Below are 46,566 nucleotides of genomic sequence, written 5' to 3' on the forward strand. Positions count from 1 at the left end.
CTCTGATTTTAGTACCGAAATGACAAAAGGGTTGGAAATCGTTACGATTTCCAACCCTTTTGTCTACAGTCTGAGAACTTCCAAGTGGAAGTTCTTAATTGATTTATTTAACCGTGGCCATGTAGTTAGAAATAAATCTCTCTAACTCCAAAAGATATTCCTTTCCCTTTTCAAGTACATTTGTCCCGTCTTCGAAGTGGTATGTGTAACCGGTTGTTGCACCCTCTTCACTCACTAGAATTTCTTTAATCTCTGATTTTTCTTCACCAGCGACTGTTAGCGAAGCGGAGATTTCACTATAACCATGTGCAACTGTTTTTAACGGTTTTACATGGATATTTAAATTTCTAATGCCTTTAAAATATTTGATGGCTTTTTTATTTTTAATAAGATTCCTATATTTTTTTGACTTGCCTTTACTTTTAGCATCATCATGGGCATATTGTAAAATACTCCTTGCCGCAGTAGAGAATGCACTCACGCAATATTTAAAGTGTTCGATATTACCTTCGTGATACTTGCTTTGCATTTCTGAATAGAAATACTCGGCTTCATTAAATTTTTCTTTTTGATTTTCAACAGACACGTAATCACTTCCTCAACCATTTTTACATTTACAATACTACATAAGCGAATTGGAGACCTCCTTTTTACTCATTCAAGACGAAAAAGTAATGCTAGCTTATACTGCGTTTAGTTGCCCTCAACCTCGGCAGCCAAATATTCCATAAACAAGCATATAAAGAACGCCCGGGTGGATGCTCAAGTTTGTAATGATCGGTATTCTTTTAAATATATTTCAATTTTCTCTATGAGATTGTTAAAGGTTCTTGACAAAGAACCACTCATTTCCCTATCCATGTATCCAGTCAGTTCCGCTTCAGCAATAGTAATATCCATACTCCTGACATCATCCGCTAAGTCCTGATGCAGTAGATAAAATTCAGAAAAAAATTTAGGCCTAAAGTTCGCTCGATAAACCTTTAGGTTGAATTTTTCCCTTCCACCATCGTAAACAATCATCTCATGTTCACCGACAAGTTTAAGAATTTCACTATATATTTTTAGACGCGCGATGTTCTCTACTTGTTTTTCTTTTTCAAGCTCTCGTGAAAGTTGCCTTTTCAAAACATTGGTTTGCGTCATATACGTCGCTATTCCACCGACCGCAACCCCAAGCAGAGGCAATAACGAGTTAACGATTTGAGTCCAGGTAATATTCATTTTAAAAACCCCTCCCCCTATCTTCCAATATTCGACAGAGAGAATATTTAACCTTCTTATTACCTACAAATAGAGGGTTTTAGAAGATTTGGTCGAATATTAAACTTACTAAGAGAGGGGTAGTTCATTATGAATGAAAATATTACAGACATAGCAGCAAAAGACGTCATCGTTCAAGCAAGTTTATCGGCAATACCCTTTGTTGGAAATTCGTTGTCTACAGCATACTTCTCCACGAAACAAGAGAGACGATTTAGGCGAATCGAAACTTTTTACTGCGATTTATCTGAACGTCTCTCGACTATGGAAGATGGTATTCTTCCGTTTCATTCCCACGATGAAGAAAGTCTTGTTACTTTAATCGAGCGTTTAAATGAAGAAATTGAAATAGAATCTTCTGGAAAAAAGAGGGATTACTTCAAGAATTATTTCATTAATTTGCTCCAAAGCCCTACAATTGAAAGAAATTATGACGAGCGTCAGATGTTATTGGATTGCTTAGCATCTATTACTGTTTTAGAGTTTGAAGTTTTATTAAGTTATTCAGAATTACACAAGCATATCGTTTCAACTCAGGAGGTTGAAGAGGGATTACGTGATGGCGCTATATCTAGACTCGAAAACCTTGGTTTACTAAGGGCGAATTATGTCACTGAAACTTTTCTTGGTCAAAGTCCTACAATAAAAATAGTTTCACTTTCTAAGTTTGGAGAAAAGTTTATTGAATTTTGTATAGTATAGCCTGAGATTAATCAGGCTATTACGCATTAGGGTCCGAATGTGCAATTCATTTAAAATGATAATATTTAACGTATACACTATCCTCACTATCTTCCCCATCAAATGTATACATTAAAAAACATTCATCTTCGAATTCATCTTCATACAAAAACACAACTTTCTCTTTTCTGCCTTTGACTTTACTCAGCATAATCCCGCAATCTTCCAAAAAGTGTTCCGGCTTATGAATTTCATCCGAAAAATCTCCAACAGAACGAAAGTTTCCCTCTATGCGGATTGTATACTCAATAAAATATTTAGGTTTAGTCAAAGCAATCACCATCCTTGTAATAATCATACGTTAAGGATGGATTTTAAACCATAAAAAATACACCTTACTCTGTAGGTGCTTCGTTAATGTCATATCCAATTTCAGTTAGTTTCTTGCCGACTTCATCACGTAAATTTGATAAATCAGGAACCATACTATACGGATACGTGCCCGCCATAACCGCACCAAACCAAACTCTCGTCAACATGCTATTTCCGTTAAACATATTATTCAGCCTCCTCAATAATAGACGTAACAACTTCAATGAGATTAGACAAATTAGGAACCTCTGAAAGTTCTTTGTCGCCTTTTTTGACCGCATCAGCCCACACCCTTACAACCATGCTGTTTTTGTTAAACATATTACATACCTCCCATTGAAATGAGCATGGATAATTCCATGACTGCTTCATTCAAATCTTTGCGCAAAACATCAATCTCACTCGGTGGTATATCCTCAAAAACCACTTCATGTGGTGTCTTGCTGACATCCACACCGATTCTATCTGTCGTTTTGATACGTTTGTTGACGGGAATATCCACCCATAAAAATGGAACGCCTTGTGGCTCTCGCGGTGCGGGTTGTCCGCTTCTTGTAGATAGGATATAGCCTTGTTCGTCGTAGATAATTAGCGTCTTCATAATAACACTCCTCTTTTTTATTCGTATGCTATCCAATCAGCCGTTGTAGCCATGTTTATTTGCGAATTGATTACAAATCCATTATCTGTTATTTTGTTAAAAGAAGCGTGTTCAATAACAGCACCTGACGCATGTACACCGGATAACATTCCACCATATGCACCTATTACTTTGTCAGATCCTATCATCACTTTGTGGAAATCATTTATTGAGCTTATTACGGCACGGTGAAATGCTTCGTTAATTGCGTAGCATATAACAACTGAAGGTCTGAAAGGTAAATTTGTAACTGTTAAACGACCTGTACTATCTGTAGATTTTGTTCCGCTCGCCCACTTCTTCCCTGTAGAAATATGCCCAATTGCACCAGCCAAATCATTAAACGTAGGTTCAGGCGGGATAACCACCGCTGGGTCAACACCAGTAATCGCCGCACCTACTGCGTTTTTACCGTTACTGGCTGACGTAAAAGCCGCATCTGCCCTGTCCATTGCCGCTTTGACAGCAGCTGGCGTGGCTGCAAGTGTGTTGCTTGTGCTTGCCGTACTATTTGATAGTTGTACGTGCCCAGCTTTCGTAAGTGACGCCTTTTCCGCCAAATACGACACAAAAAAAAGAGCAGCCAATTGGATGCCCTCAAAAGTATGTTTCACTAAACAATAATAGATTCGATGATGAAAAATACCTATTAATCAGGTAGCCTCTAATGGAGGAATGTAACTTCTACTTTCCTATGAAATTTCATTTCACCTTCCTACAAAAACAACCTTTTTCAAAATCAACACATCACATACAGCGATGACAACAAGAACAATAGTCGTTGTCATGCTAAGAGGCATGGCAGTCGAATACAGGTAGAAATGAAATCCCGATACGACCAACAACAATGGCAGACCAAAAAGAAGACTGAAGATCACGTTTGGATTCGATTTTATCGCTTCAGACGGGTTTTTCCATTCCGTCAACGGATGTTTCCGATCATACAGCGATGCCAGCAAATTATAACTGAACATCAACAAAAGGACCACCACAGCCAGCAAGAACGAATGGATTGTAAAGTGTCCAAAGAACATCAGAATTACAAAGCTGCTGATGATTGCCATAGCGCCAATGGCAGACGATAACCACACTTTGAAAAGATAGACCTTCCTCTGGTCAAACGGCAAACTTTGCAATGAAGGATAGTACTTGCCCTCCCTGGAATACGGGGTACCGCTCGTATTATTCATGCAGCTCATAAATAGCACGAAATAGGCATACATAAATTCTAATCGACCGTCTTCCAACAGATTCATTGGCATCCATTGGTTCTCATAGGCCAGCAATAAACCGACTGATAGGATGGGTGTCATTATGCTACTTAAAAGAATTTGCAGCTTAAAATACGGGTCCGACTGGATGATCCATTTTTCTCTCTGCATATAGCGGCCCCAAACATTGTCCCCCGCATACCCTTTCGATTTCCTGAAAGTCGTAGAACCCATCTCCATCGCTCCATTTTGCAAATAGTTCACCGCCAAATTATGGACCGTTCCTTTGAACAACAGGAAATTCCCCGCCCAAAAAAGAAGGAATATGAGGAGGAAGTGTAACGATAGATCAGCAGACGTATAGACAGCGATAATCGGTTTCAATACGGGTACTTGCCCGACAGCCTCATAGATCCGTTCCATCAACGTTGCGACGGACTCGATGAGGGTCATGAGAGTAGACATGGAAAAGCCCGCCCAAAGTGTGGCGATTTGCAGTTTTGAGCTCATGACTATCCATAAAATGAAAACCATCGCAATTCCTAGCGCAGTGATACTATTTAGAAGTAATGAAGTCATGGTGGATAGATGCTTACGCAATAGATGAAGCAGCGACAAAAGAAATAGTAGCAATAATACTGTAAAAACAAGCAACGTCGGTAGGAGTAACACCCATTTCAGCAGGTGCACCCAACTCCTCCCCCATCCCAATAAAATAACGGTGGGAATTTGGAGAATACCTGTCAGGATGAGCGGAAAAAGTAAACTGCTGATTACCTTGGCACTGACAATCCGTTGCGGTTTGATCGGCAACGAAGCCATCAACCCATATTCTCGGTAGCTAAAAATAACGGAAATGGAGAAGTAAACCGTCAGCAAATAGACAAGAATAATGGAAAACGCCAAGTGATAAAATAAATAAATCGGCAACGTGCTAATACTGTAGATGGCGATATTTACAATGGCCATCTGCACGACCATGTAAGCCAAGGCGAATAGAAGTGTTACCCGGACGACTATCTGTTTCGGAACTGTATAGGCAGCGGAAGCGAAAAATAAAGGCAACGGAAATCTACGCTTCATGATTCTGCTTCTCCAGAAAAATAGATTCAAGAGAACCTTGTGCCATCAGTTTGTTGATGGCTTCATGCAAAATAATCCGGCCACCCTGCAAAATGGTGATCGAGTGGCAAATCTTCTCAGCAACATCCAGTAGATGGGTTGAAAAGAAGACTGTTCCTCCAGCTTGCACATATTCCTTCAAACAATCTTTAAACGTCACAACGGCATTGGGATCTAAGCCATTCATCGGTTCGTCCATGATGAGAATCGGTGGCTGAATCGTAAAAGCCGCAATGAGTGACATTTTATGGAGCATTCCATACGAATAGGACCCCATCGGTGCATGAATGGATGTCTCCATACCAAATCGTTTGATGTACATACTCAACTTTGCGTCATCTACTTCCCCGTATAAAGGAAGCAAGAATTGAATCCAATCATATCCGGATACATTTTGAAACACATGAATGGTGTCTGGAATATAATAAAATTGCTTTTTATACAGAAGCGAGTCCGATTGGGAAACCCCATTGATAGAGATGGTTCCATCGTCTTGTTCTAAAATACCCGTTATACAATGAATCGTCGTCGTTTTCCCCGCTCCATTGGCACCGACAAAGCCTAAAATCTCTCCTTTTTCAACTTGCAGATCAACTCCGCTCAATATCGTATGAGCTCCGAAGCTTTTTCTAAGATTCCTTATCGTTAACATACATGAATCCCCCTCTTACTTTTGAAACTTCTTTTTGGCAATCCAGAAATACGTGACACCTACTGTGATCCCAATCCATAAAAGCGTAAAGAAAAAACTCCATCCAACTTGCGGATTCATGGTTCCGGTCGCTAGTAAGGAAATTGCTTGAAGACTCATTCCCGCTGGACTCAACAATGCTAGAATCGGATGCAACCCTGCGGTCACTGCACAAAAGAACAAAAAGACGATGCCAATCAAAGCGATAATTCCTTGGCTATTGAATATCGTACTCACCATGACAACAAAGGAAACGATAAATAACAACCACACGAAGTAGAACAGCATAGAAAGGAGAAATTCATTCCAAGGCACGGTTGAGAATAGAAATGTCGCATAGCCATAGGATGTAAGAAATCCAAGAGATAAACAAAAAGCCAGAAATACAAATTGCGAGAGCACTTTACTCCAAACAAAGGACAAGGTCGACACCGGTCTCGTCAGAATGAAAGACAGCATCCCATTCGCCTTCTCCGACTGAATGACACCCATAAGAGAGACAACGAGAATGATCGTACCCAGTTGATTGAATTGCGCATCGATTGTGGAAGCCATCACCTCGGCACCACTTACTTGAGTGACAGAAGGATCGATAGTGATGCCGTCCATCCCGCCTACACTTTTCAGTATGCTTGGCAAATAATGCATCATGATCGGTTGTGTAGCCCCCAGCAATATAAACACCAATGGCAGCCAAACTATTTTAAATTCACGGACTGTCTGTGAAAATTCCTTTTTCGTCAATACAGAAAACGCGCTCATACATCCACCACCAAGTCTAAAAAGATTTCCTCAATTGTTTCGATCCCGCCCACTTCAAAATTTCGAATATCAATTGGATACTGTAACGCCTCCCCGAGCAATCTGTTTTTATCATTTTCAATCTGGTTCACATAGATTTGTGCTTTATTCCCAAAAACCTTCACTCCCTGTACATACGGCAACTGTTTCACATGTTCCCACCATGAGCTGTTTCCGGTACCGATCGTCATTTGGATCGCCACATCGCCATTTCGGTTCAACAATCCAATCTTCGACGTATCTTCAATCTTCTCGCCACTTTTAATCACGACAAACCGTTCGCATATTTCCTCTGCGTCATTTAATATGTGCGTAGAAAATAGGACGGTCGTATCCTCTTTGATCTCTTGAATTAAGTTCAGAACTTCTCTTCGTCCAATCGGGTCAAGTGCCGAGACTGGTTCATCCATCAAAACGAAAGACGGCTTATGCAGCAGTGCCTGGGCAATTCCTAGTCGTTGCTTCATTCCTCCGGAGAACGTCCCCACCTTCGAGTCTTCTTCACTCGCAAGCCCCACTCGCGACAAAATATCAGGAATCTCTCTTTTCAGCTCCTGTCTCGTGAGTCCTGATAACTCCCCCATAAACAACAGCGTCTCAGCAGCGGTCATCCAGTGATAGAAATTCGGATATTGAGGCAAATAACCGATTTCTCGTTTCATCGTAGAAAGAGGCTTTCCATCCAGCCGAACTTCGCCTTGATCCGCTTCCAAAATATCTGCAATGATCTGGATCAATGTCGTTTTTCCTGCGCCATTCGGACCGATCAGCCCGACACATTCCCCCTTTTCAATTGTCATTGAATACCGATTAACTGCTTTTTTCGTTTTAAATGTTTTGGTTACATCTGTAATCTCCAATTTCATGTCCTTCTTCTATCCTTTCTTCCTAAAATGAAGTACAAAATAGGCCCAATCGTATTGAACAAAATGATAATCAGTGTCCACATCAGTACGTTCTCTCTTCGATGGCGATTCCGATACAGATCAATCAGTGCAAACAAGATAAGTACTACAGCTATCAGGATAAAAGGCAGAAGTATCGGAATGATGGCCATCCAATCTATATCGTTAAAATCATTCCATCCATAATTTAGTTGCACAATTCACACCTCCATATGTTATCATTATCAATAATGATAACATATGGTTTTAAGAAATCCATACTTTTTGTCAACTTTACTTTCCATCCATTCTGCTTTATTATTTTTGATAACATTATCATTTTATAAATTAATGATCTGTACAACTGATTGGAACAGCATTCATATGATTTGGAGGAATGAGTATGAGCAGCAAAGCAGAACTATTATTACACCCGGTTAGAATGAAAATTGTTTTATCTTTGATGCAGCATCAGGAAGGATTGTCGACCAAGGAGATGGTGAAAATCATCCAAGACGTGCCGCAAGCAACGCTCTACCGTCATATACAAGTGTTGTTGGAGTCGGATGTCATCCAAGTGGTGGATGAACGGAAAGTGCGGGCGGTGACGGAGAAGTATTATGGATTGAATGAAGAGGCCGCACGTTTAGACATGGACGACTGGAGAAACTTGTCCAAGGAGAAAAAACTCAATTACTTTTCTTATTATCAAATGGTGTTGATGTCCCAATACCAAAATTACTTAACGTCGTTGGAGTCAAATAAAACGAAAGAAGATATGTCCACGATCTCCTTGTTGGAGTTACGCTTATCAGAAGACCAACTAAACGATTTTCAAAATGAGTTGAATGAGTTGATGCTCAAATATTATCAGGCAAGCGAGAAGAGTTCTACGACAGCGAGTACGGTTGCCGTGACGATTTTGCCTCGTATCTAAGGTATTGAAAAAAATTCACTTGAATCTCCACCCACGTCATCTTCTACGATGAAAAGGAGTTCCATAAAAGGAATACAGCATGTAGAGGAGATAAATTATTGGAAACAAGTGTCTTTAGGAAACGGTGGCTTGCTGCTGGTATGCGTATCCTTTCCCTCTTTCTAACTTTTTTCCTGCCTTTCGCTTGATGCTTCATATACTCATTTGATTAAGGTTACTAATATGATAAATCATCAACTGCTATTTTGCGCGAACCCCAAGTGCCCATGAAATCCCTGGGAGGTTCGCGCATTTTTTCTGCATTTCTACGAACAAAAAGTGCTGATTATCAGAATGTATTCACTACTACCACAATTTGTAGTAGAATGTTAAGGAGATCACACAATATCTCGTAGTCGCTCTCTGTATGGAGAGCGTGGATTGAAATTTTGCAAGAACGGCCTGTTGCTGTTGTATTAAATCGTCGCTCTCTGTATGGAGAGCGTGGATTGAAATTTTGACATCAATCAATGCGATGAAGCTAACACCGAGTCGCTCTCTGTATGGAGAGCGTGGATTGAAATGCATCCGGGTTGTTCACGATTCCTTTTACCTCGAGTCGCTCTCTGTATGGAGAGCGTGGATTGAAATTCTTTAAATGAAGAAAAAGAGTGCCTATAACGACACGTCGCTCTCTGTATGGAGAGCGTGGATTGAAATAATCATGTCGAATTGTCTGAAAACCTCTAAAGCCGTCGCTCTCTGTATGGAGAGCGTGGATTGAAATTCGGTACTCACCATTAAACCCTTGCCAATTACCGTCGCTCTCTGTATGGAGAGCGTGGATTGAAATATGTCTGCGGATAACAATGCAATCTTCTGTTGTCCCGTCGCTCTCTGTATGGAGAGCGTGGATTGAAATACTGCATACTCATAATTATCACGGTAAACAACAATGTCGCTCTCTGTATGGAGAGCGTGGATTGAAATCTGAAATAGTAGTCTAATAGCGGTCTGTGCGACTGGTCGCTCTCTGTATGGAGAGCGTGGATTGAAATATCGTGTGGAGCGTCACCCATTAAACCTGTAGTGAGTCGCTCTCTGTATGGAGAGCGTGGATTGAAATTTGTCCAGCTACCACACGCGATATAATCAACTGCCGTCGCTCTCTGTATGGAGAGCGTGGATTGAAATAATGAAAATGAATTTAAAGAAGAAGTTACTTTAGTCGCTCTCTGTATGGAGAGCGTGGATTGAAATAATCGGATAAGGCTCTTTTAAAGCAATCTGTGGACGTCGCTCTCTGTATGGAGAGCGTGGATTGAAATAATGACGCATTCCGAACATGAAGTGCATGAAAAAGTCGCTCTCTGTATGGAGAGCGTGGATTGAAATCCGCGAAGACGAGTCAACTGACGAATGACAGTGAAGTCGCTCTCTGTATGGAGAGCGTGGATTGAAATTGTCTCACACTTCCTTTTATAAGCGGCATCAAGCGTGTCGCTCTCTGTATGGAGAGCGTGGATTGAAATTCTGAACTGTAGATTTTACGGTTCATTTTCACCGTCACTTTCCTCTTAAAATTAAAAAAGCTAGTCCTAAAATAAAACAACAAAAAAGGCTCTATCTATAGCAGCCTTTTTTTGATGTTTCCATTTTCATTTCGTTACCTCAGAGGATTCACTTATCTATTCTCCCGACCCCTCACAATCCTTCCGCTTCACTATCGTCTTACTACCCGAATACAACCCACTCGCCGATAACCCCATAATGAGCCCGCTTAACACCCCAGATTTCCAGTCAGTCGGAAACAAATAAAACATTCCCCCACCAATCCCTAAAGCTAGCGATAAGATCGGCATTAATTTTTTCGGTAGTCCATATAATTTTAGTAATTCCACTAATCCAATAATGACCGGAATTAGTACAATGTCCGTTACTTCCATAGCGTGTCTCTCCTTTTTCTTTCTATCTTATTTCCACTCTATGCAAAATGAGTCGGCGCTTTGCATAGAGTGTAGAAGAATTAACATGATTTAGCTGAAGTCTCCCACTTCTAAAAGTGGATGGATACACGCGGAGTGTCCACGTAATTGAGTAAAAGAAAGGAGAATTCAATGGTAGTTGGATTGCTGGTCATTTTAGTTTTCGTTTTATTCTTGCCTTTTTCGGTTCCCCGAATTGAGCGCAATTTAGAACTTTTTTTATTCTTCATGGGCTGTGCTGCTGCATATATTAGTGGAGTCTTACAGCCACAGTTATGGATAGAGGCTTTATATGATCCACTTCACATCACAATAGCTGTAGTTGTGGCAGGTATCCTATTCCGATGGATGCGCAAGCCGTTTGAGAAGGCAGTTTTGACTGGCAGCCAAATGATTCCATTCAGACTCTTCTTGGCGCTCGTTATTATGGTGTTAGGTCTCATCTCCAGTATCATCACCGCCATCATCGCGGCATTGGTACTCGTTGCGATTGCTTCTGTATTGCAGATGGATCGGCGTTCAGAAATTCGCTTTGTCATCCTAGCGTGCTATGCGATTGGCATGGGAGCCGTTCTCACCCCGATCGGAGAACCACTTTCGACGATTGCTACGAATAAATTGGATGAAGATTTTTATTATCTGATGAACCTACTGGGAACAGATATCATCGCGGGTGTCTTCGTCTTTGGTATCCTGGCACTCTTCCTCATTCGCCCTCGTAGCCGTTCGACCCGCATTTCATCTGGACAAGCGGCAGAATCGTATGGGAGCATTCTCGTGCGTGGAATAAAAGTGTACATCTTTGTCCTTGCGTTAACTCTTCTCGGTGCAGGATTTGAACCGCTGATCAGCTTGTATTTGCTCGACCTTCATCCGCTCACGCTCTACTGGATCAACATGATCTCATCAGTCCTCGATAATGCAACACTTGCAGCAGCGGAAATTAGCCCCGCGATGGATGAAGAGACAATTCAAGCGATCTTGCTTGGGTTACTCATTAGCGGAGGGATGCTGATTCCAGGAAATATCCCGAATATTATTGCGGCAGGTAAGTTGAAGATAAGGAGTGGAGAATGGGCGCGGGTCGGTGTGCCTCTTGGTTTTCTTGCGATGGTTGTGTATTTTGTGATTTTGCTTATGAGGCAATGAAAAAAGACCGCTGGTTTGGCGGTCTCAGCTTGTAGACAAACCCAAAAAACTAAAAAGTATCCTTACAACCTTTCCTTTTATAATTGTCTTAGTACTTTACTGTTTATTCTATAATATAAACTTAACAATCATTTCTAATCATTCAGGTGAAGAGGCAATAACTAGTAAAAAATCAATGAATTACGCTAGTTGATCGTAATGGAAGGCGGTGACTCCTTGAGGCTCAAGCCACCATAGCTGTCAACTTAAGGACTAGGAATAAATGCTTCCCTTATTTAAGACAAAGTACGTTTTGCACCCTGAAATTTCGAGAAATGAATTGTAGAGAACACAATCTTGTTTTTTAGTAAGAGGGTTGATTGGTCATCTCTAAATGAAAAAAATTGGATATGTACGAGTGAGTTCTGTAATCCAAAATCCTGCCAGACAAATTCAACAATTAGAAGAAATTGGAATGGATATTACTTATGAAGAAGTAATATCTGGTGTAACAAAGGAACGAGAACAATCACAAAAAATGCCAGGATATTTAAGGGAAGGTAATATCATTTATGTTACTGATCTACCAAGGATAACCCGTAGCACACAGGATTAGTTTGACTTGATTGAAATCATACGAAGCCAAAAAGCTAAACTAAAATCTCTTGAAAGATACATGGCTCGATTTGTCAGAAGAAAATCCCTACAGTCGATTCTTAATTACTGTCATGGTTGGCGTTAATCAATTAGAAAGGGATCTTATTCGTATGCGTCAACGAGAAGGTATTGAACTTGCTAAGAAAGAAGGGAAATTTAAAGGGCGATTAAAAAAATATCATAAAAACCATGCAGGGATGAACTATGCAATAAAATTGTATAATGAGGGGTATATGACTGTAAATCAAATATGTGAAATCACAAATGTATCTAGAGCTGCACTATAGAGGAAATTATTAGAGGAGAAGAATTAAATTTATAACTACATATATTGTGAATTTCTTCACTTAAACTAACTAGCTGGTTGAAGAAGGAATCGTGTTCTTGTTAAATATTATTTTATGACAAAATAAAAAGGGGCTGGGACATATCTAACTTTTTCATTTGTAATTACGAATATTTATAAAGACACCACAGTGTGCCTTGTATATCAAAAGTAGGGATTGGAGCTTAAGGCGGCGACTTCTGCGGGAATAGCATGAGCCTTGAGACCCCGCAGGAGCGTAGCGACGAGGAGGCTCAAGCCATGCCCGCGAAACGCGTCCGCCTGTAGCGCAAATCCCCCGAGAGTCTCTAAGACGGTACTTTTTTACTCTATAAATTCTTTTGTCCCAGCCTCTCATTTTTATTCCGTGAAAGAAAAAACACAATGTGATTGGACTACAAAAAGCTTTAAAGTGATTTTTTGTTATCAGTAGATTTTAGTACTACCGTATACAAAATAGCTATAATAACGACAATAATAGTTAATACAACGTATATATTACTATATTCGGTTCCATCTGCTGGGATGTGTAAAGGATTTAAACTTACACTTGAACTGGTGCTAAGTGCTTTTCCTATAAATGTACCAGAAATTGAGCTTGCAACGAAATTAACTAGCATGAACAGTCCCATTCCAATACCAGTCTGTTCTTTCGATAAGGTATTAGACAAGGTATTTGCCATAGCAACTTGCCATTGGCTTTGGGCTACGTATCCTAAAACTAATATGACCATTACAAGATATGCAGAAGTCCCTGCAAGGAACGAAAGTAATGCGAAACAGATAAAGAATAAAACGATTGTAATATAGGCAAGAGTTGAATTCCCTTTGGTATCTGCAATTTTACCACCTGTTTTGGCAAGCAATGCAGCAATTAATGCTCCAGGAAACATAAAGAGACCACTTGCAAATGGTGAAAGATGGTTAATATTAACAAACATAAGTGGAGAAAGATATGGCATAGAAAATGCTACTCCTGCACCTAAAGCGAACGTTAAAAGTGTTAATGTGTAAGCTTTGTTTTTAAATAAATCTGGGTGTATAAATGGATTTGCTGCCGTCTTAATTCTCCAAATAAATAAAATCAGAAAAATAACAAAGGCTATAAGAAGTATTAAACTTGATTGTGAAACAACTAACATAAATGATACTATCGTTGCAACAAGTAAAAAAGCACCCATAAAGTCAATTTTACTCTGTACTCCTTTTTCATCACCAAGATATTTTCGAAATGCTGGTATACTTAAAACCATTAAAAGTGGGATGATGAATAAATAATCCCAGCTAAACGATGTCAAAATGAGACCTGCGATAATAGGACCTATCGCAATTCCAAACGTTAAACCAGCTGATGTCATTCCGATCGCACGACCACGTGTTTCAGGCGTAAAGTAACGTGTTGGAATAATCATTGCTAATGCAGGCAATACTGCTGCCCCTGCTGCCTGAATTACGCGCGCGATAACTAACGAAGGATAGTTTAAAGCAAATAAACCTATAAGCGAGCCAAGAGCCATTAAAATAATCCCAATAGTTATCAAGTTTTTTAATTTATATTGATCTGCTAATTTCCCGTAAATGGTTACCCCAACAGCAAAAATAATTAAATAACTGGTTACAATCCATCCTGTTTGTGAAGGTAATAAAGAAAACTGTTCGCCAATCGTTGGTAGTGCAACATTAAACATAGTGGTATTCATTGCTGAAATAACTAACACAAGCGTTAAAATAAGCATGAGCTTGCTGCGTTGGTTTTGGGATAATTGTGTTGATACTTCCATAATTTATTCCTCTATTCCACATTAGTTGCATATGCACATATATACTAAAATATTGGAACGTATAATAATAAAAATCATTGGATTTTCTTTATTACACGTTCCAAAACAGAAGTAAAGATTTCTACCTCATGCTCAGGAATGTCGTCCACTAAACTATCAAAAAACGTTTGTACCTGCTCAGTAGCAAGTTTTTCAAGAATTTCTCTGCCTTCTTTAGTAAGGAAAACATTGTTGGTTCTCTTGTCGTTCACGTCAGTTGTTCGTCGAAGCATATTTTTCTTTATTAAATTGTTAACTATTTTGGAGACTGTTGTGTGTTCTTTTTCTACAATTTCAGCTAATTGATTTTGCGAAATTCCCTCTTGATAATTCAGTGCAGTCATAATCTTCCATTGTTGGAATGTAAGTGGACAATTGAGTTCTTTAAATCTTTTATTCAAACCGATTCCAATCAATCGAGAAAGTGTTACTACTTTACGCCCTATTGATTTATTGTAATCATATATCATCATAATCTACCTTCCCTTTCTACATATAAAATATGTGCATATGCATGTATTTAAAATACCATAAAACATGTGCATATGCAACTATATCGAAAATGGGATAAGTACAGATGGGGACTTATTGAATTAACTGGTGCGTTAGCGACACAAGCTAAATAAAAACATCGGTTCCTATAAACAAAAGGAATCGATGTTTTTGCTGCAATTTTCTTAACGTTGTAAATCCGCATTTTCCTGACGATGCCCCTAACTGAGATAATATTTTGATTACTTTTTTGTATTTATATAATTTACCTTATGTAATTTTATATTTAAGGTTTTTAATAAAAAATAAAAAGAAACTGCTAACGATTTCAGATTTTCAAAAAAGTATACTTTTTCATACAAAAAAGCGAGAAGAGGTACTTTGATTAGCTTCTCCTCGCTCGTTCTATTGGTGCAACTACCGATAATCGGTCATGTGTAAACTCATAGGAGTAGGAATTACTAGCAAGCGTCACTTCATTTTTAAACCTGATTGTAAAACTGATACTGATTTCGCTGGGCTTTTGCTTCGTACAAGGCTTCATCTGCCCGTAATATCAGCGTCGTTGAATTTTCGCCGTCTTTTGGAAAGAGTGAAATTCCTATGCTGGAAGTCGCTGCTATTTCCCGGCCTTCCATAAAGTATGGCTTCTGAAATTCTTGATGCAGGCACTTGGCAATTTCTGTGACCATTTCCATGTCTTTCACTTTATCAATCAAGACGAGAAACTCATCCCCGCCAACGCGGCAAAGGACATTTTCACCTCTTATATTCGCGCGCAGTCTTGCTGCGAATTGTTTCAATAGCTCATCTCCAATTTGATGGCCTTCTGTGTCATTTATTCCTTTAAACTTATCGATATCAATATACATGAAAGCAAGCATTTCATCGTGAGCTGTGGCCCGATCAATTGCCTGATTGATTTGTTCGGTGAAGTAGCGCCGGTTCGCCAATCCAGTCAAGGGATCATGAAAAGCTAAATATTCAAGCTGTGCCTCATAATTCTTCTTGAAGGTCACATCACGTAACAGCAATTGGATAACCGCTTCCCCTTCAAACGTGGAAGCTATCCCCGTGATTTCCACCCAGATTGCTTCTCCTTCGACCTGGCGAAACTGTTCGATGATCGGCTCATTTTCAGACAAAGAGCATTTTATTCGTTCTGTAAATGCCGCATGGACCACCGGCTTCAGAAATTCCCAAACCGAATGGCCCAGCATCTCCTGTATCCGTTTAGCCCCAGCCAATTGTAAGGCGGAAGAATTGGCAAAGACGATTTTGCCATTATTCTCGACAAAGACCGCGTCTGGAATAAATTCGATTAAATTGCGGTAGCAAACTTCACTGGCCTCAAGCCGCCGCTGAATACTCCTTTGTTCAGTAAAATCCTTGTACATGCCAACCGCCAGCACTTCCTCCTCATTAACCGCACGGTAGGAAGCCAGAATATCCAGAACCTGCCCATCTTTGCTTTTTCTTTTTGTCAAATGGTAAGAAATATCCTGCCCTTGCCGGAATAGGTTTAATTGTTCTTCGTGTTCTGCCGGGGAAATATTCACGAAGAATGGAAAACAATTGTCATCGTTCAAGTCTTCTTGCTTCCATCCCAAAATGGTCTCAAATGACGGATTAGCTGAGAGGATGCAGCCATCGTAACCGATAGTGAAGATGGCATCGTTCGTATTATTCCAGACAAGTTCAAAGATGTTTTTCTCTACGTGCCATTGGTTGTTTGTCACCATTTTTCCACTCTCCTGAAAGCAAATTAAAAGGCTGACCGGATTGGTTACCGATCAGCCTCCAGTGAATAGCATAAAGTATTTCATTTAGGAATACCCACCCGCCTTAATCGAGCGGACGGACTTCAATAGGAATTAATGATTCCGTTAGTTGCTCCCGGTGTGATTCGTACTGCTCCGGCAACATCAAGTTTTGACTCATTGTTTCCGGTGTTTCATCGTGCGCAAAACCTGGTGGATCCGTCGCAATCTCAAACAGGATTTCGCCATGTTCCTTGAAGTAAAGCGCGTTGAAATAATTGCGGTCTTTGACTTCCGTGACACCATATCCCTGGTTTCGGACATGTTCCTGCCAGTCCAGGTGGTCCTGGTCATCTTCTGCGCGCCAGGCAATATGATGCACTGTGCCAACGCCCATTTGTCCGCGTCCCAGAGGAGTCACTTTCACATCGATGACATTCCCAATGTCCCCGTACGAACGGAAGCGGATCAAGTCGCCTTCTTCTCCAACTTTCTCAAGTCCCATGACTTCTTCCAGTGTTTTTGCGGTTTGTTCCGGGCTGGTGGATAGAAGGGTTGCACCGCCAAAACCTGTAATGGCGACTGCAGGCGTAATGCCGCCGAATTCCCACGTATTCAATTCTCCGCCTTCTCTTTCCACGAGTTCCAATTGAAGCCCATGCGGATCTTCAAATAATACATAGCTTTCGCCGAAACGTTCTTCTTTTGTGAAATTGATATTGAATTTCACAAAACGTTCTTCCCAGAAGGACAAGGCGCCTGACGGTACGATATACGATGTCACGCCGACTTGCCCGGCGCCGATTTTCCCCTGATACGCATTAGCCCACGGGAAGAACGTAATGATCGTTCCGGGTTTTCCTCCGCCGTCACCGAAATACAAATGGTATGTTCCCGGATCGTCAAAGTTGATCGTTTTCTTGACCATGCGGAGGCCCAATACCCCTGCATAAAAGTCGACGTTCTCCTGTGGATGACCGACAATTGCCGTTATGTGGTGAATTCCAGCTGTTTTTTTATGTTATTTCCACCTTTAATCTGTCTTTAGTAGTTCAATAAACTTTTTAATTCAACCATGCGAAACGCTCTTTTCTTGATACCCTATCTTTCGAACAGTAAGCTAATATTTCACGCAAATAAAAGAGCGTCAAGGGCATACTGGCCAGCCCCAGTCAAGGCAAGACCAATCACTACTGCCAGGATCACCAAATTGTATTCGTAGCCGTTCGCTGTTGACCATAATCCGTTCGGCAAATGCACTTTGGCAATGGCCATAACCATGGTTCCTGCAATCAATAAGGCAGCCAGAGGTGTCAAGAAGCCGACCATCAGTAACAGACCGCCAATAAGTTCGGATAATCCCGCAACAAGCGCCATCGTCTTGCCCGGTTTCAAGCCAAGTGACTCCATCCAGCCACCGGTCCCTGCTAATCCGTATCCACCAAACCAGCCGAACAGCTTCTGTGCTCCATGTGCTGCAAACAATAACCCAATTACCACTCTGATTATCAATAAACCTAAATCCATCAATTTATATTTCCTCCAATGTTTTATTTTATCTTTCACTCGGTTTCTTCATTCTTTTGCTATCTAGTAGTTAGTTTCTTCTATAAATTAGAATCTTCGTTGATACCATTGTCTCGCAGCTTCCACTTCGCTTCTGGTCAATTGGTGGCCATGATTTTCCCAATGGACATCAACGGATGCCTTTGTAGCTTCCAGCGCCGCTTTAAGCTCCTCTGCTTCCCGCTGTGGTGAGATGGGATCGTTGGTGCCGGCCGCGATGAACACTTCTTTTCCAGAAAGGTCCGGAAGTGCGATACCGCGCAGGGGCACCATCGGGTGGTGCAGGATAGCGCCAGTCAGCGCGTCGCTAAAGTGGTACAGCAGGCTAGCGGCGATATTCGCCCCATTCGAATAGCCGATGGCAACGATATTGTCGCGGTTGAATTCGTACTTAGTTGCTGCTTCATTTAAAAAGTTATTTAGCTCATTGGTCCGGAAAACCAAATCTTCTTCGTCAAATACGCCTTCGCTTAAGCGTCTAAAGAAACGGGGCATGCCATGTTCTGAAACATTGCCTCTAACGCTGAGTACCGAGGCTTCTGCGTCGATCATCGGTGCCAATGTCAATAACGACTGCTCGTTACCACCCGTTCCGTGCAACAACAGGAGAACCGGTTTTTCCGGGTTATGCCCTTTTTTGAAAATATGTTTCATCGTCATGATTTTTTCCCTCTTTCTTTTTTATTTTGGTCTCTCAATTGTAAAGATATCCCCGATGGCGGCGTAATTCGCGCCTGCCAACCGGCTGACTGCGCCTAATCCTCTCGGGTCGATGCGGCCGTTTTCGTAAATCGTTTCATCCACATGGAATCGGACCACTTCTCCGATGAACAAGTCGCTGCCTGGCCCGTCTCCGCCTAACGAAATCGCTTGGACCAACCGGCATTCCATGCGGACTTTCGATTCCCTTATCCCGGGAACCGAAATCGCTGTACTCGGAATCAAGGTAAGGTCTGCCGATTCCACTTCACTTTCAGATGGCGGCAAGGAAGCAGCGGTTTCGTTGATCTTTGCGACATTCTCGCCGTCCACAATATGCACCACAAATTCGCCGTTGCCATAAATATTCCGCGCTGTGTCTTTCAGTTCGCCCGTTGGCCGCTGAATCGCGAGCGACACCATCGGCGGGTTGGAGGAGACGATATTGAAATAACTGAACGGCGCCCCGTTAACAATTCCCGACTTCGATTGGGTGGTGACAAACGCAATGGGCCGCGGAATGATCGAGCCGATCAGCAATTTGTAATTGTCTCTCTCCGTGTTTTGTTTCGGATCAATTGAAATCATTTTTTTGAACTCCTTTATCTGCCATCTTGATGTGCTTTTTGTTCATTCACGAACAATTTTTTGTGCATTAATCAATCGGCTCTAAATTTGCCTCAATTTCCGTCCGTCTATCTTCTAAAAACGGCGGCAAGTCCAGTTCTTTCCCCAGCGATTCAATCGCCGAATCCACCGTAAATCCAGGGCCGTCCGTTGCCAGTTCAAACAAAATCCCGTTTCCTTCCCGGAAATACAAACTCTCAAAATAATAGCGGTCGGTTATTTTCATGACCTCGAAGCCGAAATCCTGAATCCGGCGGCTCCACTGTCTCAATTCCTCGCCGTCTTTCACGCGGATGGCAACATGATGGACACTGCCTCTTCCCGGTTTTTCCTTCGGCCCGTCTTGTTCGACAATGACAATTTCGCCAAACGCCTGTCCTTGGACCGATTGATAGACGGCGGTCTTTTCTTGTCGGGAAGCCAGTTCATAACCGAACAAGCCGGTTAAAGTCTTCGCTAAGCTGTCCCGCGACTGGACCGTCATTTCCACTGCACCCATTCCGAGAATACGGTGCTCGGGTGAAACGATTGAATCTTCCCAAGTCTGCCAATAATCCGGAACGTCATCTCCATTATTGTTCAGAAGGACAAGACGCAGCCCTTCGCCATCTTCAAAAGGAAGAGCTTCGCGTCCGGCATACTCGATCAGTTCCCCATGCTCTACACCCAGCAGTTCAAACCGTTTTTTCCAATACAGCAAGCTGTCATACGAAGGAACAAGCAGTCCGATGCGCGTGATGGCATCGGTGCCACGCTTTGTTCTTCCGGCCATCGGCATTTCGAAGAAAGATAATTCGGTTCCGGGGCTGCCTGCCAGATCTCCATAGAACAGATGGTACATGCTTGGATCATCTTGGTTGACCGTTTTCTTCACACGGCGCAGCCCCAATACTTTTTCATAGAATTGATTGGTTTGCTGCCCTTTTTTGGTGATCATTGAAATGTGGTGGTGTCCTGCTATTTTTCTCATGATGAACTCCCCGTTCCCTTCTAAAATCGAATAAAATGTTTTATTGTAAATTCTCAGCCCAATCTTCAACTCAATTGAAGGTTGGGCTCAGAATTTCTTCTATAATCATGTACATTTTCATATTTATATCAATACACAAAATGTGCATGCGCACATTTTGTGATTGAAATAAATATAGGGGCTATTAGCGGATGGTTTTAAGTGCTGTTGCCCAAGGGATGACCTGGTCGAGCATCTGGTTGACGGAATCCGCTTGTACTGGCGCTGCTTTCAATTCCGCACCGTTTTCAAAGTCAGTGAATAAAGAAAGCGCCGGGTGCACACGTACGTCCGCTACGGATAATTCACCTAGGATGCCGCGCAAATGTTCTGCTGCACGTGCTCCACCGACTGAACCGTAAGAAACGATTCCAGCAGCTTTGTTGTTCCACTCTGCGCGTAGGTAATCCAGTGCGTTCTTCAACGCTCCTGTGATGGAGTGGTTATATTCCTGTACGATGAACACAAATCCGTCTTGTTTCGCTACTGCTTCAGACCAAGCTGCTGCGCCTGTTGCATCTCCGCCATTTTCACCGAGCATTGGCAATTTATAATCTGCAATGTCGATAACGGTATAGTTCGCGTCGCCGCGTTTGTCTGCCAGTTCTTTTACCCAATTCCCCACTTGCGGACTCAAGCGCCCTTCGCGTGTTGATCCCAAGATAATGCCGATGTTTACTTTTGTCATTGTGGTTTCCTCCTCATGTTGTGTAGCTTGCTGTGTTCCGAATAAGTTATTAAAAAATCCCATCTTTATTTTCCACCTTCTTATAAAGATTCTTTATCGAATGTACGTGTGCTGCGGACCGTGTCAATCGGACGCACCATTTTTTCAATCTGGTCGCGTTTTGGTTCCAGGAACGGCGGCAACGATAGTTTTTCGCCTACCGTCTCATACGGCTCATCGCCCATGAAGCCAGGGCCGTCCGTTGCCCATTCAAAGAGAATACCTGGTGCCACACGGACATAGAGCGATTCGAAGAAGAAGCGGTCAACATAGCCCGATGTGCTGAACCCGGATTTCTGCATATGATCGATCCATTCATTCAATACGCTGGTATCGGCTACGCGGAAAGCTGCGTGATGGACGGTGCCGAAGCCTTGGCGGCCTTGCGGAAGCAATTTATTGTGTTCGACAATCACTTGGGCCCCGTTGCCGCCTTCTCCGACTTCGAACAAGTGGAAAGAACCTTCTTTTGCGATTTCCCGCATCAGCATCGATTTTTCCAGTACATTTTTGAAATAGTCAAATTCTGCAATGCGAATATGAACCGGACCTAAACCTGTAATGGCGAATTCCAAAGGCACCGGACCATTTTGCCAAGGGATACCGGATGCAACGCCTTCATTGTTTTCGTCCGATACGAGCATGTATTGCTGATCATCAAAATCGACGAATGAGATGGTTTTCTTACCGAACACGTCCTGGATGCCTTTGTGTTTCACTTCGTATTTATCAAATCGTTTGATCCAGTAGTTGAGAGCTTCGTCAGTCGGAACCCGGAAAGCCGTTTTGTAGATTTCATTGGTTCCGTGTGTTCCTTTCGGAATTCCCGGGAAATCAAAGAACGTCATGTCTGTTCCTGCTGAACCTTTGTCATCAGCAAAAAACAGATGGTATGTCTGGATATCGTCCTGGTTTACCGTCTTCTTGACGAGGCGCATGCCCAGAACATACGTAAAAAATTCATAGTTCTTTTCCGCACTGCTGGTAATGGCGGTCACGTGGTGAATGCCTTTTAATTCATTCATGGTTTGTCTCCCCCCAAAATAGTACTATTTTATCTCGAATTCGAGATATAGGATTAAAAAAATTTAAACTTCCTGTGCTTTATAGCCAATCTTCTTCAAGCTTTTAATCATAGCGTTCAATTCCGCTGCATCTAAGCCTTCGAAAACCTCATCAATCGTTTTCTCATGTTCCGGGAAGATGGTCTCCATTAAGCGGCGACCTTCGTCCGTGAGTTCTGTGAAAGTAACGCGTCGGTCTTCCGGACAAGCTTTCCGGACGACGTACTTCTTTGCTACGAGCTTATCAATGACATAGGTGATGCTGCTGCTAGCAATCAGCACTTTTTTCCCTATCAGTTGAATCGGCTGTTTTCCCCGGTGGTACAACAACTCCAACACGGAAAACTCGGTCGGATTCAAGCCGTATTGGGCTACGTCCTTTTTAATGACCTCGTGAAGTGAATCGGTGGCGCGCACCAGAACAGTCAAAGCTCTCAAGTTGAGATTCAGCAATTCCATTTCTATCACCTCTTATCTCGAATAAGTATATCTTTAATTCGAGATAATAATAACACGGATATTTTCGGTCGTCAACCATTTAAGATGAATTTATCTTTTATATTTCCTAATTCCAATTATCTTCTGATGATATTTTGCAAAGGAGCTCTTTGATTAGCACCGTTGTACCTAAAAAAAAGAGCAGTCCGGAAGTACAGACCACTCGTTAACCTTAGTTGCGGCCATTTATCTATTTCTTACTTATTTCGAAGCGGCTCAAAAGCATTGGTCCAGGCATTGACCTGATCCAATAGCGTCGTTACAGATCCTTCATGAAGGTTCGCCGGCTTGAATTCGCTCATATTGACGAAATCCGTAAACAGTGACATGGCCGGATGGGTTCTGACGGAAGCCACCTGCAACTCCGCTAGAATGATGCGCAAGGATTCAGCTGCCCGTACGCCGCCCGAAGAACCATAGCTGACGATGCCTGCCGCCTTATTGTTCCATTCGACGTATAAATAATCGATGGCATTCTTCAACGCCGACGTCACACCGTGATTGTATTCCGGACAAATAAAGACATAACCATCCAATTCTGCGATTTTTTGAGACCATGGGATTGCTTCAGGAGTTTGATAATCCTGGCTGTAGGCAGCCGAAATCGGCTCTGCATACATCGGCAAATTGAAATCCTTCAGATCCACAATTTCGTATTCTGCGTCTCCACGTTTGTCCGCGATGCCTTTGACCCATTCCGCAACCTGCAGGCTGTTGCGCCCCGGCCGTGTACTTCCTGTGATAATGCCAATTTTCGTCATGAATAACTTCCTCCTCAATTTGTGATGGTTTCTAACTCTATGAACTTTCACTCCTTGATGTTCTCTCATCATAATGGATATAATTTTCAGTTTCAAATGAAACACAGAACATTCTTTTATTTCTAGAAATTCTTTGCTGTCACCATACTCATCAGGCAATTACGTAATCAGTACGAAGAAGGTTTTCCTTCTTGATTCACTTGGCTAAGATATCTGCGTATTCCGGATGAACCTCAAAATGGTACTTTTTAAACGGACAAAGCGGCACAATCAGTAGCTTTCTTCCCTAACGAACTCGATGACTTGCGTTACCAATCTTTCCCCTACTCCCTGCCCTCGAATTTTATCACTGACATGCGTATGATCTACAATGATTTGTAAGGCGCCAACGGGTACATAATGGAGTCGTCATCGGGATTTACTACATCCCCCCCGATAGAGAACTTATTCTCTCCCCGGTTGATGTCTATCAGTTTCCTGCCTCCTGACAGATTGAGCTTTTATCAAAAAAAGGTACATTAGTTGATTTTTCACATCCGCATAGGATGGCGCGATAGGTTTTCAATTCATTTTCTTCATGACGGATGCGAAGGTCGCCCGGCATCACGAGTTGCTGAGAAAGGGTGGAGGTGATGGTTGTCGGCAAATCCGGTTGTTCTTTACGCCAATATTGAAGGGCTCCGCTTGGGCATCGTTCAATCACTTGTACAATGGAATCTGCATCCCCTTCATCCGGTGTTTTCCTTCTTAAATACGATTAACTCAATGAACTAGGGTATTCCCTCATTTACTTAATGGGCAATTTTAACAATCGGTTTAATGGTAAATCCAACTTTTGAATCTTCAAATGCCTGGTTGATGTCTTCGAAGTCATAAAACTTCACCAATTTATCAAATGGGAATTTTCCTTCTTTATAGTATTGCACTAATCGAGGAATGTGAGTTTGCGGCACTGAATCGCCTTGTACCGTACCGACCACACTTTTCCCCTCCATTAAGATATCATTGGTGAAGTTGATCATTACATCTCCACCCAAGCCGACAATTGACACTGTGCCAGAAACCCGCAACGCATGAATAGATTGTTTAATGACTGGAGCCGCACCGGTTGTCTCGATTGCATAGTGGACGCCGCCATCTGTAATTTCTTTAATCTCTTTTAATACATCTACTTCTTTTCCGTTCTGGGTATGTGTAGCACCTAATTCTCTGGCCAATTCTAACCGGTTTTCATGGAGATCCACGACGATAATATGTTTCAATCCCATAATTTTAGCTGCCATGACCGCACTTAAGCCAACCGCACCGCCACCCTAAATGGCGATTGATGTACCCGGTTCCGGTCGCAGGCTGTTCATAACTGTTCCACTTCCGGTTTGAATGCCACAGCCTAATGGCCCCAATAAGGCTAAGTCGACATCTTTATCCACTTTAACCACGTTATTTTTATTTGCAATGGAGTATGTCGCGAAAGACGACTGACCAAAAAATGAAGAAACTGGTGATTGTGCTGATGAATCCGGTTGGATCCATCTTTCGATTTACCGCCAAAGTTAAGTTCCACTGTCCGTTCGCATAAATTCTGATGGCCGGTTAAACATTGGCTGCATTCGCCGCAATAAGGATTGGAAAGAACTACATGGTCACCGGGCTCAACATTTGTAACGGTCGCGCCCACTTTTACAACGATGCCTGCCCCTTCATGTCCGAGTACCGCAGGGAACGGAGCGCCTCTTCCGCTGATCTTTTGCTGCAATTTTCTTAACGTTGTAAATCTGCATTTTCCTGATGGTGTCTAAATACGCTTTACTTCCCTAGATAGCTTCGAATCTTCCTACTTTTATTTCGAATCCGCGACTGATCATCTAGGACAGGTGGAAAGTTCGTGACGAGCTCGAACAATTCTTCTGTCTGCGAATACTCGTTAAAATCGACATGTCTCGTTCGAATCATATCGATTAGAATGTCCAAATAATTATCAATCGTATATGTGTCTTCAAAGGATCGTGCGTCTATAATTCGTTTAACTGAGCCTAGCATCTGCGTCAAAAACCAATGTAAGTCCTCATCGAGCAAACCGTAATAATGCAAACCTGCTGTCATATGGTATTTATGCTTTCCTTCTAAAAGCGCCTCTTCTATATCTTCTCTTGCAAACTCTTCATCGTCATCGCCCAGATGATATGTTTCATTGGGTTCTTCTACTACAGTCAGTCGACTGATGAAGTCTGCAAAATTCTCAGCAATTTGTATCTTTTCGTTCGTATCCAGATCTATGTGCACAATAGGTGGATTATCTCCTGTGTATCTGCGGTAGTCGAGCGCAATCCACTCGTGGCTATCTCCATGTAAGTAGACGAACCGGTTTGATAAACCCCATTCTCTTCGTGTATAGGAATCAACCACTATCCCTTCACCGCTTTTTTGACCGATACCATTTATATAATCGATTTCAAGATAGCCATCTTCTAATTCTTCATTCATTAATTTTTTCAGGTGAAGTTCTCCGCCATTTTGTATGTACATCAATTCGATATATGCTGCTGGCAACTTCACCTTCAAATTCTTTTCTGCAGCCTCGATTATCTCGCTTGAAACGTCCTCCAAATGATAGGGATCAAAATAATCATCTGTAAAAATATTCATTACGGCCTCCTGCACACACTCAGTAAATAGAATCATCTATTTCCCTCTGCATCTCTTCCCAACATACTTTATGTTTCACTTGTGGAATCCTGTAAAATTGTTCATAGCGACACATCTTGCAAGAACAATGAACTTTTCCTTTGCTTAGTGTTCCGCGAATCGGCATATGCTTTTCTTCGATGTGTAAAACGTTTTGTAAAATAGAAGATTTCTTTTGAATCACGCGCTCGCGTTGATGGCGCGTATAAGCTCTTGAACGGTTTTTCATGTAGAGTCAGCTCCCTTGATTAACCCTAGCTTGCAAAATGTCTCAAAGGATAGATAGGTACACCTTACAAGCTAGGTATGGAGCTGGATAACTTAAATATTTGGTTCATTTTCTACTTCCTTTCTGTTGATAAGTCGTTATAAAACACGCTCGTTCTCACCATCGATCAATTTAATATGAATATCCCGCGATGCTCCACCAGCCATGTGATTGGAGACGTTAGACACATCCAGCAACTCATTCAGAGAAATCGTTTCTTCCTGATTTGCTGCAATCGTTATCTTGTACGGACCAGCAATATTCATTAGCGACTCCATCCGAGTTTGATCCTTTTCGTAATAGCTATCCAAAAATTCCACTTCGAATAAAACGGCTTCATTGCTTCGATTTTGCAGCACAACTTGGCATTTTCCATCCACTATATTCTCGCTTTCGGACTCAAATTCACACTTACCATTACCGTCATACGAGATGACTGCAATGCCGCTTGCCAGTGTTTCTTGATAGACCGTGATGAGAATCCTAGGGAGAAATGCATAGAACAGAATAACGAATACAATTGATAGGATATAATATTTCTTTAAGCTATTTATAAGCAATGCAATTGCGATGATGAACAAAATCGACCCCAAAATCCCTAATAAATTTATTCCCTCTGAGTTTTGGAGTGGAAACGACATGAATACGTAACTGGCCCCAAACAATGGATTATTAGGAAATGGGAAAAACAAATACATACAGATGCACAAAATAACAACTGAACTGATGAATGCCATCTTATTTTTTATCAACTTTTCCCTTCTACGTACTCTACAGTAAAAACGTAAAACTTATAGCGACTTCACCTATTCGCCAGTTCCTCAATAATATTATCAAGAAACTTCATATCATGGGCATAAGAATTACATACCCAAACGCCTATTGAAATGAATAAAATCAAAGTACCGAAGAAAAGTATTTTGCTTTTTAATCTAAAAAAATTCAGTAATCCAATAAGCACAGTTCCGGTAAACAAAAGACTTACATACCATAATCGCTTCAAGTGATCTATGTCATTTTTTAATAATCCAATGCGGACCTCATTATTTTCCGTTTCTTTCACGATATACGTTTCCTTGCTAATGGCTCCTTGGTCTATATACACCTCATGATTGCTCGTTGTAATACCATAGCCTCCCGGGTAAAAGTTAAAAAGAGCCGCAAGAGCAATCAATAATGCAATTGGCAATAGGATTAATGTCAGATATAGATTTACTCTTTTAGTAGTAAATTTGTCTTTCTTCACATGATTCATCCACTCACTCCACTAAAGGTATTTTTCCATACAAGCAACTCTAATATCGATCCCGCTTGGCTTCTGCAAAACTTCCTCTTGATAGACATCGTAGCCAATCGATTGATAAAACGCTAGATTTTTAGGCAAAGACATTCGAACTTTGCATTGAATCGTAGAGAGTTTATTTTGTTTTGCGTACGTCTCTAAAAATCGCAACAGTTCCTTCGCAATCCCTTGCCCTTGTCTTTCTGGAATGACAGATAACCTAAAAAAATACAGACGATGATCTTCCAGTTGAAAACGAACCATTGCGACCGGCTCATCCTGCATATAACCAATTAACGCCTTCTCCCCTTTTTCTAGTGCCGCTGTTATCGTTGGCACCGTTTCCTCTAACGCACTAGAAGGAGGGATTTCATTCTTATACTCAAGAAACGCTTTGATCATGACGTCATGAATGATGGGTGCGTCATTTGCTGTGGCCAATTTAATTTTCATACCGAACCTCTCTTTATTTGGAAAAGTTATCTTGTTGGTTTTGCTACGATCTCTGAACATAGTTGGCAAGCGAAATAGGATCACAGTCCCTTATATACTTCTCTTCCGCAGGGAAATATCTGCGCTTGTACTTGTCAATAATTTTCTCTTTACTTCCAATATACATATCCCTCTTGATTACTCGATTACGTCTAGATGGTTAAAACTGTGATATCAACGCAAGAAAGCGATAAAGAGCACCGCAATCAGCATAAGTATAACGATAGCTTTGAAATTTTGACGTATACTGTTGGCCTTCCACTGTCGAATCAACTCAATAGAAAAACCGACAAGACATAATAAGATACCAATAGCTCCTAAAGTTACATTCCTAAAAATCACCCAACCCATTATAAAAGTGATCAGCCCCATTACTGGAAGTATTTCCAATATGAATAAGAGTGGTTGTTTTCGTTGTTTAGTTGTTAGTTCCCTTAGATCTTTTCGTAATGCATTCAGAAACATAACTATCACCAAACCTGCGACTGCGATTTTGATAGCCAATACCAACACTGGTCACTCCTTTTTTAAGTCCGTTGTAATAATGGCTAAGCACCAAAATTATCTTTTTCATTTATCATACCATATGACAACTATTTTCCATTAAGCAGAAAAAGCATTGCCCGTAAGCAATGCTCCCTCTTGCTACTTCCTACATCAGGATAACATTCGGGTGTTTATTTAAAAGGCCTATAATCCACCACCGAAGATAGCTTTATCAATGTGGACGGCTCCCCATACTCTAACGAAGAATCAATGAATTCCTCAAGACACTGAATAGATTCGGCTACGATCTTTACTACATAGCTAAACTGGCCTGCGATTCGATGACATTCCACTACGTTCGGATGACTTTTACAGAACTCCCTAAATAATTCCCCTTGTTTCGTATCGAATAAAATAAAGGCGGTTACACGTTTATTAAGTTTTTCAGGATCAATAATTGCTCGATACCCTGTGATGACCCCTCTATCTTCCAACTTTTTTACCCTTTCTGTTGCGGCGGGTGTTGAAAGTCTAACTTTCTTCCCTAATTCCGTCATAGACATACGTGCATTCTCTTGAAGTGCAATCAGAATGGATTGATCAATTTCATCCAAGTAGGATCTTCCTTTCACCATATAATTTAAAGTAAACTTCTAGAAAACAAATAAAAACTAAAGTATTTAACAAAACAAGCTTAATCTATCTATGTAAGCAACGCAATCTATCCTATAAAATTGTATGTAATAATCTAAATAATCTAGTAGGAGCGATTGACCAATGAATAATTTTTTTCAAAATGAAATCATCTTAGAGAATGCGAAAGTCGTACTTGTTCCCTTTACCTTAGAATATAAAGATTCTCTAAAAGAGATTGCTTTGGATGAGTCTTTGTGGACGTACATGGGATTATGTATTTGTACAGAAGAGGAGTTGGAAGCGTATATACATTCAACTATCAATGAAAAAACAGAGGAGAAGTCGTATCCATTTATTATTCTGGATCAAGAAACGAAAAACGTCATGGGGAGCACTCGATTTGGCAATATAAATTTTCATAATAAAAGACTAGAAATAGGTTGGACTTGGTTGGGGACAAAATTTCAAGGAACTGGTGTCAATAAGGCATGTAAATTTGAATTATTAAAGTACTCTTTTGAGAATATGAACTTTAACAGAGTCCAATTTAGTGCAGATATAGACAATATCCGTTCTCAGAAAGCTATTGTAAAACTAGGAGCTACGCAAGAAGGAATCTTTCGCAGTAACTACATAGATCAACACGGAAATACGAGAGACGATGTATATTTTAGTATGATCCAAGATGAATGGCAGGATGTGAAAAAGAAAAATTTCAGCGAGTTCGCATAATTTTATTATGTAAACAAGGCTGCCACTGAAAAGTTTCAGGACAGCCTTCATTTCGTCTTATTTCCCTCGCTTCGATAATCGACCTAGCACAAATGCACCTGCAGCCAAACCAATCATCGTATTCGTTTTCTTATTGAACATTTGCTTTATCATTAAATTCACATTTTGCGGACGTTCCGCCAATCTACGCATGAAGTACCCATACCAGTCCTTCCCAAAAGGTACGTATGTACAGAAACGATACCCTTCCCTAGCGAGTACTAGCTGCAAATCTTTGCGGAAACCGTACAGCATCTGAAACTCAAATTGATCGCGTGAAATGTCATGCTCTTCTACAAAACGTTTGACGTGATCAATGATTTTATCATCATGCGTGGCGATAGAAGTAAATGTTCCATGAAGTAAATGCCACTCAATGATTTGGATGAAATTCTCGTCGATCTCTTGCTTTTGCTGATAAGCGACCGCTGGAGATTCTTTATATGCACCTTTCACCAAACGCATTCGCATATCACGATGGGCACGTGTATCTTCTAGTGCACGATGAAAATAGGCTTGAATGACGGTTCCAATGTTCGTATAACCTGCTTTCACTAATTCATCCACTAGGCGGAATGTCGGTTCAAGCCGCGGATAGTTCTCCATATCTAAGTTCACAAAGATCTGATCGCGGCTTGCCTGCTCCACAATTTCTATTATTTGTTCTTTGCAAAATTCATAATCGATATCCAGTCCGAGCTGAGACGGTTTTATAGAGAGGTGTGCATCCACTTGTCGCTCGCGGATCGCATCTACTACTGCTAAGATCTGTTCTTTCGCCTGTATGGCCTCGTGTTTGTCATAAACAAATTCACCAAGATTGTCAATCGTACATGAAATGCCTGCTTGATTCAGTTCTTTGACGCTTTCCATCATTTCTGCGATATTGGTACCGGCAACTACTTGCTGGGCTCCAAGTCGTAAACCATAGTTCTGAGCGGCATGGTTCAATAATTGATTTTCTGATAAACCGATAAAGAAATCTCGTAGCATACATTCCACCTCATTTGTATAATCTATCTAATGGAATTATAGCACTACTTCCCCATCGTTTCCTATACATATTGTATCCTCACTTTGTCTTTACGTAAATGAGATCATCCGATCAGCCGGACTGCCAGGCTTAATGAGGTCTTGCAAATCTAGTAGCGGTATCGGGAAATATGGGAAACCGACATAGTGCGGTGATATCTCTACCTGTTGGAAATAGACGACGAGTGAGGTGTCTGCGATGTAGAAATCTTGATCTGGTCGAATTTGTTTGAACGGTTCTAGTACAGGAATGTCCCATAGTTGGATATGACGACGAACATATTCGGAAATTCGCTGAACGTACGGACTACCCGGCTTAAATAGATCCGGTAATGTATAACTTCTCCCTGTACGCGTATCAAATGTCAGGGATTTTGCGACGGTCATGCCATTTGCGCCGCCTGTGAAGGAATACACGGTCAGAATGATACTCAAAATCCCTCGTTGATTATTTTTAATTTCATACTCGGCAACTAGTTCTACAAGATTTGATTCGTAATAATGTTGTTCAACGAGTAATTTATTCATTTCATCAAATAGCACCTGATTGAGCTGTTGCTGGATTTTCGGATTCTCTAATTGTGTAATAATCGGATAATAAATATTCACTTTCGGTTTTGTATTCGACACATGATAGGTTTGAATAACGGCAGGCGATTTCATGGATTCATCCTCTCCAAGACATTTGTCTACTATATGCAAGTCGCCCACGGAAAGTTTCTCGCTTTTTCCCTCGCCATATGGTAGGATGGACACTCAATCATATGAGGATGTGAAGTAAAATTGATTACGATTCAACTACCAAAACCAGCTGTGACGATCGTTCGCAGAAAACAGGAATTGACACCGGATACAACACCAATCAAGCCTATTTTTGGCTTCATTGATTTCCACGAGATTCCACGTGATAAAGGCGGTCTCCTTTTGTTTTATAACCAAAGTGATGAACTGTTATTTGTCGGGAAAGCACGAAAATTGCGTCCACGTCTTAAAAAGCATTTTGAAGACCAAGTATCACCATTGCGCAACCACCGCGAAGAAGTAGCGAAAATAGCTGCTATCCTTGTGGAAGATCCTATGGAACGCGAGATTTACGAGACGTATGTAATTAATACGGAACGCGCGAAGTATAATACAGAAAAAGCGTTTTACAAAGACTGAAGCTGTCTGCACCTGCAGACGGCTTTTATTTTTGACTAGATCCCCTCTATGTCTTTCCCTAGCTGCACATCCACTATATCGACGACAAGAATTTTTTCCGTACCGAAGGGATCACTCAGTATGATGACAGAGGCTTGAGGATCTAGTGCTTCGATAACTCCTTGATGAAAGAGAAATTCTCCATCATGCCATGTTTTTAACAAGAGCTCACATTTTCTTCGCCATCCATGTTCCAGTGTTTGTTGCATCTCTTGTAATTCCCAATCTGTCAGTTCAGGTCGCTGTGTGTACTGATCTTCCCGCTGCCACTCGCGCAGTCTCTCCAAATGCTCTGGCAACATCAAAGAAGTCCATTTGATATTCCCACGATCCCGATTCTGTTCCATACTCATTCTCCTTTACATAACGTATGTATGTTCGCAATTATACAGAACATACATTCTGAAAACAATGTAAAGAAAAACCATCGTATGGAAACGATGGTTTTAGACTATAGACAAACGTTAGAAACTATAAAGTCTGGTCACATTTTTTGTTTATTATAATCATATGATACTTAAGTTGTTTAGGGAGAAGGTGTGTCTCTACGGGATAATATTCGCTAGTAAAAGTTAATCCTCATTGAATATCTTTTTTAGATGATCGAATTTTTCACAATAAACAATGAAATACACCAGTTGAACGTAGTGGAAGGCGGCGACTCCTGCGGGATTAGCTCGACAGGTGAGACCCCGCAGGAGCTAGCGACGAGGAGGCTCACCGCGAGCCCCGCAGAAAGCGTCCGCCTGTAACGTAGATCAACGGCATTCGACTCATTCTCCTTTTCTTTTCTCTGTTACGGCAAACGGAAAGATCCAACAAAATCTTCGAGTTTATGCGCCATTTGATTTGTCTGATTCGAACGATCTGCAATTTCCTCAATACTTGCGGTTGTTTGCTGTGCAGCGGCCGCAATATTATTCGTCATATCTTCAATATCTCGTACCGAGTGCGTCAAATTCTCAATTAATTTCACCACTTCTGTTGACTTGACTGATTCAGAAGTCATTTGTCTGGAGATGATTTCAATTTCTTTGACCGTTTCCGCAACTGCTGAAGAAATACTGCTCAATGATTGAGACGTAAGTCGAACCGTCTCTGTTCCTTTTGTAATATGCTTTGTATTTTCCGACGTGGAAGAAATTACTTGCTGAATTCGTTCGGAAATATCTTGAACTAATTTTTCTACTTCCAATACTTCTTGATTCGATTGCTCTGCCAACTTCCGTACTTCCTCGGCTACCACAGCAAACCCTTTGCCGTGTTCGCCAGCACGAGCGGCTTCAATTGATGCATTAAGGGCAAGCAAATTGGTTTGTGCCGCAATTCCTGCAATTGATCCGGTAATATTTTGAATCTTTGTTGTAGACTCGACTAAGTTTTCAATTGTATCTCCAACTTCTTGCGATCCATTTCGAATCAATTCCATATCTCTGCTAATTTCATTGGCGCGCTGAGCACCTTCCATAGCAATTTTCATCGTTTCATTGGAATTCTCCAGCATGGAATCTGCATCTACTTTCGTATTGCGTAAATCGCTAGCCAAACCTGACAAGATGCTCGTCGCATTTTCAGCGGTAGTCGTTCCATCTGTCACAGCAGTTGCCACTTCTTCAATACTATTCGCCACCATCGAAACCGCTTCTCGCATTTCGGACAATGAACCCGTTGTTTCTCCGGCATTTTCCGATAGTTGCTGAGACGTGGTGTTCATAGTGGAAATCATCTCTTGTAGATTTACCGTCATGCGGTTCAGCGTCCGTGCTAAGTCTCCTACTTCATCATTTGACTTGACCACAGTAGCATCCACTGCCAAATCTCCGTCTGCAATTTTCTTCGCTTGCTCGATCAAGCTAGAGATCGGCTTCGTTTTACGACGTATAAGGAATCCTGTGCCGACGGAAGCCAGCAACATAGGAATTATACTGATCAAAATCCCATCACGCACGACATCCCATGTACGTTCTTTTACAATATTGGCATCAAAATCAATGACACTGATCGCGACGATTTCCTTGCTCGTGTCATGATCTTTATGGATAGGTGCATAGCCGGACAGTCGTTTCATTCCTCCGAACTCATAGGGCTCTGAATAGGTAGGATGAGCGTGTGTCAGCAAATCGTCTATCGCTTTCTTGTCCATTTGGAAAGCATCCCCTGGTTCAAAACCTTTGCTTTTCAAATTTTCATCCATCGCGATTACATTTCCATCTAAATCTAAAATATATTGAGTTTCAAAAATATTCTTATGGTTCGTTGTCCAATTTAAACTATCACCGATCTCATTCCTCGTTTGAAGGTCACCAGCAAGTGCCTTTTCAATATCATCGGGTCGAATTAAACCGGTTGTGATATTGGCACAACCATACGCCTCAATTCCCGCAGCGTCATATAGTTTGTCATAAGCAGTTTTATATGTAGCAATGGATGTAATCGCTAGCATGACGACTAAGATTCCCGCAATAATAGTTCCTAATTGAAATGTCAATGAATCTTTCAATTTCATCAAACCTTTTACCTACCCTTCTATTTAAACCGTCTAGTTCATTTGTTGTCTTTATCATACGCTATCAGACTCTATTTAAAAAGTAGAATTTAAAAGAACTCATTAGTTTTTAAAAAGAAGAAGTAAAGTTATTTGAAATTCGTCATAGAAATGTTACATTTGTTAAAATTGTTGTATGATAAATAATATATAGAAATAAAGTTTTACAGGAAGAGAGGCAGGTGTTTGATAATGAAAGAACAAACTATCTTTAATTTACTCCATGTAATGGATCAAGTTACGAACAAAATGCTCATCCGCTTTCAGCAAGAATCCGAGCTGTCATTGGGCATTTCACATATTTTAGTATTGCTAGAACTGCATAACGAAGGAGAACAGCGTCCATCTGATTTGGCGGAAGCCCTAGGTTATACGCCTGCTTCCCTCACCCATCTATCTACAAAGCTGATTCAAAACGAATATATTACGTTGCGACATGATGAAGAAGATCGCCGGACGAAATATTGGCAGATCACCCCCCTTGGCCTAGAAGTCTTAAATGAAGCCAAAAAGTATGGTCAAAAAGTGCGCACCGAACTATTTAGCCATCTATCTGAAACTGAACAAATGAGCTTGTTGAAAATTTATACCAAATTAAATGATACATTCATCTAATATGAAAAAGGCGATTGCTGAAAGTTCTACCTTGCAGCAATCGCTTTTTTTGTAGTATGTGTTGTCACAATAAATCGTTTGTATCGTCTTATCGTAATGTAATTGAACCGCCATCTACCATCAGCGTCTGCCCTGTCATATAATTTGCATCATGGCTTGCTAGGATCACCGAGTCGTCCTAAAGGATTCTTGCTTATCATCGCTGCATATGAATGAGGTCTGCTTGGATAAAAATTGATTGCGGAGAGATCGTTTGTAATTCTTCCATTGTCGTTTCGCCTGCTTGTTGATTCAAATCGACAATGGCTATCGTCGCTCCTTCTTTAACGAATGCCTTGGCGATTCCTAAACCAATACCGCCAGCACCACCCGTAATGATCGCACTTTTGTTTTCTAACCTCATAAATGCCATCTCCTTCACAAAATAGTTTAATAGTAAACAAAATTCACTGTAAACTAATTGAACCGTATAAAAACTTTATTTAGATAGAAACTACAGTCTGTGGGATGGCAGCAGGTTTTCCAAATAAATATCCTTGAAACAATTGGTATCCTTTCTTTTTCAACCACTCAAAATCTGCTAGTTCTTCAATACCTTCTGCTAATGGAACCGAACCGATGGCTAGCGCTTTTTGTAAAAACTGCTCCGCCACCTTCTGTTTCTCTTTGTCTGACGCCACGCCTTGCACGTACTTTATATCGAGCTTCATGTAATGAGGATGTAAAAAAGAGAGAACTTCCACTGTGTTGTACCCTTCCCCTACATCGTCAAGAGCATATTGGAAGCCTTTTGAGTGATAATAACTTAAAATCTTTTTTAAATGATCCATATCCTCTACTTTTTCAGACTCCACAACTTCGAAGATCAGCCGGTACGGATCAATATGTAATTGGTTGGCCAATCGAATCGTTGACTGTAAACAAAATTCAGGCGAATAAATAGACGTAGGAACAAAGTTAATAAATGCTTTCTGAGTGATATGTTGAGCGTACCGAACAGCTGTCAAACGGCATACCCGATCTAGCGCATAGAGACGACCGCGGGCTCTCGCGGCGGAGAAGATTTCATTTGGATATATGACGCTTCCATCTTTATGGTAGAAGCGTGCTAATAATTCATAGGCATAAATCTCTTGGTCAGGCGTAATGATCGGCTGATAATGACAGGTTAGTTGTTCATCTCGAATAACCTGATCGATCCATTGCATTTCCACCACTTGCATGACTTCTGAAAAAGGTCTCCAATTGGTTTGATCTAATCGGAACTGAAGGGAATCCATTTCTGCTGCATGATCCAAGCAAAAATCATATAACTCCTTGATCCCTTGTTCTTTGACTTTCCATACGAAATCTATTTGGGTTACGAGCATATTTGATCTATTTAAATGCTCTGTGATTGCTTGAATCAGCGCAGGTTGTCTGCAATTTTTAAATGATATTTCATACTCCATGTCTTGAATAATACATCCCTTACAATGCATTCACTTCACCCCTTCTATTTATATTTATTTGATCATAGCATGTTTTCGATCGTAATTTCACAGAATAAACCGAATAAGAGGAATAGCTAATTAGCAAGCCAGTGTTTAGATTCCTTTGGTTTGTGGAATGACAAGGGTATAGAACGTCTACCCTGTAACTAGATGACGGGAAACGTTCTGTTAGAAAAAGTTGATGTGTTTATCATGTGGAGGTGACGAGATTGAAACTGCTCTTGTACATTAGTGCCATAGTCGCGGTGACGGCTTTAGTGGTCATTGCAATTGCTATTATTAAAACGGCCAAAACGGTCAAACAAGCGATGAAAGAAGTAACAGACACGATGAAACGTGTAGAAGTAAAAGTGGGCGGGATTACAGAGAAGACCGATCAGCTCATGAACCAGACGAATCAGATCGCAGAAGATGCCAATGCAAAATTACAATCCGTTGATGGATTAGCGGCATCAGCGAAAGAACTCAGTGAGTCTACTGCTTACGTACAGCAATCATTAACAAAAATGGCAGATCAGGTAGCGACTCCTCCTGGAAAGTATGCGAAATTGATGCAGCAAACAACGGTTTTATCTGAAGCTGCAGCACGCATGTATTATGGAGCGAAGCAACAGAAAGGAAAGAGGTGAACGTGATGGATTGGGTACTAGGAATAGGTGTCTTGCTAATCGGTATTGCCCTTATTATTGTAGCTGTCGTGTTGATCAAGCCACTTGGAAAATTGACCGAAGTGTTGGAGAGCGTGAAAAAGACGACGGATACCCTGCCGTCAACGGTAGCAGATTTGACCGGTCAAACAGAGCAAATCCTTCATACGAGTAATGAAACCATTAGCAATGTCAATAAACAAATTTCAGAAGTGACGCCTGTTTTCCAAATTGTTGGGGATGTAGGTGAAGCTTCACGTGAAGTAACGACGGCTGCATTAGATCGTTCGGTGAGATTTAAAGACCGCGTAGCAAATGCCAGCGATTTTGCGAAAGAGAAAGAGTACAAAGGTTTATATGGTTTAGTAACGATTGTATTTTATTTACTACAACAGCGTAAAGAGCTAAAAAAGTTGCAAAAGCTATAAACATAATTAAACCTGCATACCGTTGATCGACTTGCTTTGTAATAAAGAATAATTAAAAACACCTCACTAACCCTTGTTTTAAAGTAAATAAGAGGAATGAAGTTTTAGTTTTGTAAAAAGAACAAATGAGTGTATCACTAAAAAAGTAACCATCTCATCTACTTAGCCAGATAGCGGAGGATGGTTACTTTTTTCTGTTGATGAATTGCAATCATCATAATGGCTGCTATAGCTGTAGCGAGGAACATTCCAAATAGGAATAACATATTCATTACGTCGTATGTCCAACACACACTTTCTCAAACAATTATTCTATCTAAAATAAAGGTATATTTGTTTTTTGCTTCAAGTCTTTGAGCCTATATTCCTATTGTGGTATATTCAGTTCAAATAGATGAGAAAAAGAAGGTGAAAAATTTGTCAAATAAGATACATAATACAAAGGAGTTCTTGTCACTAGAAGCTCAAATTAACCTATTAAAACGTAGAAATCTTATTATAAAAAACGAGGATTACGCTAAGAGACAACTACTAGAAAAAAATTATTTTGATTTAATCAATGGATTCGAGACATTAATGCTGAAAAATTCCCAAGGTGATAAGAAGGAGTATGAACATTTCTACTTCGAAGACTTCATCTTTCTTTACAATCTGGATAAAAAGATTAATATTGAGATCTTAAAGCTGTTAGACAAGTTAGAAACTCGATTAAAGACATCAATGGCTTATCGTTTTTGCGAAAAAAATTTTTTAACACCAGCGGATGCTAAATGCTATATTGATATAAACAAGTATACCAATCCTCGATCAAACCATTTAAGTTTGCCGAGAGATATTGCTAAACCTCTGTATAGCCATGATTTATTTAAGAAGTATACAAAAAAATCGGTTGACTATGTAGAATTTTGCAAAAGTAAATATGCTTTTTTATCAACCTATGACAACCCACCTTTTTGGATGACAATTAAAATTTTGTCATTTGGGTCTTTATTCAAATTACTTTTAGGGTATGAAAAAGATATTTTCAAAGAAGTTATAAAAGATATGGGGATGGATTACAGAAACGACAAAGAAAAGCTTATCAATAGTATCCGGATTTTTATTGAATTAAGAAATACATGCGCACATTTCCAACTGGTGAATAGATTTAGAACACCAAAAAATCTTCGTATTGATAATGGATTGATTTTATCCTTAGGATTGAGAACAAAACTAAATGTTAATGGTTCACCTACTAATTATGAGCTTCGATTATATGACACCTTGCTTGTCCTATCACAATTCGAAAACGTTACGAACATCGGAAAGTTAATTCAACAAAGTTACAAAACATGTAATTCTAAAAGGCAACGGATCTTAATGAAACGATTATTAGGAAGAATGGGAAGAGAGAAACTTATCGATTGGCTAAAGTTAGGATATTGATAAAGTCTTTTATAGACTTTCTGTATTAATTATGATAAAGTATACATATAATATATCGTGCGTGACGGCGAGTTATCCGGTAAAAGGGTTAACTGTATAGTCAGAAAAAGGGATGCATATGCATCCCTTTTTTCTATTATTAATGATCAGGAACAGGTACCTTCAGAATTTTAGCCCGGCAATTTAATCTGTTATAAATAATTGAAATTCTTAAACTCCAGAAAGGGAAGAACTGCTTCCTTATTATCGTTCCTTCCATCAGTTTCCTCTAAGTAGCAATCATATAATTATAACAATTTTACCTGATTGCTACATTTAGTATTTCTGCATAACAATTAAATTGTATCAAACTTAAATATTCAACCTTTTATTCAAATCCAAAGAGGGATTTGCAGTAAATTTTAGGGTAATAAACATCTCAAAGAACCCGCTCAATGGCTGGTGTTTTGAGGTGTCGGTAATTTTTTGATCGGCTGATCATTAGCCTTTGAATATGGTGTTGCATCGGAAGTCTCTTTGCGCTTCTTAAAGAAGTAATAGCCAAGCATTGCAGAACCATACACACTGCCAAGTCGCTTATTTTGCTCTGAAACATCTGTATGTTCTCCTTTTTGCTGGACAGATGATGTCACATCGACTAAAGAGGAAGTCAGAGTTTGAGTGGATTCACCTAGATCACCCACCACTTGAAACAGCGGCGTTAAATTCTCCAATTTCGTATTCATATCCGCTAATGCGTTATTACTGTTTTGAATCAAATTCCCTGTTTCATCTAAAATACCGTTCAGTTGACGTGGTAACGCTTCTACTGTTTTATCAACATCCTGTAAGATGTTCCCTACTTGCTGTAACACTTTAGAGAAATAAATAGCTAAAATGATAAAGGCGATACCGATTAATACGACGCCAATTCCGACAAGATCCATTCTCCTACCTCATTTCTACAGAGTATTTTTCGCACTTTCTTTCCCACGTTTCCATGACCTAAGAAGTGTAGATCCAAATTCACTATATTGAATCGCTTGAACAAATGGTTTTGTGCCTGGCAGCGATCCATCCTCTTCAAATTGTTTCGTTCGCTTCGTCACTTCTTCACTTAAATACTGACTAGAACGTCCCACATTTTCGATACTTGAAAACATTGGCGTTGTCGCATCTAATTTCATCTTTACATCGGTTGCCAGTTGCTCGGTTTCATCTAATGTTCCATGTAATCGTTCTAAACTTTGATCTAAGTTTTCTTCCACTCGCTTCACCGTATGGGTGACGGTAAACAACAAATTAGACGACTTCGTCAGCAACAATGAAAGATAAATGGCGACAATCAAGAATGAAATCGCAATAAATAGCACACCAAGATATGCCATAACTCATTCCTCCTTTCCACAGACTGCATACACACTATATCTTTCTATACCACTCCACGCATTTCTAAAACATACCAAAAAAATCCTATGCTCCTCGATGGAAGCATAGGATGAACTCTATTGTTTACTCTTCATGGCGTCCAATGCAACGTTCACATTCGTACAGCATGGATTCGTGTTTTTCTGTGAATTTATTGCCACACTCCGTACAAACCTTTTCAACCTTTTTTCTTTGATCTCTTTTCAATTTCATCATCCTGCATTCCTCCATTCAAATATTCTGTACTGATACAGTATTTTTTATTAATACTACTATATAACAGAGGCATCTTGTTTGTCACTACTTTTGGATGAAAGCTATTATTTTGCGATAGAATCCAAAAGAGCAGGATGAATGAATATATATTTAGAATTAAAAGAAAACTAGCGCACCTTTTATTCAGTACGCTAGTTTTTCATCACACCATTACATCCCACACAATGATGACAGCAATGATGACTAGAATGGCGACAAATACCGCCCATTGAGCGCGATCCGGTTTTTCGGGTCTACTATCCCATTTCTCCATGGTGTAACGCTTCCTTTCTGCTATTCATTATATGGTGTCTGTGTCATAGTTTTCCCAGTGCGATTTAGATTTATACGCCAGAAATCTAGAATACAATAGAAAAACTATTGCAGAATGCGAGCTCGATTGTGAGAACCAGAATGCCTCAACTTGTCAATACATGTTCAATTTATTCAGAAAGTAAAAATTATACTTTTTTGAATAAAAACAATAAACTTTTCGTATGCTAGTTTTTCTAAACAACGAAGAAATCAAGTAACCGCTTACATTAGGAGGTGTTTAAATTAATTAGAGAAAATTCATAAAATAAATGCACAATTTAGAACTTTCTTATGTTCATAACGTTTTTTTCATGTTATTATGAGTAAACGTTAAATCCGTAACGGAGGTTAGATGATTAATTATGAAGGTGAAAAATGTGGAGTCTAAAAGTATTCAAGTAGAAGAAATCTTAATTGCCAATCAGCTATTAAAGGATGTAGTAGCACATACGCCATTACAAAAGAATGAGCGGTTGTCGGAGAAATATGACTGTCATGTATATATTAAACGAGAAGATTTACAGCATGTTCGTTCATTTAAATTGCGCGGTGCCTATTATAAAATGAAACGTATTGAAGAAGAGGCACGGAAGCAAGGAATCGTCTGTGCAAGTGCTGGGAATCATGCACAAGGTGTTGCTTACGCCTGTGCTCACCTGGATATTGACGGTAAGATCTTTATGCCGCAGACAACACCTAAACAAAAGGTAAATATGGTGAAAATGTTTGGACGTGGACGGATTGAAATTATTTTAGTCGGTGATACGTTTGATGATTGCTTTGAGAAAGCGATCGAATTAACGGAAAAAGAACAACGTATTTTCATTCACCCTTTCAATGACCGTGATATTATCGCAGGACAAGGCACAGTCGCTGTGGAAATTATGAATGATATCGAAGAGCCGATTGACTATGTATTCGCGAGTATCGGTGGTGGTGGCCTTATGTCAGGCATCAGCACGTTCATCAAAAATCTATCTCCCACTACCCGCATGATTGGCGTAGAACCAGCAGGAGCGTCGAGCATGAAAGCATCTATTGACGCGCAAAAAGTCGTCCCATTGCAGACGATTGATAAGTTTGTCGATGGAGCAGCCGTCAAGTGTGTCGGTGATCTGAACTTCGAGATTTGCAATAGTTATGTAGATAGTATTGTCAGTGTACCTGAAGGAAAAGTGTGCACTGCGATTTTGGATCTCTACAACGAACATGCGATCATTGCTGAACCAGCGGGTGCTCTACCCATTGCTGCACTTGATTTCTATAAGAATGAAATTAAAGGGAAAAGTGTTGTCTGTGTCATTAGCGGTGGTAATAATGACATTGGACGTATGCAGGAAATCAAAGAGAAGTCCATGATCTATGAAGGATTACTGTACTATTTCCTAGTCGATTTCCCACAACGTGCCGGTGCTCTTCGTCAATTCTTAGACAGCGTGCTTGGACCGGAAGATGATATTACGATGTTTGAGTATACGAAGAAAAACAACAAAGAAAGTGGCCCTGGATTAGTCGGCATTGAGATTAAGCGCAAAGAGGATTACCATGGCCTCATTCAACGAATGGAACAAAATGGTTTTGATTATAAAGAAGTAAACAAAGATAGTTCGTTATTTGGACTGTTAATTTAAATATCTCTCTACAGAAAACGTCTGATGGTCAGCCCATCAGGCGTTTTTCTTTACGTCTATATCTTACATAAGCCTCATTTCTCATGTTTCTCTATGAAAATAAATGGGTATTTTACTGTTAAAACAATCGAAATTTGCACATGCTACTTGTACATAAGGAGTTCTCTTTTTATGTGGAATCTATAGAAAGGTGGTGACTCTAACGTGAGCACCCGACATAGAAAAATAAGCATAGTGATTCTCTTTGTGATTCCCCTGCTCGTTCTAGTGAGCCTGACGCTTCCTCACTTTACGACACTCCAAACTGGCGAGGATGTGATATTACGAACAGAACCGATTGCTGAAGAAGATGCAAATGAAAATTACATTGTATTACGTTATGAGATTGAAAAAGTACCGAAAGAATTGATGGCAGATAGCTTGGTAAGTCGACTCAAAGAAGAAGCTGAACTGGGACAAACACGCGTGTTTGCCACATTGGAAAAACGGAACGGTGTAGACGAACTTGTCTCTCTAAGTGACAAAGAACCAACAGAGGGCGTTTATTTGACGGGTTGGTTACCTCAAACAACAGAGCGAGAGTACAGAGAAAGCACACACTATATGGTGAACTTTACGCTAGATCGCTTTTATGTTCCGAAAAAAGGACATCGTGTAGCCGCAGGAAGTATTCAGGATGGAACGACAACTGCCCACTTTAAAGTACGAGATGGCCATAGTATTTTACGGGAAGTTGTGACGAAATAAAAAGAAGCAGAAAGGTAGAATGTTGCACTCTTCCTTTCTGCTTCTTTTTTTCATTAAAGACCAAGCGATATATATTTCACTTCCAAATATTCTTCAATTCCTTGCTGTCCACCTTCTCTGCCCAATCCGCTTTGTTTAAAACCACCGAATGGAGCTTGCGGCGCAGATGGAAGGCCATCATTTAAACCGACAATGCCGTATTCTAAGCGTTCACACATCTGTATTCCTTTAGAAATATTTTCGGTAAAGACATAGGCAGCCAATCCATAGATCGAGTCATTCGCAAGCTGAATGACTTCTTCTTCCGTTTCAAACAGCGTGATCGGCAGAACGGGACCAAATGTTTCTTCTTTCATGCAAAGCATTTGGTCCGTGACATCTGTTAGTACAGTCGGTGAAAAGAACAACCCACCTACTCGTTCTCCCCCTGTCACCACAGTGGCTCCTTTTGACTTGGCATCCTCTACATGCTCTTCTACCTTTTCAACCGCATCTTCATCAATTAAAGGCCCAATTTGCACCTCTTCTTTTAATCCATTCCCAACTTTCAACTCTGCTGTTTTCTCACTGATCCGTTGAATAAATTCATCAGCAGCAGCGGAATGAACGTAAATCCGATTGGCACATACACACGTCTGACCCGCATTTCGGAATTTCGCAGCTAACACACCTTCCACCGCCTTATCGAGGTCGCAATCAGCTAGTACGATCGCAGGTGCATGTCCGCCCAATTCCAATGAAATTTTCTTAACCGTGTCAGCTGCACCTTTCATCAGTGATTTCCCAACTTCAGTAGAACCGGTGAACGTCAATTTCCGAACACGTTCATCTTGTTGCCAAGCACCCGCGATTTCACTGGCACTTCCCGTGACCACATTGACCACACCATCTGGAATGCCCGCCTCTTTTGCCAGTTCCACTAAACGAATGGCCGTTAACGGAGTTTGGGAAGCAGGCTTCAAAACGACTGTACAACCCGCTGCCAGCGCAGGTCCGACTTTCCGCGTAATCATCGCTGCCGGAAAATTCCATGGCGTAATAGCTGCGACCACACCCACGGGTTGTTTATGGACAAACAGACGTTTAGAGGAGTGGGATGCTGGTATCGTCTCCCCATATATCCGTTTGGCTTCCTCTGCATACCAACTAATGAAACCATTGGCATAACGCATTTCACCTACTGCTTCCGATAACGGTTTACCTTGTTCGGTCGTCATCGTTTCGGCCAGCTTCGCTTCATTTTCCTCGATGAGCGCATGCCATTTCATCAAAAATGCACTGCGCTCATAGGCCGAAAGCAGAGACCAATCCTTTAACGCAGCAAAAGCAGCATCTACCGCTTGCGTAGCTTCAGCGGCTCCTCCGCGTGGCACAGTAGCAATTTTTTCTCCTGTTGCAGGATTGATTACATCGATTTGTGGCAAATTAGAACCGATCTGCTGGCCATTGACTATCATTTCAATCGTATCCATCATACATCTCTCCTTTATTTAGCGTCATTGACACGTTCTACTGGAATATCGGCCACTATATCATTTAATACCCAACTCGCCAAAATTAAACCAGCGACTGACGGACAAAACGCATTGGATGCGGGAGGCATTTGTGCTTTTCGGATGGACGCATCGGGGTTACCAACAGTTTCCACGACATCTTCCCGAATAACAATTGGACTTTCATCAGAGAAAACGACGGGAACACCTTTCGCAATGCCAAGTTTTCTCAAACGAAGACGAATGACTTTTGCCAATGGATCGGTATGTGTTTTTGAAATATCCGCAATTTGAAATCGCGTTGGATCCGTTTTATTTGCGGCACCCATGCTAGAGATCACTTTAATACCGCGCTCCACACATTGCTGAATCAAATGAATTTTGTAGCTGATGGTATCAGAGGCATCGATGACATAATCAGGTGCATAAGAGAAAAACTCCTCTGCTGTTTCTTCCGTGTAAAACATATGTAACGCGATCACTTCGCAGTCCGCGTTGATATCCGCTATACGCTCTTTCATCACACTTGCTTTAGAATGACCGACAGTCGACAGATAGGCAACTAATTGGCGGTTAATATTGGTAATGTCTACGGTATCTTTATCAACCAAGATGATTCGACCTACACCTGTTCGTGCACAAGCTTCAGCCGCAAACGAACCAACTCCACCCACACCAAGGATGGCAACCGTCTTCCCTTTCATTCGGTCTATCCCTTCTTTACCGATCGCTAATTCGTTTCTAGAAAATTGATGTAACATGGGGATCTCATCCTTTAAATTGTAGTTTGTTTTATATCGATTCTTCTATATGGTAAAGCAGGAATAGTCGTCATTGCAACTAACTTCATTATGTAAATAAGAAAAACGGTTCAACGTCAAATGTTGGGGTGAGGTGTACTCCCCATCACCCCAGATGAACCCCGATATCTTTATAGTGAATGTTTAATAAAATCTTTGCCCTAAAGTGATCGAAACGCTGAAAGCCATATGCATTGCGTTTCATCACTTTTGT

58 protein-coding genes, 2 pseudogenes and 1 CRISPR repeat array are annotated in these 46,566 nt (G+C 40.8%); of the genes and pseudogenes, 12 read left to right on the forward strand and 48 right to left on the reverse strand.

The annotated features are described in order from the left end of the window. Positions 1 to 103: 103 nt before the first annotated feature. Together GD002_RS15730 and GD002_RS15735 are read right to left on the reverse strand one after the other, a co-directional pair. The gene (locus tag GD002_RS15730) at positions 104 to 586 is read right to left on the reverse strand and encodes a hypothetical protein (RefSeq protein ID WP_153733319.1); all 483 of its coding nucleotides are present in this window, start codon (positions 584 to 586) and stop codon (positions 104 to 106) included. Positions 587 to 762: 176 nt separating this feature from the next. Continuing rightward, on the reverse strand, positions 763 to 1,224 hold the full coding sequence (locus GD002_RS15735) for a hypothetical protein (protein WP_153733320.1): 462 nt from the start codon (positions 1,222 to 1,224) through the stop codon (positions 763 to 765). 129 nt (positions 1,225 to 1,353) lie between these two features. Between GD002_RS15735 and GD002_RS15740 the strand changes: the two genes are divergently transcribed. Then, a complete protein-coding gene (locus GD002_RS15740; protein ID WP_153733321.1) occupies positions 1,354 to 1,965 on the forward strand; it encodes a hypothetical protein in 612 nt (203 codons plus the stop codon). Positions 1,966 to 2,011: 46 nt separating this feature from the next. On the opposite strand, the gene GD002_RS15745 is transcribed toward GD002_RS15740, so the two are convergent. From GD002_RS15745 to GD002_RS15780, 10 genes are all read right to left on the reverse strand, one after another. Then, positions 2,012 to 2,275 (reverse strand): hypothetical protein, encoded by a 264-nt coding sequence (locus GD002_RS15745; protein ID WP_153733322.1) that lies wholly within the window; start codon positions 2,273 to 2,275, stop codon positions 2,012 to 2,014. A 64-nt stretch (positions 2,276 to 2,339) separates the two neighbouring features. Continuing rightward, positions 2,340 to 2,501 carry a hypothetical protein gene (locus GD002_RS17830; RefSeq protein WP_194841646.1) on the reverse strand — a complete coding sequence of 54 codons (162 nt, stop codon included), beginning with the start codon at positions 2,499 to 2,501 and terminating at the stop codon, positions 2,340 to 2,342. Between the two features lies 1 nt (position 2,502). Continuing rightward, on the reverse strand, positions 2,503 to 2,637 hold the full coding sequence (locus GD002_RS18080) for a hypothetical protein (protein WP_255425167.1): 135 nt from the start codon (positions 2,635 to 2,637) through the stop codon (positions 2,503 to 2,505). A gap of 1 nt (position 2,638) precedes the next feature. Continuing rightward, on the reverse strand, positions 2,639 to 2,917 hold the full coding sequence (locus GD002_RS15750; RefSeq protein WP_153733323.1) for a hypothetical protein: 279 nt from the start codon (positions 2,915 to 2,917) through the stop codon (positions 2,639 to 2,641). A 17-nt stretch (positions 2,918 to 2,934) separates the two neighbouring features. Continuing rightward, complete coding sequence (locus GD002_RS15755) at positions 2,935 to 3,543, reverse strand: tail fiber protein (protein WP_228548402.1); 609 nt, start codon at positions 3,541 to 3,543, stop codon at positions 2,935 to 2,937. Positions 3,544 to 3,663: 120 nt separating this feature from the next. Continuing rightward, the gene (locus GD002_RS15760; protein WP_153733325.1) at positions 3,664 to 5,250 is read right to left on the reverse strand and encodes a hypothetical protein; all 1,587 of its coding nucleotides are present in this window, start codon (positions 5,248 to 5,250) and stop codon (positions 3,664 to 3,666) included. Next, the gene (locus GD002_RS15765) at positions 5,240 to 5,941 is read right to left on the reverse strand and encodes an ABC transporter ATP-binding protein (RefSeq protein ID WP_153733326.1); all 702 of its coding nucleotides are present in this window, start codon (positions 5,939 to 5,941) and stop codon (positions 5,240 to 5,242) included. The genes GD002_RS15760 and GD002_RS15765 overlap by 11 nt, the downstream gene beginning before the upstream one ends. A 15-nt stretch (positions 5,942 to 5,956) precedes the next feature. Beyond that, entirely contained in the window at positions 5,957 to 6,742 is a 786-nt protein-coding gene (locus GD002_RS15770; RefSeq protein WP_153733327.1) for an ABC transporter permease subunit, read from the reverse strand. Beyond that, positions 6,739 to 7,647 (reverse strand): ABC transporter ATP-binding protein, encoded by a 909-nt coding sequence (locus GD002_RS15775; protein ID WP_153733328.1) that lies wholly within the window; start codon positions 7,645 to 7,647, stop codon positions 6,739 to 6,741. The genes GD002_RS15770 and GD002_RS15775 overlap by 4 nt, the downstream gene beginning before the upstream one ends. Next, positions 7,644 to 7,883, reverse strand: a complete 240-nt coding sequence (locus GD002_RS15780; protein ID WP_153733329.1) for a PLD nuclease N-terminal domain-containing protein — start codon at positions 7,881 to 7,883, stop codon at positions 7,644 to 7,646. The genes GD002_RS15775 and GD002_RS15780 overlap by 4 nt, the downstream gene beginning before the upstream one ends. A gap of 185 nt (positions 7,884 to 8,068) precedes the next feature. On the opposite strand from GD002_RS15780, the gene GD002_RS15785 reads away from it, so the two are divergent. After that, a complete protein-coding gene (locus GD002_RS15785; protein ID WP_153733330.1) occupies positions 8,069 to 8,602 on the forward strand; it encodes a helix-turn-helix domain-containing protein in 534 nt (177 codons plus the stop codon). Positions 8,603 to 8,996: 394 nt separating this feature from the next. After that, positions 8,997 to 10,113: direct repeats of the CRISPR family, unit length 33 nt; unit sequence GTCGCTCTCTGTATGGAGAGCGTGGATTGAAAT. Positions 10,114 to 10,269: 156 nt separating this feature from the next. Here the strand turns inward: GD002_RS15785 and GD002_RS15790 are convergent. Further along, the gene (locus GD002_RS15790) at positions 10,270 to 10,527 is read right to left on the reverse strand and encodes a hypothetical protein (RefSeq protein ID WP_153733331.1); all 258 of its coding nucleotides are present in this window, start codon (positions 10,525 to 10,527) and stop codon (positions 10,270 to 10,272) included. A 171-nt stretch (positions 10,528 to 10,698) separates the two neighbouring features. Between GD002_RS15790 and GD002_RS15795 the strand changes: the two genes are divergently transcribed. Both GD002_RS15795 and GD002_RS15800 read left to right on the forward strand, forming a co-directional pair. Then, positions 10,699 to 11,715: a DUF1646 family protein gene (locus tag GD002_RS15795; RefSeq protein WP_153733367.1), complete on the forward strand. Its 1,017-nt coding sequence runs from the start codon at positions 10,699 to 10,701 to the stop codon at positions 11,713 to 11,715. Between the two features lie 373 nt (positions 11,716 to 12,088). Next, a pseudogene (locus GD002_RS15800) lies at positions 12,089 to 12,638 on the forward strand (recombinase family protein). Between the two features lie 445 nt (positions 12,639 to 13,083). On the opposite strand, the gene GD002_RS15805 reads toward GD002_RS15800, so the two are convergent. The 23 genes and pseudogenes from GD002_RS15805 to GD002_RS15910 form a co-directional block, all read right to left on the reverse strand. Continuing rightward, entirely contained in the window at positions 13,084 to 14,457 is a 1,374-nt protein-coding gene (locus GD002_RS15805; protein ID WP_153733332.1) for an MFS transporter, read from the reverse strand. 74 nt (positions 14,458 to 14,531) lie between these two features. Further along, entirely contained in the window at positions 14,532 to 14,969 is a 438-nt protein-coding gene (locus GD002_RS15810) for a MarR family winged helix-turn-helix transcriptional regulator (protein ID WP_153733333.1), read from the reverse strand. A gap of 501 nt (positions 14,970 to 15,470) precedes the next feature. After that, entirely contained in the window at positions 15,471 to 16,730 is a 1,260-nt protein-coding gene (locus GD002_RS15815) for a sensor domain-containing diguanylate cyclase (RefSeq protein WP_153733334.1), read from the reverse strand. A 103-nt stretch (positions 16,731 to 16,833) separates the two neighbouring features. Next, positions 16,834 to 17,751: a ring-cleaving dioxygenase gene (locus GD002_RS15820; protein ID WP_153733335.1), complete on the reverse strand. Its 918-nt coding sequence runs from the start codon at positions 17,749 to 17,751 to the stop codon at positions 16,834 to 16,836. A 125-nt stretch (positions 17,752 to 17,876) separates the two neighbouring features. Further along, positions 17,877 to 18,278: a DoxX family protein gene (locus GD002_RS15825; protein WP_153733368.1), complete on the reverse strand. Its 402-nt coding sequence runs from the start codon at positions 18,276 to 18,278 to the stop codon at positions 17,877 to 17,879. An 84-nt stretch (positions 18,279 to 18,362) separates the two neighbouring features. Further along, positions 18,363 to 18,968 (reverse strand): alpha/beta hydrolase, encoded by a 606-nt coding sequence (locus tag GD002_RS15830; RefSeq protein ID WP_153733369.1) that lies wholly within the window; start codon positions 18,966 to 18,968, stop codon positions 18,363 to 18,365. 27 nt (positions 18,969 to 18,995) lie between these two features. Continuing rightward, a complete protein-coding gene (locus GD002_RS15835) occupies positions 18,996 to 19,601 on the reverse strand; it encodes a flavin reductase family protein (RefSeq protein WP_153733336.1) in 606 nt (201 codons plus the stop codon). 67 nt (positions 19,602 to 19,668) lie between these two features. Continuing rightward, entirely contained in the window at positions 19,669 to 20,610 is a 942-nt protein-coding gene (locus GD002_RS15840) for a ring-cleaving dioxygenase (RefSeq protein WP_153733337.1), read from the reverse strand. 184 nt (positions 20,611 to 20,794) lie between these two features. Continuing rightward, positions 20,795 to 21,400, reverse strand: coding sequence for an NADPH-dependent FMN reductase (locus tag GD002_RS15845; RefSeq protein ID WP_194841647.1), 606 nt, complete (start codon positions 21,398 to 21,400; stop codon positions 20,795 to 20,797). Between the two features lie 17 nt (positions 21,401 to 21,417). Further along, entirely contained in the window at positions 21,418 to 22,401 is a 984-nt protein-coding gene (locus tag GD002_RS15850) for a ring-cleaving dioxygenase (RefSeq protein ID WP_153733339.1), read from the reverse strand. A 63-nt stretch (positions 22,402 to 22,464) separates the two neighbouring features. After that, positions 22,465 to 22,899: a MarR family winged helix-turn-helix transcriptional regulator gene (locus GD002_RS15855; protein WP_153733340.1), complete on the reverse strand. Its 435-nt coding sequence runs from the start codon at positions 22,897 to 22,899 to the stop codon at positions 22,465 to 22,467. Positions 22,900 to 23,135: 236 nt separating this feature from the next. Continuing rightward, on the reverse strand, positions 23,136 to 23,699 hold the full coding sequence (locus GD002_RS15860) for an NADPH-dependent FMN reductase (RefSeq protein ID WP_153733341.1): 564 nt from the start codon (positions 23,697 to 23,699) through the stop codon (positions 23,136 to 23,138). Positions 23,700 to 23,969: 270 nt separating this feature from the next. Then, on the reverse strand, positions 23,970 to 24,074 hold the full coding sequence (locus tag GD002_RS18245) for a GNAT family N-acetyltransferase (RefSeq protein ID WP_153733370.1): 105 nt from the start codon (positions 24,072 to 24,074) through the stop codon (positions 23,970 to 23,972). A gap of 94 nt (positions 24,075 to 24,168) precedes the next feature. Then, positions 24,169 to 24,426 (reverse strand): annotated as a pseudogene (locus GD002_RS18250) ((4Fe-4S)-binding protein); the annotation flags it as partial. A gap of 64 nt (positions 24,427 to 24,490) precedes the next feature. Further along, the gene (locus tag GD002_RS17990) at positions 24,491 to 24,967 is read right to left on the reverse strand and encodes a zinc-binding dehydrogenase (RefSeq protein ID WP_255425168.1); all 477 of its coding nucleotides are present in this window, start codon (positions 24,965 to 24,967) and stop codon (positions 24,491 to 24,493) included. Between the two features lie 140 nt (positions 24,968 to 25,107). Further along, positions 25,108 to 25,455, reverse strand: coding sequence for an alcohol dehydrogenase catalytic domain-containing protein (locus GD002_RS17995; RefSeq protein WP_228548404.1), 348 nt, complete (start codon positions 25,453 to 25,455; stop codon positions 25,108 to 25,110). A 50-nt stretch (positions 25,456 to 25,505) separates the two neighbouring features. After that, complete coding sequence (locus GD002_RS15880; protein ID WP_194841648.1) at positions 25,506 to 26,345, reverse strand: SMI1/KNR4 family protein; 840 nt, start codon at positions 26,343 to 26,345, stop codon at positions 25,506 to 25,508. Positions 26,346 to 26,364: 19 nt separating this feature from the next. After that, positions 26,365 to 26,613: a hypothetical protein gene (locus GD002_RS15885; RefSeq protein ID WP_153733343.1), complete on the reverse strand. Its 249-nt coding sequence runs from the start codon at positions 26,611 to 26,613 to the stop codon at positions 26,365 to 26,367. Positions 26,614 to 26,750: 137 nt separating this feature from the next. Next, positions 26,751 to 27,404, reverse strand: a complete 654-nt coding sequence (locus GD002_RS15890; protein WP_153733344.1) for a hypothetical protein — start codon at positions 27,402 to 27,404, stop codon at positions 26,751 to 26,753. A gap of 50 nt (positions 27,405 to 27,454) precedes the next feature. Beyond that, entirely contained in the window at positions 27,455 to 27,907 is a 453-nt protein-coding gene (locus GD002_RS15895) for a hypothetical protein (RefSeq protein ID WP_153733345.1), read from the reverse strand. A gap of 12 nt (positions 27,908 to 27,919) precedes the next feature. Then, a complete protein-coding gene (locus tag GD002_RS15900; protein ID WP_153733346.1) occupies positions 27,920 to 28,387 on the reverse strand; it encodes a GNAT family N-acetyltransferase in 468 nt (155 codons plus the stop codon). A 213-nt stretch (positions 28,388 to 28,600) separates the two neighbouring features. Then, a complete protein-coding gene (locus tag GD002_RS15905) occupies positions 28,601 to 28,936 on the reverse strand; it encodes a hypothetical protein (protein ID WP_153733347.1) in 336 nt (111 codons plus the stop codon). Between the two features lie 167 nt (positions 28,937 to 29,103). Beyond that, positions 29,104 to 29,526: an Lrp/AsnC family transcriptional regulator gene (locus tag GD002_RS15910; RefSeq protein WP_153733348.1), complete on the reverse strand. Its 423-nt coding sequence runs from the start codon at positions 29,524 to 29,526 to the stop codon at positions 29,104 to 29,106. Between the two features lie 163 nt (positions 29,527 to 29,689). On the opposite strand from GD002_RS15910, the gene GD002_RS15915 reads away from it, so the two are divergent. Then, entirely contained in the window at positions 29,690 to 30,280 is a 591-nt protein-coding gene (locus GD002_RS15915; RefSeq protein ID WP_153733349.1) for a GNAT family N-acetyltransferase, read from the forward strand. Between the two features lie 57 nt (positions 30,281 to 30,337). Here GD002_RS15915 and GD002_RS15920 read toward each other — a convergent pair whose 3' ends face one another. Beyond that, positions 30,338 to 31,312 (reverse strand): proline dehydrogenase family protein, encoded by a 975-nt coding sequence (locus GD002_RS15920; protein WP_153733350.1) that lies wholly within the window; start codon positions 31,310 to 31,312, stop codon positions 30,338 to 30,340. A 90-nt stretch (positions 31,313 to 31,402) separates the two neighbouring features. Continuing rightward, positions 31,403 to 32,014, reverse strand: a complete 612-nt coding sequence (locus tag GD002_RS15925) for a DUF3298 and DUF4163 domain-containing protein (protein WP_153733351.1) — start codon at positions 32,012 to 32,014, stop codon at positions 31,403 to 31,405. Positions 32,015 to 32,134: 120 nt separating this feature from the next. Between GD002_RS15925 and GD002_RS15930 the strand changes: the two genes are divergently transcribed. After that, positions 32,135 to 32,512, forward strand: coding sequence for a nucleotide excision repair endonuclease (locus tag GD002_RS15930; protein ID WP_153733352.1), 378 nt, complete (start codon positions 32,135 to 32,137; stop codon positions 32,510 to 32,512). A 35-nt stretch (positions 32,513 to 32,547) separates the two neighbouring features. Here the strand turns inward: GD002_RS15930 and GD002_RS15935 are convergent, their stop codons facing one another. Next, positions 32,548 to 32,898: a YolD-like family protein gene (locus GD002_RS15935; protein ID WP_194841649.1), complete on the reverse strand. Its 351-nt coding sequence runs from the start codon at positions 32,896 to 32,898 to the stop codon at positions 32,548 to 32,550. A gap of 449 nt (positions 32,899 to 33,347) precedes the next feature. Continuing rightward, positions 33,348 to 35,057 (reverse strand): methyl-accepting chemotaxis protein, encoded by a 1,710-nt coding sequence (locus GD002_RS15940; protein ID WP_153733354.1) that lies wholly within the window; start codon positions 35,055 to 35,057, stop codon positions 33,348 to 33,350. Positions 35,058 to 35,288: 231 nt separating this feature from the next. On the opposite strand from GD002_RS15940, the gene GD002_RS15945 reads away from it, so the two are divergent. Beyond that, positions 35,289 to 35,711 carry a MarR family winged helix-turn-helix transcriptional regulator gene (locus GD002_RS15945; RefSeq protein WP_153733355.1) on the forward strand — a complete coding sequence of 141 codons (423 nt, stop codon included), beginning with the start codon at positions 35,289 to 35,291 and terminating at the stop codon, positions 35,709 to 35,711. A 196-nt stretch (positions 35,712 to 35,907) separates the two neighbouring features. Here GD002_RS15945 and GD002_RS15950 read toward each other — a convergent pair whose 3' ends face one another. Beyond that, on the reverse strand, positions 35,908 to 36,114 hold the full coding sequence (locus GD002_RS15950) for an SDR family NAD(P)-dependent oxidoreductase (protein WP_153733356.1): 207 nt from the start codon (positions 36,112 to 36,114) through the stop codon (positions 35,908 to 35,910). 79 nt (positions 36,115 to 36,193) lie between these two features. Then, the gene (locus GD002_RS15955) at positions 36,194 to 37,192 is read right to left on the reverse strand and encodes an EAL domain-containing protein (RefSeq protein ID WP_153733357.1); all 999 of its coding nucleotides are present in this window, start codon (positions 37,190 to 37,192) and stop codon (positions 36,194 to 36,196) included. A 221-nt stretch (positions 37,193 to 37,413) separates the two neighbouring features. Between GD002_RS15955 and GD002_RS15960 the strand changes: the two genes are divergently transcribed. Then, complete coding sequence (locus GD002_RS15960) at positions 37,414 to 37,833, forward strand: DUF948 domain-containing protein (RefSeq protein ID WP_194841650.1); 420 nt, start codon at positions 37,414 to 37,416, stop codon at positions 37,831 to 37,833. Positions 37,834 to 37,838: 5 nt separating this feature from the next. Continuing rightward, positions 37,839 to 38,279, forward strand: a complete 441-nt coding sequence (locus GD002_RS15965) for a DUF948 domain-containing protein (protein ID WP_153733359.1) — start codon at positions 37,839 to 37,841, stop codon at positions 38,277 to 38,279. A gap of 158 nt (positions 38,280 to 38,437) precedes the next feature. On the opposite strand, the gene GD002_RS18000 is transcribed toward GD002_RS15965, so the two are convergent. Beyond that, on the reverse strand, positions 38,438 to 38,551 hold the full coding sequence (locus tag GD002_RS18000; protein ID WP_228548405.1) for a hypothetical protein: 114 nt from the start codon (positions 38,549 to 38,551) through the stop codon (positions 38,438 to 38,440). A gap of 145 nt (positions 38,552 to 38,696) precedes the next feature. Between GD002_RS18000 and GD002_RS15970 the strand changes: the two genes are divergently transcribed. Continuing rightward, positions 38,697 to 39,704 carry an Abi family protein gene (locus GD002_RS15970; RefSeq protein WP_194841651.1) on the forward strand — a complete coding sequence of 336 codons (1,008 nt, stop codon included), beginning with the start codon at positions 38,697 to 38,699 and terminating at the stop codon, positions 39,702 to 39,704. A gap of 431 nt (positions 39,705 to 40,135) precedes the next feature. Here the strand turns inward: GD002_RS15970 and GD002_RS15975 are convergent, their stop codons facing one another. The 3 genes from GD002_RS15975 to yhfH all read right to left on the reverse strand — a co-directional run bounded on the left by GD002_RS15975 (position 40,136) and on the right by yhfH (position 41,327). Further along, positions 40,136 to 40,630 carry a DUF948 domain-containing protein gene (locus tag GD002_RS15975; RefSeq protein ID WP_153733361.1) on the reverse strand — a complete coding sequence of 165 codons (495 nt, stop codon included), beginning with the start codon at positions 40,628 to 40,630 and terminating at the stop codon, positions 40,136 to 40,138. A 15-nt stretch (positions 40,631 to 40,645) separates the two neighbouring features. Continuing rightward, positions 40,646 to 41,071 (reverse strand): DUF948 domain-containing protein, encoded by a 426-nt coding sequence (locus GD002_RS15980; protein WP_153733362.1) that lies wholly within the window; start codon positions 41,069 to 41,071, stop codon positions 40,646 to 40,648. Between the two features lie 124 nt (positions 41,072 to 41,195). Beyond that, the gene (yhfH, locus tag GD002_RS15985; protein WP_228548406.1) at positions 41,196 to 41,327 is read right to left on the reverse strand and encodes a protein YhfH; all 132 of its coding nucleotides are present in this window, start codon (positions 41,325 to 41,327) and stop codon (positions 41,196 to 41,198) included. A 716-nt stretch (positions 41,328 to 42,043) separates the two neighbouring features. Between yhfH and ilvA the strand changes: the two genes are divergently transcribed. Both ilvA and GD002_RS15995 read left to right on the forward strand, forming a co-directional pair. Then, positions 42,044 to 43,312 (forward strand): threonine ammonia-lyase IlvA, encoded by a 1,269-nt coding sequence (gene ilvA / locus GD002_RS15990; RefSeq protein ID WP_153733363.1) that lies wholly within the window; start codon positions 42,044 to 42,046, stop codon positions 43,310 to 43,312. Between the two features lie 204 nt (positions 43,313 to 43,516). Then, a complete protein-coding gene (locus GD002_RS15995) occupies positions 43,517 to 44,059 on the forward strand; it encodes a GDYXXLXY domain-containing protein (RefSeq protein WP_153733364.1) in 543 nt (180 codons plus the stop codon). A gap of 53 nt (positions 44,060 to 44,112) precedes the next feature. Here the strand turns inward: GD002_RS15995 and GD002_RS16000 are convergent, their stop codons facing one another. Together GD002_RS16000 and GD002_RS16005 are read right to left on the reverse strand one after the other, a co-directional pair. Next, complete coding sequence (locus GD002_RS16000) at positions 44,113 to 45,531, reverse strand: NAD-dependent succinate-semialdehyde dehydrogenase (protein ID WP_153733365.1); 1,419 nt, start codon at positions 45,529 to 45,531, stop codon at positions 44,113 to 44,115. 14 nt (positions 45,532 to 45,545) lie between these two features. Further along, positions 45,546 to 46,313 (reverse strand): tRNA threonylcarbamoyladenosine dehydratase, encoded by a 768-nt coding sequence (locus tag GD002_RS16005; RefSeq protein ID WP_153733366.1) that lies wholly within the window; start codon positions 46,311 to 46,313, stop codon positions 45,546 to 45,548. Positions 46,314 to 46,566 lie beyond the last annotated feature (253 nt).

Origin of the sequence: Sporosarcina obsidiansis (assembly GCF_009651005.1) — a bacterium.
Classification (GTDB): Bacteria; Bacillota; Bacilli; order Bacillales_A; family Planococcaceae; genus Sporosarcina; species Sporosarcina obsidiansis.

Bases quoted from the DNA above. Each gene is read 5' to 3' on its own strand.
- GD002_RS15760 (WP_153733325.1), bottom strand. From the start codon at position 5,250: ATGAAGCGTAGATTTCCGTTGCCTTTATTTTTCGCTTCCGCTGCCTAT.
- GD002_RS15740 (WP_153733321.1), top strand. From the start codon at position 1,354: ATGAATGAAAATATTACAGACATAGCAGCAAAAGACGTCATCGTTCAA.
- GD002_RS16005 (WP_153733366.1), bottom strand. From the start codon at position 46,313: ATGTTACATCAATTTTCTAGAAACGAATTAGCGATCGGTAAAGAAGGG.
- GD002_RS15735 (WP_153733320.1), bottom strand. From the start codon at position 1,224: ATGAATATTACCTGGACTCAAATCGTTAACTCGTTATTGCCTCTGCTT.
- GD002_RS15810 (WP_153733333.1), bottom strand. From the start codon at position 14,969: ATGATGATATATGATTACAATAAATCAATAGGGCGTAAAGTAGTAACA.
- GD002_RS15955 (WP_153733357.1), bottom strand. From the start codon at position 37,192: ATGCATTGTAAGGGATGTATTATTCAAGACATGGAGTATGAAATATCA.
- GD002_RS15855 (WP_153733340.1), bottom strand. From the start codon at position 22,899: ATGGAATTGCTGAATCTCAACTTGAGAGCTTTGACTGTTCTGGTGCGC.
- GD002_RS15790 (WP_153733331.1), bottom strand. From the start codon at position 10,527: ATGGAAGTAACGGACATTGTACTAATTCCGGTCATTATTGGATTAGTG.
- GD002_RS17990 (WP_255425168.1), bottom strand. From the start codon at position 24,967: ATGGGATTGAAACATATTATCGTCGTGGATCTCCATGAAAACCGGTTA.
- GD002_RS15775 (WP_153733328.1), bottom strand. From the start codon at position 7,647: ATGAAATTGGAGATTACAGATGTAACCAAAACATTTAAAACGAAAAAA.
- GD002_RS15900 (WP_153733346.1), bottom strand. From the start codon at position 28,387: ATGAAAATTAAATTGGCCACAGCAAATGACGCACCCATCATTCATGAC.
- GD002_RS15940 (WP_153733354.1), bottom strand. From the start codon at position 35,057: ATGAAATTGAAAGATTCATTGACATTTCAATTAGGAACTATTATTGCG.
- GD002_RS15925 (WP_153733351.1), bottom strand. From the start codon at position 32,014: ATGAAATCGCCTGCCGTTATTCAAACCTATCATGTGTCGAATACAAAA.
- GD002_RS15830 (WP_153733369.1), bottom strand. From the start codon at position 18,968: ATGAAACATATTTTCAAAAAAGGGCATAACCCGGAAAAACCGGTTCTC.
- GD002_RS15965 (WP_153733359.1), top strand. From the start codon at position 37,839: ATGGATTGGGTACTAGGAATAGGTGTCTTGCTAATCGGTATTGCCCTT.
- GD002_RS15935 (WP_194841649.1), bottom strand. From the start codon at position 32,898: ATGGAACAGAATCGGGATCGTGGGAATATCAAATGGACTTCTTTGATG.
- GD002_RS16000 (WP_153733365.1), bottom strand. From the start codon at position 45,531: ATGGATACGATTGAAATGATAGTCAATGGCCAGCAGATCGGTTCTAAT.
- GD002_RS18080 (WP_255425167.1), bottom strand. From the start codon at position 2,637: ATGTTTAACAAAAACAGCATGGTTGTAAGGGTGTGGGCTGATGCGGTC.
- GD002_RS15920 (WP_153733350.1), bottom strand. From the start codon at position 31,312: ATGCTACGAGATTTCTTTATCGGTTTATCAGAAAATCAATTATTGAAC.
- GD002_RS15770 (WP_153733327.1), bottom strand. From the start codon at position 6,742: ATGAGCGCGTTTTCTGTATTGACGAAAAAGGAATTTTCACAGACAGTC.
- GD002_RS15915 (WP_153733349.1), top strand. From the start codon at position 29,690: ATGAATAATTTTTTTCAAAATGAAATCATCTTAGAGAATGCGAAAGTC.
- GD002_RS15805 (WP_153733332.1), bottom strand. From the start codon at position 14,457: ATGGAAGTATCAACACAATTATCCCAAAACCAACGCAGCAAGCTCATG.
- GD002_RS15885 (WP_153733343.1), bottom strand. From the start codon at position 26,613: ATGAAAAACCGTTCAAGAGCTTATACGCGCCATCAACGCGAGCGCGTG.
- GD002_RS15765 (WP_153733326.1), bottom strand. From the start codon at position 5,941: ATGTTAACGATAAGGAATCTTAGAAAAAGCTTCGGAGCTCATACGATA.
- GD002_RS15895 (WP_153733345.1), bottom strand. From the start codon at position 27,907: ATGAATCATGTGAAGAAAGACAAATTTACTACTAAAAGAGTAAATCTA.
- GD002_RS15815 (WP_153733334.1), bottom strand. From the start codon at position 16,730: ATGGTGACAAACAACCAATGGCACGTAGAGAAAAACATCTTTGAACTT.
- GD002_RS17830 (WP_194841646.1), bottom strand. From the start codon at position 2,501: ATGTTTAACGGAAATAGCATGTTGACGAGAGTTTGGTTTGGTGCGGTT.
- GD002_RS15850 (WP_153733339.1), bottom strand. From the start codon at position 22,401: ATGAATGAATTAAAAGGCATTCACCACGTGACCGCCATTACCAGCAGT.
- GD002_RS15975 (WP_153733361.1), bottom strand. From the start codon at position 40,630: ATGGATCTTGTCGGAATTGGCGTCGTATTAATCGGTATCGCCTTTATC.
- GD002_RS15785 (WP_153733330.1), top strand. From the start codon at position 8,069: ATGAGCAGCAAAGCAGAACTATTATTACACCCGGTTAGAATGAAAATT.
- ilvA (WP_153733363.1), top strand. From the start codon at position 42,044: ATGAAGGTGAAAAATGTGGAGTCTAAAAGTATTCAAGTAGAAGAAATC.
- GD002_RS15845 (WP_194841647.1), bottom strand. From the start codon at position 21,400: ATGGGATTTTTTAATAACTTATTCGGAACACAGCAAGCTACACAACAT.
- GD002_RS15840 (WP_153733337.1), bottom strand. From the start codon at position 20,610: ATGAGAAAAATAGCAGGACACCACCACATTTCAATGATCACCAAAAAA.
- GD002_RS15950 (WP_153733356.1), bottom strand. From the start codon at position 36,114: ATGAGGTTAGAAAACAAAAGTGCGATCATTACGGGTGGTGCTGGCGGT.
- GD002_RS15835 (WP_153733336.1), bottom strand. From the start codon at position 19,601: ATGATTTCAATTGATCCGAAACAAAACACGGAGAGAGACAATTACAAA.
- GD002_RS15860 (WP_153733341.1), bottom strand. From the start codon at position 23,699: ATGACGAAAATTGGCATTATCACAGGAAGTACACGGCCGGGGCGCAAC.
- GD002_RS15750 (WP_153733323.1), bottom strand. From the start codon at position 2,917: ATGAAGACGCTAATTATCTACGACGAACAAGGCTATATCCTATCTACA.
- GD002_RS15980 (WP_153733362.1), bottom strand. From the start codon at position 41,071: ATGGCATATCTTGGTGTGCTATTTATTGCGATTTCATTCTTGATTGTC.
- GD002_RS15945 (WP_153733355.1), top strand. From the start codon at position 35,289: ATGAAAGAACAAACTATCTTTAATTTACTCCATGTAATGGATCAAGTT.
- GD002_RS15795 (WP_153733367.1), top strand. From the start codon at position 10,699: ATGGTAGTTGGATTGCTGGTCATTTTAGTTTTCGTTTTATTCTTGCCT.
- GD002_RS18000 (WP_228548405.1), bottom strand. From the start codon at position 38,551: ATGAATATGTTATTCCTATTTGGAATGTTCCTCGCTACAGCTATAGCA.
- yhfH (WP_228548406.1), bottom strand. From the start codon at position 41,327: ATGATGAAATTGAAAAGAGATCAAAGAAAAAAGGTTGAAAAGGTTTGT.
- GD002_RS15880 (WP_194841648.1), bottom strand. From the start codon at position 26,345: ATGAATATTTTTACAGATGATTATTTTGATCCCTATCATTTGGAGGAC.